Here is a 55,869-nt window from a genome sequence, read left to right as displayed (position 1 = left end):
TTGAGGGGGAGATGTCTGCGCCAGCAGACAGAGGGGGGGGCTGCGCTTCAAGACGGCAGGATCTCTCTTCAACGGATCGTCCGTTACCCCCCTCTGCCCCCTGCCGGGGGCATCTCCCCCTCAAGGGGGGAGAGGGGTTGGTGCCTGACTAGCTGTCCGTTGCAAACACTGCCCCTCAAGAGGTGGGGGAGAAATTGGTGGCTCACTGGCTGCCCAATGTGGAGCCTGCCGGGAAGAACTTCCGCTCTCTCTGAAACTCAATAACCCCCTGAAACATAACAGATAAAATCCTTACACCCAAAAGCATCACAAGAATCATGAAAAAGTGACTTTTCTTGTGATGTTTTTGAGCGTATAAATCGACCGGTCGGTCAGCGATATGAGGAGTGAGCTGGCTGTCACGCGGCTGCAAGGCGCTGGATTGAAGCGCGGAGCAGGGCGTTTGATGAGGGAGGAGGCCGGATCATGTATGCGCAGCTTGTGACATCCGAAGGCGGCAAGGCCCGTGAGGCGATGACGCCGGAAGAGGCAGCCTTTCAGGACCGCATCGACCGGGGCGAGAAGATCGAGCCCAAGGAGTGGATGCCGGAGGGCTACCGCAAGACGCTGATCCGCCAGATCGGCCAGCACGCGCACAGCGAGATTGTCGGCCAGCTTCCCGAAGGCAACTGGATCACCCGTGCACCGACGCTGGAGCGCAAGCAGATCCTCTTGGCCAAGGTGCAGGACGAGGCGGGCCACGGGCTCTATCTTTATTCCGCCGCCGAGACGCTGGGTGTCTCCCGCGATGAGCTGATTGACCTGCTGCATGCGGGCAAGATGAAATATTCCTCCATCTTCAACTATCCGACGCTGACCTGGGCCGACATGGGCGCTGTCGGCTGGCTGGTGGACGGGGCGGCGATCATGAATCAGGTGCCGCTTCAGCGCACCAGCTACGGCCCTTATTCCCGCGCCATGATCCGCATCTGCAAGGAAGAGAGCTTCCACCAGCGGCAGGGCTACGACATCATGATGAAGATGGCCAAGGGCACGCCGGAGCAGAAGGCGATGGCGCAGGATGCGCTGAACCGCTTCTGGTTCCCCTCGCTGATGATGTTCGGCCCCTCGGACAAGGACTCGGTGCATTCCGCCCAGTCCATGGCCTGGAAGATCAAGATGAACACCAACGACGAGCTGCGCCAGAAGTTCGTCGACCAGACCGTGCCGCAGGCCGAATATCTCGGCCTCACCGTTCCCGATCCCGAGCTGAAGTGGAATGAGGAAAAGGGCGGCTATGATTTCAGCGAGCCGGACTGGAGCGAGTTCTTTGCCGTCATTTCCGGCAATGGCCCCTGCAACGAGGAGCGCCTCGGCGCCCGCGTCAAGGCCTGGGAAGATGGCGCCTGGGTGCGTGAGGGGCTGATGGCCCATGCCGCCAAGCAGGACGCGCGCCGTGCGGCAGCGCGGGTTGCGGCCGAATAGACCTCGGCCGGTGCTGCGCCTGAGCCTTTCAGGCGCCCGGCAAAAGACAGTCTGATTTCAACGTGTTTGCGGGAGGACGCGGAACATGTCCAGCGAATGGCCCCTTTGGGAAATCTTCATCCGTGGCCAGCATGGCCTCAATCACCGCCATGTGGGCAGCCTGCATGCGCCGGACGCGGACATGGCCATCCGCCATGCGCGCGATGTCTATACGCGCCGCAATGAGGGCGTTTCCATCTGGGTGGTGAAGTCGGAAAACATCACCGCCTCCGTGCCTTCGGAAAAGGGACCTCTGTTCGAGCCGTCGAACAGCAAGGTCTACCGCCACCCGAGCTTCTACGACATTCCCGAAGAAGTGGGGCACATGTGATGGCCAGCGCGACACATCAGGCAGCGCTGTTCGAGTGGCTGCTGCGCATGGGCGACAATGCGCTGATCCTCGGGCACCGGGTGTCCGAATGGTGCGGCCACGGGCCTGCGCTGGAAGAGGATATCGCGCTTGCCAATCAGGCGCTGGATCTCATCGGCCAGTGCCAGCTGTGGCTGGGGCTGGCGGGCGAGGTGGAGGGCAAGGGCCGCAGTGCCGATGCGCTCGCCTATCTGCGCGATGCCGGCGCCTTCCGCAATCTGCTGCTGGTGGAGCGCCCGAACGGCGATTTCGGCCACACGGTGATGCGCCAGTTCCTGTTCGATGCCTTCCATGTGGAGCTGCTGGAGGCGCTGAAATCCTCCAGTGAGCCGCGTGTGGCGGAGATTGCCGCGAAAGCGGCCAAGGAAGCGGCCTATCACCTCGACCGTTCCGCCGCGCTGGTGATCGCCCTTGGTGATGGCACGGAGGAAAGCCACGCCCGCATGGCCAAGGCGCTGAAGGCGCTGTGGGCCTATACCGGCGAAATGTTCATGGATGACGAGACGGATGCAGCGCTGGCCGCTTCCGGCACTGTGCCGCTGCCCTCCAGCCTCAAGGCGGGCTGGGATGCAACGGTGGGCGCGGTGCTGGCGGAAGCAGGGCTTGCCCATCCGGGCGAGGCCTGGCAGCACAAGGGCGGCAAGCGCGGCACCCACACGGAGCATCTGGGCTATATCCTGGCCGAAATGCAGTTCCTGCAGCGCGCCTATCCCGGCGCAACGTGGTGAGTGCCATGGCCAGCGTGCGTCATCCTGATGTGGCGGAAGTCTGGTCCTGGCTCGCCGAAGTGCCGGACCCGGAAATTCCGGTGATCAGCCTCACCGATCTCGGCATCATCCGGGATGTGGCCTGGCAGGATGAAACGCTGGTGGTGACGGTGACGCCCACCTATTCCGGCTGCCCGGCAACCAGCATCATCAACCTCGACATCGAGGCGGCGCTGCGGGCAAAGGGCATTGCCGATCTGCGGCTGGAGCGGCGCCTGTCGCCGCCCTGGACGACGGACTGGCTGACGCCGGAGGGGCGCGAAAAGCTGCGCCAGTATGGCATCGCCCCGCCCATCGACGGCACGGCGCCCGATGGCCGTGTTGCTGAGCAGATTGCGGGCCGTGTGGCGCGGCTCGTCTCCGGCAGCAACCTTGCGATCACCTGTCCGCGCTGCGGCTCGGCAGCCACGCAGAAGGTCAGCCAGTTCGGCTCGACCCCCTGCAAGGCCAGCTACCGCTGCACGGACTGTCTTGAACCCTTCGACTATTTCAAGTGCATCTGAGGACGCAAGCCATGGCCCGTTTTCATCCGCTGACCGTCACCGGTGTGCGCCGCGAAACCCGCGATGCGGTGGTCGTCACCCTTGCCCCGCGTGAGGAGGACCTTCCGCTTTTCGGCTTCACGCAAGGCCAGTATCTGACCTTCCGCCGCGAGTTTGACGGCGAGGAGCTGCGCCGCAGCTATTCCATCTGCGCAGGGCTCGATGAGGGCGTGCTGAAGGTGGGCATCAAGCGGGTGGATGGCGGGGCCTTTTCCACCTGGGCCAACGAGGCGCTGCACCCCGGCGACGTGCTGGAGGCCATGCCGCCCATGGGCCGCTTCTTCACGCCGCTCGACCCGGAGGCGGGGCGCCAGTATCTCGGCTTTGCCGGGGGCTCGGGCATCACGCCGGTGCTGTCGATCATCAAGACGGTGCTGGCCCGCGAGCCGCGCTCGAAATTCACCCTCGTCTATGCCAACCGGCAGATCAGCTCCATCATGTTCCGCGAGGAGCTGGAGGACCTGAAGAACCTTTATCTCGGACGCTTCTCCGTCATCCACGTGCTGGAGCAGGAGGGGCAGGAGATCGACCTCTTCACCGGGCGGATCGACGCGGAGAAGATGAAGGCGCTTTTCACCCACTGGATCGACGCCAGTGCTGTGGACACGGCCTTCATCTGCGGGCCGGAGCCGATGATGCTGACCATCGCCGCCAGCCTGCGCGAGCATGGGCTGGATGACAGCCAGATCCGCTTCGAGCTGTTCGCTTCCGGCCAGCCAGGCCGGGCGAAGGCGCCTGCCGTCTCCCGCTCTGCCGTTGCGCCGGGCACGGGCACGCAGGCCTCGGTGACGCTCGATGGCCTGACCCGCAGCTTCGAGATGGGCCGCGACGGTCAGACCATTCTGGAAGCCGCGCTCGCTGCCAGCCTCGACGCGCCTTATTCCTGCCGGGCGGGCGTCTGCTCCACCTGCCGCTGCAAGGTGCTGGAAGGCGAGGTGGAAATGGCCGTCAACCACGCGCTGGAAGACTATGAGGTGCGCGCCGGTTACGCGCTCTCCTGTCAGGCCCGCCCGCTGACGGACAAGGTGGTGGTGACCTACGACGAATGAGGCCACCCGGAACCTTGGAATGACAAGACTTTTGACAACCTGCGACCTCTCCACCGTCATCCTCGGCCTTGTGCCGAGGATCTAACCAAATCAATGGCTTGCAGATGGCCGGGACAAGCCCGGCCATGACGAAAGAGAAAAAGTCCTGCTTTGTCATTGCCCTCAACCCGCCTCTGGCGGGCAGGATTATTGAAAGAAGGAAATGCCCATGACTGCCGCCCCGCGCCGTCTTGAAAGCCATGTTTGCGGACGCTGGATTGCCGGAACCGGCGAGGGCCAGCTTCTGCGCGATGCGGCCACCGGAGCGCCGGTGGCGGAAGTGGATGCCACCGGCCTCGACTTTGCCGCCGCGCTCGACTACGGGCGGCGGACCGGCGGGGCGAAGCTGCGCGCCATGTCCTTCCACGACCGGGCGGCGATGCTGAAGGCGCTTGGCCTCCATCTGATGGAGCAGAAGGAAGCGCTCTACGCCGAGAGCCTGCACACGGGCGCGACCCGCGCCGATGGCTGGATCGACATCGAGGGCGGCATCGGCACCATGCTGACCTTTGCCTCCAAGGGCCGGCGCGAGCTGCCCAACACCCGCGTCTTGACCGATGGCGATGTGGAGCCCCTGTCCCGCGACAACAGCTTCAGCGCCCAGCATATCCTGACGCCGCTGCGCGGTGTGGCCGTGCACATCAACGCCTTCAACTTCCCCGTCTGGGGCATGCTGGAAAAGATCGCGCCCACCCTGCTGGCGGGCGTGCCCTGCATCGTCAAGCCGGCAAGCCAGACCGCCTATCTGACAGAACTGTGCGTGCGCCAGATCATCGCTTCGGGCATTCTGCCGGAAGGCGCGCTGCAACTGATCTGCGGCAGCGTCGGTGATCTTCTCGATCATGTGACCGGGCAGGACGCGGTGACCTTCACCGGCTCTGCCGCAACGGGCCGCAAGCTGAAGGCGCATCCGGCCGTGGTGGCCAATGCGGTGCGCTTCACCATGGAGGCCGACAGCCTCAACGCGGCGATCCTCGGCCCTGACGCTGCGCCGGGCACGCCGGAATTTGACCTCTTCGTCAAGGAAGTGGCCCGCGAGATGACCGCCAAGGCCGGGCAGAAATGCACCGCCATCCGCCGCGTCATGGCCCCGCGTGCCCATGTGGAGCCGCTGATTGACGCCCTGCGCGAGCGGCTGGCCAAGGTGCTGCCGGGCCTGCCGGGCGAGGAGGCAACGCGCATGGGTGCGCTCGCCAGCCTCGACCAGCGGCAGGAAGTGCGCGAGCGCATCGCCGGACTGAAGGCGGACGCCGAGATCGTTGCGGGCAACCCGGATGACGTGCGCCTTGCCTCGGGCGATGCGGAGGCCGGTGCCTTCCTCAACCCGGTGCTGATGTATTGCGCGAGGCCCTTCGAGGCGGGCGCCGTGCATGATGTGGAGGCCTTCGGGCCGGTGTCCACCGTCATGCCTTATGATGATCTGGAAGAAGCCGTGGAACTGGCCCAGATGGGCAAGGGCTCGCTGGTGTCCTCGGTGTTCACCGATGATCCGCATGTGGCGGAGGAGATGGTGCTGGGCCTCGCGCCCTTCCATGGCCGCGTGCTGATCGGCAACCGCGCTTCCGCCAAGTCCTCCACCGGCCATGGCTCACCGCTGGCACCGCTGGTGCATGGTGGGCCGGGCCGGGCAGGGGGCGGCGAGGAAATGGGCGGCATGCGCGGCGTCAAGCACTACATGCAGCGCACCGCCGTGCAGGGCGCGCCCCGGCTGCTCTCCGCCGTCACGGGCCGCTGGATCGAGGGCGCAGAGGCACAGCAGGGCGTCCATCCCTTCCGCAAGTCCCTCGCAGAACTTGCCATCGGCGACCAGATCGTCACCGCCGCCCGTGCGGTGACGCAGGAGGACGTGGAGCATTTCGCCCATTTCACCGGCGACACTTTCTATGCCCACATGGATAGCGAGGCGGCCAGGGCAAATCCCTTCTTCGACGACCGGGTCGCCCACGGCTACCTCATCGCCTCCTTCGCCGCCGGGCTGTTCGTCGATCCGGCACCGGGCCCGGTGCTGGCCAATTACGGCGTCGACAACCTGCGCTTCCTGACGCCGGTCTATTTCGGCGACACGCTGCAGGTGCGCCTGACCTGCAAGGAAATCAACCCCCGCGCCAATGCCGAACACGGCGAAGTGCGCTGGGACTGCCAGGTCACCAACCAGTCCGGAGAGGTCGTGGCGCAATACGACGTGCTCACCATGGTCGCCAAGACATGGCCGCCGGTGGCGGAGGCGGTGAAGGCGGCGGAGTAGGGGGGCGCGAGTGCGCTCAGCCCCGCATCAGGCACTGAGTCACCCCGGCCAAGCGCAGCGCGAGCCGGGGCCTACTCGCTCCCAGAGAGATGCCGAACACCACCGCAGATGACACGAAGTGTGTCTCATGTGCCTTCCGTTGCCTTTTCACCGCTCTGCAAGCGAGTGGTCCCCGGGTCTTCGCTTCGCTCCGCCCGGGGTGACGGCGGAGAGGGTGTGAGGCTTTGCGGCGTCACCGGGGCAGGGAATAGAACAAAAAAGGAACTTTCTTGCTTTCTGGTAGGATATTATGCTACTTTTCCTGAAGGCAAGGAGATCCGCCATGCAGAATGCCGAGAAGATCAGCGTGACAATGACGCCCGAGATGATGCAGGTCATCCGTGCCAGTGTCGCTTCAGGCGAATATGCGTCGACAAGTGAGGCGCTTCGGGATGCAGTGCGTATCTGGCAGCGCGAGCGGCAGGAGCATGCCGAACGCATGGCGGCCATCCGCCAGCGGGTGAAGGCCTCTGCCGATGATCCCCGGCCCTCCGTCAGCGCGGATGAAGTCATGACGCGCCTGCAAGCCCTTCACGCGGAAACGGTGAAAGGGCATGACGGTGAAGGCCGTTGAGGTCACCTTCCGGGAAGCCGCCATCAGCGATATTCAGGATGTGTACCGCTGGGTTTATGAGGTCAGCCTCGACCCTGAGACAGCGCAGCGTTTTACCTCCCGGCTGGTGCAGGCTTGTCTGCGCATAGGCGATGTTCCGTCCGGCGGACGGCCGAGAGATGATCTGCTGCCCGGACTGCGCATGGTTCCCTTCGAGAAGCGGGCGGTCATTGCATATGTGATCAAGGACGGCACGGTCGAGATCACCAATGTCTTCTATGGTGGCCGTGACTACGAGAGCTTGCTGAGGGAGTAAGGCGCCAGAGCACATTGGCTCAGGCCTCATTCGGGTCCACTGCCTGGCGTGCGTGCGAGGACCCGGCAGGCCGCAGGCGGCAGCTTCTCGCTGCCACCGCCCAGGCAGGATCAGGCTGCCGCTGCGCCGGAACGGTTCAGCGAGCCGTCCAGATCGCCAATGATATCGGCGGTTTCTTCAAGGCCCACGGACAGGCGGATCAGACCTTCGGAGATGCCATGCGCGGCCCGTTCTTCCGGCGTGTAGGTGGAATGAGTCATCGAGGCCGGGTGCTGGATCAGGCTTTCGCAGTCGCCGAGCGACACGGCACGCCGGATCATCATCAGGCGGTTCATCAGCGTGGCCCCGGCCTCAAAGCCGCCCTTCAGCTCAAAGGCGATCATGCCGCCGAAGCCCGGCATCTGACGGCGGGCGAGATCATGCTGGGCGAAGCTTTCCAGGCCCGGATAGTATACCTTGGCCACTGAGGGATGGGCCGCGAGGAAGCGGGCAACCTCCATCGCGGAGGCGCAGTGGCGCTCCATGCGCAGCTTCAGCGTCTTCAGGCCCCTGAGCACCAGATGGGCATTGAACGGCGCCATCACGGCTCCTGTCATGTCCTTCATCCCGACCAGACGGATCTGCTGGATGTCCGCGCCCGGACCCACCGCAATGCCGCCGACCAGATCGCCATGGCCGCCCATGTACTTGGTTGCCGAATGCACGACGATGTCGGCTCCCAGCTCGACCGGGCGGGTCAGGACCGGGGTCGCGTAGGTGTTGTCGACCACGGTGCGCGCACCGGCCTTGCGGGCAATCGCGGAGATGGCAGCAATATCGACCAGCCGCATGTTCGGGTTCGCCGGCGTTTCGAAATAGACGATCTTCGTCTTGCTGCTGATCGCCGCTTCCAGATCGGCCGGGCTGGTCAGGTCGACATGGGTGATCGTGATGCCGAAGCGGGCGAGGCCGTGGCGCAGGAAGGCGAAGGTGCAGCCGTAGAGCGTCTTGTCGGTGATGACTTCATCCCCCGGCTGCAGGAAGGTCCAGAGCACCGAGGTGATCGCGCCCATGCCCGAGGCCAGCGCGAGCCCGGCCTCCGCCCCCTCGAGCACGGCGCAGCGCCGCTCCAGCAGATCCAGCGTCGGGTTGGAAATGCGCGAGTAGAAATAGCCCCCCTCGCGGCCGGCGAAGATCGCCGCGCCCTGTTCGGCGCTGTCAAAGGCGAAGGTGGAGGTGAGATGCATCGGCGGCGTCAGCGCACCCTCGTTCTCCATCGGGTCATAGCCGTGATGGATGGCGCGCGTTGCAAAGCCGGCGTTGGACTTCAGGGTCATGGGCTGTTCCTCCAGATCAGATCGTGCAAGGAGAATACTGCTGACAGGCTGGCAGGTGCTTTCAAGATATGCCACTTTATGCGTATGATTTGGCAGATATTGCCAACACGAGCCGGAGCCGCGATCGCTGATGCCACAATTGGACCTCAAGGACCGCCAGATCATCCGCGCCTTGCAGGAGGATGGCCGCCTGACCAATCAGGAGCTTGCCGGGAAGGTGAACCTGTCGCCGTCGCCTTGCCTGCGCCGGGTACGGCTTCTGGAAGAGCGCGGCGTCATTAAGGGTTATGCGGCCAAGGTCGATCCGGCGGCCTGCGGACTGGAGATCACCGCCTTCATCCGCATTTCCCTGCAGCGGCACGAAGGGGCGAATGTCTCGGACTTCGAGGCGCGTGTCCGCCGCATCCCGGAAATCCTCGCCTGCTATCTGATGACCGGCGAGGCCGACTATCTGCTGCGCGTCGTCGTCGCCGACCTGAAGGCCTATGAGGCCTTCGTCCGCGATCAGTTGCACCATATCCCCGGCATTGCCTCCATCAACACGAGCCTTGTCTATGGCGTGGTCAAGGAAACCAGTGTGTTTCCGTGACAAGGATCTGCCGCTTTGCGTGAGAATTTCAGACCGCAGCCGGGCTGAGCCCTTCCCATTCCCTCACCTGACCGCCTTGATCCCCTCCAGGATCAGCGTCGTGGCGACGCCGGCGTAGTCTTCGCGGCTGATGCGGCCGCCGTCGCGGAACCACATGTAGACCCAGTTCATCATGCCGAAGAGCGACATGGTGACGGGCATGAGCAGCGGGCGTTCGGGGCTGTTGAGGTCCGGGTTGATCAGTTCGAGTACGGTGGAAAAGCGCCGCACGATCCGGCGCTCCAGCGCGGTGATGCCGGCCTTCTGCTCGTCCGAGAGGGCGGAGGTGGCGTTGAGCTGGACCTTGTGCTGGTTGTCCGCGCCCCGGTAGTTCTCCAGAACCGCGCCGACCAGCCGCCGCAGCCTGTCGCCCGGCGGCAGGGCCGGGTCATCGGCGGCCTCGATGGCCTCGTCCAGCGCTTCAAGATGTGTGACGATGATGGCGTAGATCAGCGCGTCCTTGCTCGGATAATAGTGGTAGAGCAAGGCTTTGGACACCTGCGCAACGCTGGCGATCTGGGACATGGAGGCTTTTTCCATGCCCTGCTCGGCGAAGACCTGCGCAGCCTTGTCCAGAATGCTGCGCTGCTTCTCTTCAAAGTCTGCTGCCCGCGTGCGAGCCATCTTGCTGTTCCTGTTCATGACAAACGGGCGGATTGCGCGTTGTTTAGCCGATCCGGCCCCGCTTGTCAGGGGTTCGCCCCAGGGCTGTGATGCCGCAGGGGCTTGATATATTGCCGCTCAGACGCCGCACGGGCTTGATGATTGGCCGCTCAAGCGCCGCACGGGCTGTTTAAGCCAAGGCGCTGAGATGCTGGCGCATCACGCCTTGGACCGCTCAAGCGCCGCACGGGCTTCATTCCTTCGGCCTGTTGTCCACCACCCGCTTGGCCTTGCCTTCCGAGCGGGCAACGCCGCCGGGGGGCGTGATGTTGATGCGGGTCGAGACGCCGACCACGGCCTTGATGTGATGCGCAAGTTCTCCGGCGGAGGCCTTGCGGGTGTCATCGCCCGCCATCTCCGGCGTGCATTCCACATGCACGGTCATGGTGTCCATGCGCCCGTCGCGGTTCAGCTCGATCTGGAAATGCGGGGCAAGGCCCTTGCACTTGAGGATCTGCTCCTCGATCTGCGTCGGGAACACGTTGACGCCGCGCAGGATGATCATGTCGTCGCTGCGGCCGGTGATCTTTTCGATGCGCCGCATGGACCGGGCGGTGCCGGGCAGAAGCCGCGTCAGGTCGCGGGTGCGGTAGCGCACCATCGGCAGGCCTTCCTTGGTGAGGGTGGTGAACACCAGCTCGCCCATCTGACCATCGGGGAGCACCTCGCCCGTCACTGGATCGATGATTTCCGGGTAGAAATGGTCTTCCCACACATGCAGGCCGTCCTTGGTCTCCACGCATTCCTGCGCCACGCCCGGCCCCATGATTTCCGACAGGCCGTAGATATCAACCGCGTGCATGTCGAAGGCCTGCTCGATTTCCTCGCGCATGGCGTTGGTCCAGGGCTCGGCGCCGAAGATGCCGGTTTTCAGCGAGGACTGGCGCGGATCAAGCCCCTGACGGCGGAACTCATCGAGGATTGCCAGCATGTAGGACGGGGTGACCATGATGATGTCCGGCTGGAAATCGCTGATCAGCGTCACCTGCCGCTCGGTCTGGCCGCCGGAAATCGGCACCACGGTGCAGCCCAGCCGCTCCGCGCCGAAATGGGCGCCAAGGCCGCCGGTGAACAGGCCATAGCCATAGGCATTGTGCAGCATGTCCCCCGGCCGCCCGCCGGCGGCGCGGATGGATCGGGCCACCAGATTGGCCCAGACGTCAATGTCATTGGCGGTATAGCCGACAACCGTGGGCTTGCCCGTGGTGCCGGAAGAGCCATGCACCCGCGTCAGCTTGTTGCGCGGCACGGCGAACATGCCGAAGGGGTAGGTGTCGCGCAGGTCCTGCTTGGTGGTGAAGGGGAAGCGGGCGATGTCCTTCAGGCTCTTCAGCTCTTCCGGGTGCACGTCATGCTCGATGAAGCGCTTGCGGTAGAAGGGCGAATTCTCATAGGCGTGCTTCAGCGACCGCTTCATGCGGTGAAACTGCAGCGCCTCGATCTCGTCACGCGACGCGGTCTCGATCGGGTCGAGCGACTTGCGGTCCGGCGTCAGGTCTTTCATGGTCTCCTCCCCAGGATATCCAGTCTCATGCTTGGTTTCGTGCGCTCACGGGGCGCATGTGAGTCTTGCTGTCAGTTCCCGTCCATTTCTGGCTCCGAGCCCCCCACCCCTCACCCCTCCCCACGAGGGGGAGGGGGGCTGAGAGGCTGTGCCGTGAGCCGGTTCCAGCGAGGGGGGCAGGGGCTCAATCTGTTCCTGCTGGCACGGCCTTTCCGCTCCCCTCCCCCTCGTGGGGAGGGGGTAGGGGTGGGGGGCTGCCTCTCCGGCTGGCAGGGCAACAAAGGCTGGCGACCGTCAGTTCCTTCCTCTGGTCCCTCCCAATAAATCTTCCGTCCTTCAGTTCATCTCAGGCTCCGCGCCCCCCACCCCTCACCCCTCCCCACCAGGGGGAGGGGGCTGAGAAGCTGTGCCGTGACCCTCACTCCTCGGGAATATGCGTGCCCTTGATCGTGCGGCAGTGGCCGCGGAATTCGGCGAGGTGCTGGCCGTCCTGATTGGTGATGCGCACGTCGTAGATGCCCGAGCGGCCCTGCCGCGACACTTCCACGGCCTGTGCCGTCAACTGGTCGCCGATGCGGCCGGGCAGGAGGTAGGTGATGGAACAGTGCTGCGCGACGGCGTGCTGGTTGCGGCTGTTGCAGGCAAAGGCGAAGGCGCTGTCGGCCAGCGTGAACAGATAGCCGCCGTGGCAGGTGCCGTGCCCGTTGGACATGGCGGCGGTGATGGTCATGCTGATCGTTGCGGTGCCGGGGCCGACCGCTTCAAGGCGCATGCCAAGCTCTTGCGTGGCGGTGTCGCCTTCCCACAGGGAGCGGGCGGAGGCTTCGGCGATGTCCTGCGGGGTCATGGCGCTGAGCGGTTTCATTGGCCCTTGAACTCCGGCTTGCGCTTCTCAAGAAAGGCGGTGACGCCTTCGGCATAGTCGGCGCTGCGCCCGGCCTGGCGCTGCAGGTCGCGCTCCATGTCGAGCTGTTCGTCCAGCGAGTTGGTGGCCGCCGCCTGAATGAGCCGCTTGGTGAGGCCCAGACCCAGCGTAGGACCGGCGGCGAGCGAGGCGGCCAGCGCCTCGGCTTCGCCCATCAGCGCGTCATCTTCCACGGCCTTCCAGATCAGGCCCCAGCTGGCGGCGGTTTCGGCGGGCAGGGGCTCGGCGGTCAGCGCCAAAGCCTTGGCGCGGGGCTCGCCCAGGATGCGGGCAAGGCTCCAGCTGCCACCGGCATCCGGAATGAGGCCGATCTTGGCAAAAGCCTGAATGAAGCGGGCGGATTTTGCCGCCAGAACGATGTCGCAGGCCAGCGCGATATTGGCGCCAGCCCCTGCGGCCACGCCGTTGACGGCGCAGACAACGGGCTTTTCGAGGCTGCGGATCAGGCGGAGCGTGGGGTTGTAGAAGGTTTCCAGCGTGTGGCCGAGGTCCGGCGCCGGGCCGCCCTTGCGCGGGTCGCGGTCGCCCAGATCCTGCCCGGCACAAAAACCGCGGCCTGAACCCGTCAGCAGCACGGCGCGCACGGCGGCATCCTCATGGGCGCGGGTCAGGCCCTCGCGCAGGGCAAGGTGCATCTCTTCGTTGAACGAATTGAGCTTTTCCGGCCGGTTCAGCGTCAGGCGCAGCACGCCGTTGTCCAGCGCCACCAGAACGGTGCTGGTTGCAGGTTGGGGCATGGTCTTTTCTCCTCCCGTCCGGGCCATGGGACCGGACATAAAAAGCTCTTGCATAAACCGACCGGCCGGTCAATGATAATCCTCGCCGGTCAGGGATGGGCCGGCGGGAGGACTTCGCAAGGACCTGTTGGACGGCTGCTCGCCGGGCATTGCCCGCAGGCAGCGCTGATCTGTGTCCCTGCCGTTATACCCCCGTTCGGGCAGGCCAGAGGAGTGGCCGTTCGGATGGGCCGCATCCCGAAGAGAGAGATAGACCGGTCCGGTTTCCGTGGGAGGAGAGCATGAAGACCTATTTGACGACAACTGCGCTGGCAGTGGCGGCCGGGCTTGGCCTTGCCACCAGCCTTGTCACTGGCGCACTCGCCGAAATCCGCATTGGCGCATCTATTTCCGCAACCGGCCCGGCGGCCTTCCTGGGCGATCCGGAAGCCAGGACGCTGGAAATGCTGGTCGAGGAAATCAACGCCAAGGGCGGCGTCAACGGCGAGAAGATCACCCTCATTTCCTATGACGACGGCGGCGACCCCAACAAGGCCCGCACCTTCGCCTCCCGCCTTGTGGAGGATGACGAGGTGGTGGCCATCATCGGCGGCACCACCACCGGCACCACCATGTCGATCCTGTCGGTGGCGGAAGATGCGGAAGTGCCGTTCATCTCGCTGGCCGGTGCCATCGACATCATCAGCCCGGTGAAGCCGCACACCTTCAAGACCCCGCATACCGACCGCATGGCCTGCCAGAAGATCTTCGAGGACATGAAGACGCGCAGCCTGACCAAGATCGGCATGATTTCCGGCACGGATGGCTTCGGTGCCTCCATGCAGGCGCAGTGCAAGTCGGTGGCCGGTGACTATGGCATCGAGATCCTTGCCGACGAGACCTATGATCCCAAGGACGCCGACATGACGGCGCAGCTGACCAAGATCAAGGCCACGGCCGGCGTGCAGGCGGTGCTGAACCCCGGCTTCGGCCAGGGCCCGTCCATCGTGACGCGCAACTACAAGCAGCTGGCCGTTGGCCTGCCGTTCTACCAGTCTCATGGTGTTGCCTCCGATGGCTTCATCAAGCTGGCGGGCGAGGATGCGGCCGAAGGCGTGCGCCTGCCGGGCACGGCGCTGCTGGTGGCGGACCTGCTGCCGGAAGGCGACCCGCAGAAGCCTGCGGTGGAGGCCTACAAGGCCGCATTTGAAGCGCGCACCGGCACGCCGGTCAGCACCTTCGGCGGCTATGCCAATGATGCCTTCCTCATCCTCGTGGATGCGCTGACGCGGGCCGGCTCTGCCGAGCCGAAGGCGATCCGCGATGCCATCGAGGCAACCTCCGGCCTTGCCGGCACCACGGGCATCTACACCATGTCGCCGGAAGACCACCTCGGCCTCGACCTCTCCGCCTTCCGCATGCTGGAAATCAAGGGCGGCAAGTGGACGCTGGTGGAGTGAGGTGACGAGGGGGGCTCTGCCCGCCGGAGAGGCTGTTCCCCCCACCCCTCACCCCTCCCCACGAGGGGGAGGGGTGCGGAGGGGCCCAGCCGCAGGGAACGGGTAATCCCTTCTGAATCTTGAACAAACGGGTTCGTGGCACAGCGTTTCAGCCCCCCTCCCCCTGGTGGGGAGGGGTAAGGGGTGGGGGGCTGTGAGCCTGCAAGGGGCAGAAGGCTTGATGGTTTCCTGAAGAACGTATCGTGAGGAACTGTTGACCGGGATCGTTTTTTCTCTGCCCGCCGGAGAGGCTGTTCCCCCCACCCCTCACCCCTCCCCACGAGGGGGAGGGGAATGGAGAGGCCCAGCCGCAGGGAACAGACTGCACCTTTCTCCTCCTTGCGAGGATTGGTTCCTGCCTCGGCCTCTCCGCCCCCTCCCCCTTGAGGGGAGGGGCCGGGGGTGGGGGTAACGGACTGAGAACACGGGGTATTTTCGTTGCAGATGCGCTGTCCGGAGATGAGGAGCGGCTATTCGGGGCCTTCCGTGGAGTACCCCCACCCCTCCCCTCAAGGGGGAGGGAAACAGAGACGCGCTGCAACAAGAAACACATGCCATCTGCACCTGCTGCAATGACCACTGCATATCCAGCCGGAGACTGACATGCCGGAACTGCTGCAATTTCTTTTTTCGGGGGTGACGGTCGGGGCGGTCTATGCGCTTGCGGCGCTTGGCTTCACCATCATCTACAACGCGTCGGATGTGGTGAACTTTGCGCAGGGCGAGTTCGTGATGCTGGGCGGGATGATCACCGTCTTTGCCCATCTCGCCGGGGCGCCGCTGCCGCTGGCGGCGCTGCTCGCCATCGTCATCACCGCGAGCCTGGGCGTCGCCATGAACAAGCTGGCGATCGAGCCCGCGCGCGGGGCGCCCGTGGTGTCGCTGGTCATCATCACCATCGGTGCGTCGATTTTCATCCGGGGCGCGGCGCAGCTGATTTTCGGCAAGCAGATCCACAGTTTCCCGGCCTTTTCCGGCGATGCGCCGTTCCATATCGGCGGGGCGACGATCCTGCCGCAGAGCCTGTGGGTGATTGGCGGGGCGGTGGCCGTGTTCATCGGCCTGTGGCTGTTCTTCACCCGCACCCTGCTGGGCCGCGCGGTGCTGGCCACGTCCAACAATCCGCTGGCGGCGCAGCTGGTCGGCATCAACACCGGCTTCGTCATGACGCTGTCCTTCGCCCTGTCGGCGGGCATCGGCGCGCTGGCGGGCGTGCTGGTGACGCCGATCACGCTCACCTCCTATGACGTTGGCCTCGGCCTTGCGCTGAAGGGCTTTGCGGCGGCGATGCTGGGCGGCATGGGCAACCCGAAAGGCGCGCTGGTGGGCGGCTTGACGCTGGGCCTGCTGGAGGCGCTGACGGCGGGCTACATCTCCTCGCAATACAAGGATGCCGCCGCCTTCCTCGTCATTCTCGCGGTTCTCTTCTTCCTGCCGCAGGGTCTGTTTGGCCGCAAGGCCACGGAGCGGGTGTAAGCGATGCGACTGTCTTCCAAAGCAACGGCACTTCTCGTTCTGGCGCTGCTGGTGGCGCTGGCGCCGCTCCTGTTCCCCTCCGGCTTCTATTACCGGGTGGGCGCGCTCATCTTCGTCAACGGCCTCGCCGTCACGGGCATCGTCATCCTGACCGGCTGGGCCGGGCAGGTCAGTCTGGGCCATGCGGGCTTTGCCGGGATCGGCGCCTATGCCTGCGCGCTCGCCCCCGTTCACCTCGGCCTGCCGCCGGTGTTCGCCGTGGTGCTGGGCGCGGTGGTGTCCGGGCTGCTGGCCTATCTGGTCGGCCGGCCGATCCTGCGGCTCAAGGGCTATTACCTCGCCATCGCCACGCTCGGCATGGGCATCCTGATTTCCATGGTGCTGAACAACGAGCGGGCGCTGACACGCGGGCCGGACGGCATCGACGTGCCGGAATTCGGCCTGCGCGCCGTGCTGAAAGGCATCGGGCTGGACCTGACGAACGGCCAGTTCTGGTATTTTTTCTGCGGGCTTTGCCTCATCCTCGGGGCGTGGCTTGCGCTCAATCTCTACAACAGCCCCACGGGCCGGGCGCTGCGGGCGCTGCATGGCTCGGAAGTGGCGGCCGGAACGGTGGGCGTCGATGTGGCGGCGGCAAAGCTGCAGGCCTTCGTGATTTCCGCCGTCTATGCCTCCGTCTCCGGCTCGCTGCTGGCGCTGCAGAACAAGTTCATCACGCCGGATGTGGCGGGCTTCATGCATTCGGTCGAGATGGTGACCATGGCCGTGCTGGGCGGTGTGGGCTCGGTGATGGGCGGCATCTTCGGCGCGGCGGTTCTGACCCTGCTGCCGCAGGTGCTGACCGTCTTTGCCGAATATGAGCAGCTGGTTCTGGGTCTGGTGATGATCCTGGTGATGATCTTCCTGCGGCAGGGGGTGATCCCGTCCATTCTGCGCAAGATCAGGGGAGGCGAGGGATGAGCCTGTTGTCGATCGAGGGCCTTGGCATCAGCTTCGGCGGGCTGAAGGCAGTGCATGATGTGTCCTTTGCGCTGAAGCCCGGCGAGATCGTCTCCGTCATCGGGCCGAACGGGGCGGGCAAGACGACGCTGTTCAACATGATCTCCGGCATCTACCAGCCGGGTGCGGGCAAGGTGAAGCTGAACGGCGAGGATGTGACCGGCATGCCGCCGCATCTTCTGGCCCGGCGCGGCATGTCGCGCACCTTCCAGAACCTGCAGATCTTCCAGCAGATGAGCGTGCTGGAGAATGTCACCGCCGGGTTTCACCTGAAGGAGCGCGGCTCCGTGCTGGCTGACCTCTTTGCCCTTCCCGCCTCCCGCCGCCGCAGCAAGGCGGCAGAGGAGGGGGCACGGGCGCTGCTGAAACGGGCCGGGCTGGAGCGGGCGGCAGAGCGCGAGGCGGCCAGCCTCTCCTATGGCTCGCTGAAGCGGCTGGAAATTGCCCGGGCGCTGGCGCTGTCCCCGAAGGTGCTGCTGCTGGATGAGCCGGCGGCGGGCTGCAATGCGGTGGAGACGGAAGAGATCGACCACCTGATCGCCGAAATCGCCGCCGCAGGCACCGCCATCCTGCTGGTGGAGCATGACATGAAGATGGTCATGCGCATTTCGAACCATATCGTCGTGCTGGACCATGGCGAGAAGATCGCCGAAGGGGACCCGGCCGGCATCAGCCGCAACCCGGCTGTCATTGCCGCCTATCTGGGAGCTGATCATGCTGCTGGTTGAGGGCCTGCGTGCCCGTTATGGCCGGATCGAGGTGCTGCATGGCCTCGACCTTTCCGTCAATTCGGGCGAGACCGTCGCCGTGATCGGCGCCAATGGCGCGGGCAAGACGACGCTGCTGCGCTGCCTGTCCGGCGTGCATCCCCTTGCGGCCGGCTCCATCACCTTCCGGGGCGAGACGCTGACAAAGGTGCCCTCGCACCGGCGTCTGGCGCGCGGGCTCGCCCAGTCTCCCGAAGGGCGGCAGATCTTCACCAACCTGACGGTGGAGGAGAACCTGCGGCTCGGGGCCTATCTCTTCGATGATGACCGGGTGGCAAAGGACATGGACGATGCCTTCCACATGTTCCCGGTGCTGCGGGAAAAGCGCAATCTGGCGGCGGGCGGCCTGTCCGGCGGGCAGCAGCAGATGCTGGCCATGGCCCGCGCGCTGATGGGCCGGCCCTCGTGCCTCCTGCTGGACGAGCCGTCGATGGGGCTGGCACCGATCATCGTCGCCCAGATCTTCGACGTGGTGAAAAGCCTCAAGGCGCTGGATGTGACCGTGCTTCTGGTGGAGCAGAACGCCTTCGGCGCCCTGAAGATCGCCGACCGGGGCTATGTGATGGAAACCGGCAAGATCACCATGCAAGGCCCCGCCCAGGACCTCATCGCCGACCCGCGCATCCGCGAGGCCTATCTGGGGATTTGAGGGGAGCGCTGCGGCCAGTGGAGACGCTTCCCTCTTATCTTCAGCGCACAGCTTCTCCGCCCCCCTCCCGACGCGGGGGCCGTGTTTGCATCGGACTGCCAGTCAGGCACCACTTCCTCTCCCCCCTTGAGGGGGAGATGCCCCCGTCAGGGGGCAGAGGGGGGTAACGGCCCGTCCGTTCATACGAAAGGTGATGCCGTCCTGAGGCGCTGCCACCCCCCTCTGTCAGCTTGCGCTGACATCTCCCCCTCAAGGGGGGAGAGGGGCGCTGCGGCTTGAGGAAGCGCTTCCTTCTCATCTTCAGTGCAAGGCCTCTCCGCCCCCCTCCCCCTGGTGGGGAGGGGTTAGGGGTGGGGTGGAAGGCCTTTCCGGCTGGCACAGTGTCCATTGATTTCAGACAGCTGCTCTTCGTGTTATTTACTGAAGAAAATATCTATTTTTCAGTTGGTTGCGGACCCCGAGCCCCCCACCCCTTACCCCTCCCCACCAGGGGGAGGGGGGCGGCAGGCGTCCTTTCGAAAAACAAACGCCTCATTGCGGGCAGTTTCCGGACCTGATGTATGAACCGGCAGCTCAAGGGGGGCTGTCAGAGCTGGCCCAATATCCTGCGGCAGCGTTTGCCAATCTCATGCACGGCGCGCTCCAGAATGCGGGAGGGATCGCCTGCCGCCTCCACGATGGCAGTGGCGGTGCCTTCGCTGCGGCTTGAGACCTGCTCCGCCAGATCCTTCACGCGCCGTATCGTGGTAGCGGGGCTGAGGCCGTTGTCCTCTGCCAGTGCCTTCCAGTCATCGGCCCTGAGGTCCGCTGCCTTGTAGCGGCCGCCGATGGCCTGCGGCAGGCTCTGGTCCACATGGCGGTAGACGGCAGCGCACATCAGGTCATAGAGCGGGGCAAGCCTCGCCGACCCGCCCGCACCGATTAGCACGGAATGGTTCTTGGCATGGGAATCCGAGTTGCAGATCAGCACGTTGAAGATGACCGCATCCAGCAGCTTCAGCCGCTCGGCCGGGCTGACCAGCGTATGGATCGCGGCAAACATCATCTTCAGCGTCACGCCCTGCCCGCCGGTCATGCGCTCGTATTTCTGTGCCGGAAACTGGCCGGTGAGCTGGCACAAGTCTTCCTGATGCAGCCGCCGCAATTCCCCTTGCCCGTCGGTGAAGCGGTCGTAGCGCTCCACCAGCAGATAGCGCCGCTTTCCGGCCGTGCCGATGGATGCGCGGGCGGCCTCCAGCCCGCAGGCGCGTGCCAGCGCAAGGCAGAAGGCCTCATTCTCGACACTGCCCGCCAGATGGCGCGTGTCCGGCTTGAGGATGTGGGTCGAGGGCGTGCCATCCACGGGAATGGCCAGGGTGCCCTCCGGCGTCACGAAGACCGGCAGCTTCTCCTGCACGCCGGCCAGAGACATGGAAACGCCGCGCTCGCCGGCGAGAAAGGGCCGTGCCGGAAGCTCGTCCAGAATGCGCTCCAGCGCGGCGTCACCGGGAACCGGCATCAGGTGGATGCCGGATTTGCGCGGCGCGCCGATGGAAAGGGCGCCTGCCGTATCCCGGCCGATGTGGCTGAGCAGGCCGACGATATCCTGCGGCGAGACCTTCAGCTTCTGGCCGATTTCCGCCAGATGCGTTTCGGGCAGAAGGTTGGCCAGCCAGGGCAGCAGCCGTCCGGCCTCCACAGGGCCGGAGCGCAGCGGCATGGTCAGCGAAACGGGAAAGGCCGCCCGGCGCGCCTCCCAGCCCGGCTCGTAGTCCAGCCGCCATTCTCCATCGAAGCGCAGCTGCGCGACGGGGAGGTTCTCGTAGAAGATCGCGGTCATCGGCCTTCCCCGAAGTCGGGCAGGAAGGCCAGATCGCCGTCCTCCGGGGGCATTGCGGGGGAAGGGGCAGGGCGTGCCTGCCGCAGGTCGCCGATTTCAAGGCCCACGGTGCGGGCAACGGTCAGCGCCTTTTCCAGATGGCAGCCCGGCTTGCCGGACTCCAGCTCGACGATGAAGCGCTCGCCCGTGCCGGAGCGGGCGGCAAGTCCCGCCTGTGTCCAGCCAAGCGCCTTGCGCTGTTTGCGGATCGCGGCGCCGAAATCCCCAGCGGTTCTGAACAAGCGGCTTCTCCCTGCTTGTCTTACCGTACAGGAAGAAAGCCGGTGGTTCAATGTCAATCTTCCCGTTCGGGATGAAAGCTGCTTTTCCAGCGGCAGGCTTCCCGTCCGGTAAGTTTTCTGACGGCCCGGCTCTCCGGTCTCAGCCTTTGATCTCCACCTCGAACAGCGCGCCGCGGCCGGACGGGAGGCAGCAGGCGTGGCCGCCGTGGGCGGCGGCGATGTCCGCAACGATGGCCAGACCCAGGCCGCAGCCGTTGTCCATGTCGAGGCTGCGCCGGAAGAAGCGGTCGAACACCCGCTCGCGCAGGTCTTCCGGCACGCCCGGCCCGTCGTCCTGCACGCTCAGCCGCACGGTTTCCGGCTGGAAGTCCAGCGTCACGGTCAGCTCACCGCCGGGCTTCAGGGCGTAGCGGACGGCATTGTCGAGAAGATTGGCCAGCATTTCCTCAACCATCACCGGATCGCAGGTGACGGGCCTTGCCTCGCCCTCCATGGCAAAACTGACCGCAACATCGCGGCGCATCTGGATCTCGGCAAAGGCACGCACGCGCTCGGCCACGAGGGCGGCGAGATCGGCCTGCGTGAACAGCGAGCGCAGGCTGCGGCCGCGCACCCGCTCCATCGACAGAAGCTGGTTGGTCAGCCGGCCGGTGGCCCTTGCCGAAACGGCGATGGCGCTCACCCGCTTGCGCAGCGTTTCCTCATCCGGTGCAGACAGGGCGGCTTCCGCCTGGCTGACGATGGAGGCAATGGGATTGCGCACCTGATGGGCGGCGTCGGAGATGAAGGCGGCCCGGATCTCGAAGGCCTTGGCGAGCCGCGAGAAGAGCGAGTTTGTCGTCTCCACCAGCGGCCGCAGCTCCTTCGGCACCCAGCGCCGGATGGGGCGCAGGTCGTCCGGCGTGCGCAGGCTGATGGCATTGCGCAGGTCCAGAAGCGGCTTGAGGCCCAGCTGGATGCCGAACCACAGGATCAGCGCCGCCGACAGGATGACGGTGCCAAGCAGCAGCAGGGATTCCGTCAAGAGTTCCTGGCTCAGCGCGCTGCGCTGCGTGGTGGTCTGCCACACTTCAACGGTGACCCAGCCATTGAAGCGGGGATGGGCAATGAACTCCCGCAGCACGACCGAACGGACCTCGCTGCCGAGATAAATGCTGTCAAAGAAGCTGGGCTGGCCGCTCTGCAGGCTGATGTCCTCCGGAATCCGGGGGGAGTGGGAATAGCCGGTGACGAAGCTGCCGCCCGGGCCGGTGATGCGGTAATAGACCGGGTCCCCCAGGGCGGTGGTCAGCTCTTCGAGGAGCGGCTCGGTCAGCATGTCGCCTTCGGAAATGATCACATCGCGGGAGATCGTCAGGGCGACCGCCAGCAGCGTCTTGTCATAAAGCTGGCGCGACAGGTTCTGCGCCGCTTCATAACGGGCATAGGCGCCGAAGGCGGCAATGATGACCAGCGGCACGATCAGCAGCAGGAACAGCCGCGCGCGCAGGGAGAGCCGGTTCATGCGGGGTCCGTGTCCAGCATGTAGCCGAGGCCGCGCGCGGTCCGGATCTGGACGCCGCTGCCCTCAAGCTTGCGGCGCAGGCGGGAAATCAGCAGTTCGACGGCATTGGCCTCGACTTCCGCCCCGGTGCCATAGAGCGATGCGGTGATATGCTCCTTGGCCAGAAGCCGCCCCCTCTGGTCGAGCAGCAGCTCGAACAGGGTCAGTTCGCGGCGGGGCAGGTCCAGCCTTTCGCCATCCCGGTAGACCGTCCGCTGCTGCCGGTCATAGGTCAGGCTGCCGGCCGTTTCGATCTGCGGCGCAACCTGCGGGCGGCGGCGGGACAGGGCCCGGAGGCGGGCGAAAAGCTCTGCCATTTCGAAGGGCTTGACCAGATAGTCATCGGCCCCCGCATCCAGTCCGTTGACCCGGTCGGAGGTCTTGCCCATGGCGGTCAGCATCAGCACGGGCGTTGCATCCCCGCGCTGGCGCAGGCGGCGGGTGAGCTCTATGCCGGTCAGTCCCGGCAGGTTGACGTCAATGATGATGACGTCGCAGGTCTCTGTTCTGAGAAATTCTTCCGCGGCCAGCCCGTCGTCGAGATGGTCGACCGCATGACCCTGATCCTTCAGCGCATTCTCGATGCCCTGTGCCAGGCTCATGTTATCTTCGACGAGGATTATTCGCACCTTCGTGCCTTCTGTTGTCAGACAGGTTACGGACAGCAAACTTTCGTAATGTGCGATCAAGCAGACTTGACGAGGAGAAATCAAGTCCGCTTCCATCAGAAGATAAGAATTGGCTGCATCCTGATGCTGTTCAGGGGCCGGGGGAGGAATGATCCATTGACTTTGTTTGCACTGACGCGCCAGGGCGCGAGGGATCCGGCTGCAACGCTGTTTACAGCGGGACTGCAGGCCCCGGCGGGATGTGACCTGGCCCCGGGCGCGGATGCGGCCCGGGCCTCCAGAGAAAACCTCCACTAGAGCCGGGATCCTGATTTCCTGCCCGTCCGGTGCGGCGATGCGTGCTGTCACGCCTTGCCATGCGCCTTCCAGATCTCATCAAACATCTTGAGAACCTGCGGATCGCCGCGGTGTTCACGGAGTTATGACCGTGATTGACACGTTACTGTCTGCGCTTGGCACGCTTTTGTCTTTCCAGCACCTGTTCTACATGCTCATCGGCGTGTCGGTTGGGCTTGTGATCGGGGTGATCCCCGGCCTTGGCGGCATCGCCGGGCTGTCGCTGCTGATCCCCTTTCTCTATGGCATGAACGAGATCAGCGCGCTGGCGATGCTGATCGGGCTTGTCGCCGTGATCCCGACCTCGGACACGTTCTCCTCGGTGCTGATGGGCATTCCCGGCTCCTCCGCCAGCCAGGCGACCGTGCTCGACGGCTTTCCGCTGGCCCGGCAGGGGCAGGCGGCGCGGGCCCTGTCGGCCGCCTTCATCTCCTCCATGGCGGGGGGCATCTTCGGTGCCATCATCCTGACCGGCTTTGTCGTCATCGCCCGGCCGCTGATCCTCTCCTTCGGCTCGGCGGAGCTGTTCATGCTGGCGCTCTTCGGCCTGTCCATGGTGGCGGTGCTGGCCGGGCGCAGCCTTGCCAAGGGGCTGGCGGCCTGCTGCATCGGCCTGATCATCGGCTCCATCGGCGGGGCGCCGGCCACCGGCGAGTTCCGCATGATCTTCGGCTTCGACTATCTGTATGACGGCATCCCGCTGGTCATTGTCGGCCTCGGCTTCTTCGCCATTCCCGAGATCGCCGATCTCCTGCGCAAGAATTCCGCCATCGCCTCGGGCAATGCCCTTGGCTCGGGCTGGTTCCAGGGCCTCCGCGACTGGTGGGCCAATATCTGGCTGTCCGCCCGCTGCTCCGGCTTCGGCTGCATCATCGGCGCCATTCCCGGCCTCGGCGGCTCGGTCGTCGACTGGATCGCCTATGGCCATGCGGTCCAGACCGTCAAGAAGGACCCGCAGTTCGGCAAGGGCGACATCCGCGGCGTCATCGCCCCGGAAAGCTCCAACAACGCCATGCAGGGCGGCGCCCTGCTGCCCACCATGCTGTTCGGCATCCCCGGCTCCGGCGCCATGGCCGTCTTCCTCGGCGGCATGGTCCTGCTCGGCATCCAGCCCGGCCCCTCCATGGTGGGCGCGGACCTCAACATCACCTATTCGGTGATCTGGTCGCTGGCGCTCGCCAATGTCATGGGCGCGGGCATCTGTCTGGCCCTGGCCATTCCCATCGCCAAGCTGACCCAGATCCCGTTCCAGCGCCTTGCGCCCTTCATGATCGTGCTGATCTGCTTTGCCGCCTTCCAGGCCACCCGCTCGCTCGCCGATCTCGTGGCGCTGCTGTGCCTCGGCGTCCTCGGCGTGCTGATGAAGCGCTTCGGCTGGCCGCGCCCGGCGCTGCTGATCGGCTATGTGCTCGCCCCCCAGGCCGAGACCTATCTCTATCAGGCGCTGCAGTTCAACGGCTGGGACTTCGTCTTCCGCCCGGGCGTCATCGCCATCGCCCTGATGACGCTGGCCTCCATCTGGTTCGGCCTGCGCAACCGCATCGACGAGCACGGCCATGTGGTGCCCAACGTGGATGATGCGCCCGACGTGCCGTCCCTGCGCGCGCATCTGCCCCAGATCACCTTCGCCGTGGCCATGGCAGGGGCCTTGCTGATCGCCCTCAACGACGCGCTCCGCCATGACTTCCTCGCCCAGGTCTTCCCCCTGTCCGTTTCCATCATCGGGCTGGTGATGCTGGCCATCCTGATCCCGCAGCTGGTGCGGGGCAAGACCGGGCATCACTCGCATTTCGATGCGGAACTGACGGGCGATCACGTCGGCCAGCCGGGCATCGGCAACCTGTGGGGCGGCCTTGCCTGGATCGCGGGCCTCGTCGGCCTCACCGCCCTCATCGGCTTCTATGGCGCGCTGCTGCTGTTCTTCCCCGTCTTCCTCATCGTCAGGGCAAGGGCCGGACTGCTCGCAACCCTCCTGATGACCGCAGGGGCCGCCGGCGTCATCCTCACCCTCGCATGGGCCCTCTCCCTCAACTTCCCGTCAGGCATGCTGCAGGACGCAATGGACCTGCCCTGGCCATTCCGATAAGCAAAACCTGACCCGCCCAGAACAAACGGGCGGGTCAGCCTTTCTGGCAGATCTGTTCGAGGATCTCGATGAAGGCGCGCACGCGCGGCTTTTTCTTCCAGTCCTCGTGGGTGGCCACCTGAAACCGGGCGCGGTAGGAGAAGAGGTCGGGGCGGATGGACCGCATCAGGCCCTGACCGACGAACTGGGCGGCGAAATGATCCGGCAGGTAGCCGAGATAGGCGCCGGACAGGATCAGATGGGCCTCGGCCTCCATGTTGGAAACGGTGGCATGCGGGGCCGTGATGGCGAAAATCTTGATGTCCCGCGCGGCCCAGTAGCTGCGGCCGATGATCCGGTGTCTGCGCACGGTCTCGATCTCGATCTCGCTGTCCGGCACGGCAAACAGCGGATGGTTCTTGCCGCAGTAGAAATTCTGGGTCTCGTCATAAAGGTCGATATAGGCAAGGCCCAGCGACACGCGCGGGAAGCTGCTGATGGCCAGATCCAGCTTCTGCCCCACCACATCGCGCAGCAGCTCGCCCGGCGGGCGGGTTTCCACGGAAAAGCTGATATTGGGCGCCGTCTCCACCATCGCGGCCACGGCGGCGGCGAAAGGGGAGTTGGGATCGGTGATCGTATTGTCGACGATGCCGATCGACAGGGTGCCGGTGAGCCGTGATTTCAGCCCCGAGACGCGCTTGCTGAACTGCTCCAGCGACACAAGCATCCGGGTTGCCTCGTCAAAGACCTGGCGGCCATGCTCCGTCAGCGAAAAGCCCGAGCGCCCGCGGTTGCACAGCTTCACCCCGAGGCGCTGCTCCAGGGCGGAGATCTTTTCCGAAATGCTGGAGAGGGAGAGATTCAGCTCCGGCTGCGCAGCACTGAGGCCACCGGCCTCCACCACGCGGATGAAGATGCGGATGAGGCGGATATCCGCCGTGTCGAGACTGATCTGTCCGTGGGGAATAAGCTCCCGGTTCACGCTAGCTCCAGCTGCCAGTGGCACATGCATGTCAGCTTAGTCCTCCTTCAGCGCGAAGCCAACGCCGCACACCGGGCAGGTGCGGCGCCGGGATCAGGTTCCGATTGCGTCAGCCGGTGACGAAATAGGCCTTGCGGCAGGTCTCGACGACCTCGAAGCGGCCGGTGAAGCCCTTTTCCATGAAGTAGCTCTGCCCCGCCGAGAACCGCTGCGGAGTGCCGCCCTCCGGCGTGATCACGACAGCGCCGGACAGGATGTGGGCCAGCTCGAAAAAGGGATAGTCTTCCATGCGCTCCGCATAGGGCGTTGCCTCCCAGAGCCCGCAGGTCTTGCCGTCCTGATCAAAGACGACGGCGCCCTGTTCGGCGGGAGCTGCGCTGAGCAGGCTTTCTGCAGGCACCACCTGGCAAGGTTCGAGGCCCGCCGGGCCATCTGCAGTCATCGCGGTGAGTTTGGTCATTGGAACTTCCCCGGAGAGTTGCTGCGCGGCTGTCCCTGATGCCAGGGCTTTCGATGCTGACGCATCGCGCCTTGGAAATGCTCAGGCGCCGCAAGGAGTTGACCACTGCCCGATGAGTCAGGCTCGCCGGGCAGTGGCATGAGCGGTCAGGACGGCCGGGTGATGAACTTGACGGCGCAATAGGCGGAAAGGCCCCATGGCCCCAGCTCGCGGCCAATGCCGCTGCCCTTGAACCCGCCCCATGCGGTGTTGGGGAAGATGATCTGCGGCGTGTTGATCCAGACATGGCCGGCATCGATGCGCGCGGCAAAGGCTTGCGCCTCGTCCGCGTCCGGGCCGACGACAGTGGCCGCAAGGCCGTAGTCCGTGTCATTGGCAAGGGCCATGGCCTCATCGGGGGAGGAGGCGGTGGTGAGGGCCACGACCGGTCCGAAGATCTCCTCGCGCCAGACGGGGTGGCTCGCGGGCACATCGCGGAACACGGTCGGCTCGATGAAGAAACCGCCGTCGATGTCGGCCGCCTTGCCGCCATGCAGGCAGGTGAGCCCGGCGGCTGCGGCCTGCCGCAGATAGCCCTGCACCTTGCCGAACTGCGGCCGCGTGGTCAGCGGCCCCATGTCCGCCTCCGCCAGGCCCGGACCGCCGAGCCGCAGGGAGCGGACCTTGGCCAGCAGGGCCTCCTCGATGCTGGCGCTTGAGGCGGCGGGGAGGATGACGCGGGAGGTGGCCGAACACATCTGGCCGGCATTGAAGAAAATGCCCGCAGCGATGATGTCCGCTGCCGTTGCCGGATCGCTGCCTTCAAGCACCACCAGCGGCGACTTGCCGCCCAGCTCCAGCGAAACGGGCACAGTGCGTTCGGCAGCTGCGGCCATGACGCGGGCACCCGTTGCATTGGAGCCGGTGAAGGAAATCTTGCGGAACACCGGATTGGTGCAGAGCGCCCCGCCGATGGCCGCGCCGCCGGGCACGATGTTCAGCACACCCGCCGGAAGGCCGCAGGCGAGCGCGATGTCGCCATAGACGAGTTCGGCGAGGGTGGTGAATTCGGACGGCTTGAGCACGGCGGTGCAGCCTGCGGCCAGCGCAGGGGCGAGCTTCCACGCGGTGGTGACCATCGGGAAGTTCCAGGGCACGATCAGCGCCACCGGCCCCAGCGGCTCCAGGAAGCTGCGCCCGCCGAGCGCGGGATCGGCCAGCGCCAGCGGCCTGCCTTGTCCGGCATCCATCTCGCGGGCAAGGCCTGCGTAATAGTCGAAGGTGGCGGCGGCATCCTCCACGTCGATCTCCGCCTCGAAGCGGGGCTTGCCGCTGTTCAGCATCTGAAGCGCCACGAGGTCCGGCTTGCGGGCGCGCAGGCCTTCGGCGAAGGCGGCGAGATATTCCGCCCGCTCGGCGCCGCTGGTGCGCCGCCAGTGGGGGAAGGCAAGGCTCGCCGCCTCTGCCGCCGCCTGTGCCTGCGCCGGGGAGGCGGGCACGAATTCGGCAAAGACTTCTGCCGTGGACGGGCTGACGGCGGTCAGCGTTGCCCCCGCCGTGCCGGTGTGCCAGGCGCCATTGAGGAAAACGGTGCGGGAGCGGGTGAAATAGGCCGGTGCGGGACCGGTGAACGTGCTGCTGCTCATAGCGGGAAACCCATCTTGTGAACCAGATTGACCCATGCCTTCCGCCAGCCGCCCTTTTCGTCCACTTCGTCCAGGGCATACATGGTCAGCTTTGCGCCGATCCAGCGCAGCGGCTCCGGCGGAATGGGCCGGGGCAGGGTGCGGGCAAAGTCGAGGTCGAGGTCCGGCCCTTCGTGGCCGTCCAGAATGTCGAGGCCGATGCCCGCGCCGAAGCGCGTGGTGGTGACGCCGAAGCCCGAGTAGCCGCCCGCCCAGACGCCCTTGCCGCCATAATAGCGCTGGAAATGCACCGCAAGGCGCATGGACAGGTCGATCGGGCCGGACCAGGCATGGGTGAAACGCACGTCTTCCAGCTGCGGGAATGTCTTGAAGAAATAGCCCGCAAGCTGGTCATAGGTGCCGATGCGCCGGTCGGCCTCCGGGTCGGTCTGGTCATTGAAGTAATAGCCGACACGGCCGCCGAAGATGATGCGGTTGTCACGGGTGAGGCGCGTGTAGTTGAGCTGGGTGCGGGTGTCATAGACGCCCTGCCGGTGCTTCCAGCCGAGGCGCGACAGCTGCTCGTCCGTCAGAGGCTCCGTCGCCAGAACCCGGTCGCGGACCGCGACGATGCGGCGGCGGATATGCGGATGGCCGGCGGCCCAGGCATTGGTGGCAAACAGAACGCGCGGCGCCTTGATGCGCCCGTCATGGGTGAGGATGGTCAGCGTGCCGCCGTTGTCCTCCACGCCGGTCATGGGCGTGTGCTCGCAGATGCGCACGCCCAGCTCCAGCGCCACGCGGCGCAGACCCCAGGCCAGCTTGGCCGGATGCACCGTGCCGCTGCGCTCGCGCGACCACATGGCCCCCTGATAGAGCGGGGAATTCACCTCGGCCTGCGTTTCTTCCCGGTTCAGCTTGACCACCGTGTGGCCATGCGCGCTGGCAAGGGCATATTCCTCGTCGATCTCGGCCAGATGGCGCTTGTCGACGGCCACCGTCATCTCGCCGGTCCATTCCAGATCGGCATCGATGCCGTAGTCCTCGATGGTCTTGCGCCAGCCGTCGAGATTGTCCTTGCCCATGCGCTCCAGCGCGGCAAGGTCCTTCGGGAACACGCGGGCGGCGTTGATCAGCCCGTGCATGACGGAGGTGGAGACGATGCCGCCGGGGCGGCCCGATGCGCCGTGGGCAATCTTGCCCGCCTCGATCAGCACCACATCCCGCCCGCGATTGCGCTGCTTGGCCAGAATGGCGGTCCACAGACCGGTGAAGCCGCCGCCGACAATGGCCAGATCCGCATCCGTTGCGCCGATCAGGTGGCCGCAGGTTTCGGGCGCGGCGGGATTGTCGAGCCAGAAGGGGTAGATCGTGGCATCGGCCAGGGCCTTGCGGTTTCTTGTCATCTTGCGGGAGCCCCGAGAAGTTTTGGCAGGTCCGAGAACCGGGCAACGAGGGACAGGATCCCGACCGTCACCACAACGAAGAACACGGATGCCGCAGCGATCACCGGCGTATAGCCGTAACGCAGGGAGTTGAAAATTTTCATCGGCAGTGTTTCCAGAACCGCGCCGATGGTCATGTAGGAGATGATGTATTCGTTGAGCGAGATAACGAAGGCAAAGGCAAAGCCCGAGATGATGTAGGGCCGGACCAGCGGCAGCAGCACGGTCCTGAGGATCTTCCAGTCATCCGCGCCCATGGTGGCGGCGGCTTCCGGCAGGGCGCTGTCCAGCGAGGCAAAGCCGAGGGAAATCGACACCAGCGGCAGCGACACCAGGAAGACGCCGTGGCTGACCACCACCGTCCAGCTTTGGCCGTAGAGGCCGGTCTGGGTCCAGAAGGACAGGAAGCCGAGGGCCGAGATGACCGGCGGCAGCAGGAAGGGCAGCAGGCCCAGAGCGACAAACACCTTCACCCACCACAGCCGGTAGCGCCAGCTGAACCAGGCCAGCGGCAGGGCGATGGCAACCGAAACCGCTGCCGAGATCAGCGCGATGGTGAGGCTGTTGACCAAGGCGCCGAACCAGGCCGGGTCGAGGAAAAGCTCGCTGTACCAGCCCATGTTGAAGCCCTGCGGCGGGAAGGTCAGCGACCTCTTCTCGTTGACCGAGACCCCGAGCACCACGGCGAGCGGCGCCACCATGACGAGGCCCAGAAGGCAGAAGAAGAGGCGGCGGAACAGGACCTGGCTCATCAGCTGTTCTCCTTGCGTCCGAAGAGTGCGACAGCACCGGCAATCAGCAGCGTGACGAGCACGAGGAAGATGGCGAGCGCCGCGGCAAAGGGAATGTTCGACTGCAGCAGCGCCTGATCGGAGATGGCCACGGACAGCGTCCAGTTGGCCGGGCGGCCGAGGATCTGCGGCATCAGGTAGGAGCCGAGCGTGAAGACGAAGATCATCAGGAACGTGGTCAGCAGCAGGTTGCGCTGCATCGGCACGATCACCGTGAAGAAGGTGCGCAGCGGCGAGGTGCCGAGCGTGCGGGCCGCTTCCTCGATATGCGGGTCCACCCGGGCAAGGATCGGGTAGAGCAGCAGCACCGCATAGGGAAAGGCGATGTAGACGACACCCGCGATCAGGGCGCCGAGCCCCGGCGTGTAGGATTCCGGCTTGGCCAGAAGCCCCAGCGCCACGAAGAGGTTGGAAATGCCGGCCGTGCGCGACAGCAGGGTGGACCAGGCAAAGCCGATGATCGATTCCGACAGGGACAGGACCGACAGCAGGAAGATCAGCCACAGCACCTGCGTCTTGCGCGGCGCATTTGCCAGAAGCCAGGCGAAGGGAAAGGCGATCACCAGCGCGATGGCCGCCACAATGGCCGCAAGGCTGAAGGAGGATATCAGCAGCCGGGCAAAGAAGGCGCTGAGCAGCCGCTCGTAATTGGCGAGTGTGAAGACCGCCTCATAGGTGCCGCCGCCGAGGTTCTTGTAGAAGGAGATCAGAACCATGGAGCCGAAGGGCAGCACGAACAGCAGCACGAGCACGAGGCCCGGCGCGGCGGCGGGAAGATAGCCCAGGGGACTTGCGGGTTTGGCGGTGCTCATCATCTTACCCCAGGATCACACAGGCCGCAGGCGGGATATGCAGGTGCAGCGGATCCCCGACGGAAAGCTGCGGCATGTGCTTCAGCGGCGGGCTGACGGTGAGGTCGGAGGCAAGGCCCGGCACGCTGACGCTGATCTCCACCGAAGCGCCCAGATGGCGTACGAAGCTGACCGTGCCGGGCAGCGTGTTGGGCGCTCCCGCATCCCGCAGGTCGATCTCCTCCGGGCGGATGGAGAAGGTGAAGGTGCCGCTGGCCGGAGCCCCGCTGATGTGGAGGGGCGTGCCCGCCACCACTGCCTGACCTGCCCCTTGCGCCTCGCCCTGAAGGAGATTGGTGACGCCGATGAAGTCGGCGACGAAGGCATTGACCGGCGCCTTGTAGATCTCCACCGGCGGGGCAACCTGCTGGATGACGCCGCCGGACATGAGCACCACCTGATCGGCCGTGGTCAGCGCCTCGCGCTGGTCATGGGTGACGAGGAATGTGGTGATGCCCAGTTCCCGCTGCAGGCGCTTCAGCTCCACCTGCATGGCCTCGCGCAGCTTGGCATCGAGGGCGGACATGGGCTCGTCCAGCAGGAAGAGCCGGGGCTTGAGGGCAAGCGCACGGGCGATGGCGATGCGCTGGCGCTGGCCGCCGGAGAGCTGCGAAATGGCGCGCCCGGCAACGCCCGGAAGATGCACCAGATCCAGCAGCCGCTCGACCTCCGCATCACACTGCGCGCGGGAGGCGCCCCGCAGCTTCAGCGGATAGGCGATGTTTTCGCCAACCGTGAGATGGGGGAACAGGGCGAGGGACTGGAACACCATGCCGAAGTCGCGCTTGTGGGCGGGCATGGCGGTGATGTTCTGGCCACCCAGCCCGATCGTGCCGCTGTCCGGCGTCTCCAGCCCGGCGAGAATGCGCAAGAGCGTGGACTTGCCGCAGCCCGAGGGCCCCAGCAGGCAGACAAACTGCCCCTGGTCCACATCGAGGCTGACGTCCCGCAGGGCGTAGGCGGAGCCGTAGGTCTTGCTGATGTTTCGGATCGTTAAACCCGGCATGTACATTCTCCTGTTCATGCCCGGATCAGGCGCACCGGGCATGTCATCGCGAGGAAGGGCGGGGCGGGGAAGCGCAGCGCTCAACCGGGCAGACGGCCAATCAACTGGCCTGCGCGCAGGAGGCCGGGGAGGCCGCAACGGGTGAAATGCGCCGCAAGGGCGTCTGGTCTGCTGGTCATCTGTCTGTTCCCGCCGTGCTTTTACACGTTTGTCCTGTCACGCTGGCGGAAGCGGCGGCGGGGGAACATCAGAAAAGAACGGGCATCACTTCGGACAATCCCGAAGTACTAAATCTGCTTTCCTGCCTAGCCTTCTGGCCAGTGTTTTCAAGGAGCAGGCTGGAATGGTCGATCAGGATAAGCTCGCAGCGCTCAGGTCCAAATACGCAAATGCCGCCGGTGGCGACATCTTCAATCCGCGTTTCCGCGAAGTCGCGCAGGCGCAGTTCACCGGCTCCGACACGCGCAAGTGGCCCTTCGCCGGCGTGCCGACCTTTCTGGATGCGCCCTATGTGGAAGAAGCGCTGGATGCGGCGGGGCAGGCTCTCCTGGATGTGGCCCTCATCGGCGTGCCGATGGATCTGGGCGTCACCAACCGCAACGGCAGCCGCTTCGGCCCGAGGGCGCTGCGGACGATCGAGCGCATCGGCCCCTACGACCATGTGATGGATGTGACGCCCTTCTCGAATGCGCGCATTGCCGACATTGGCGACGTGCCGATGCGCAGCCGCTATGATCTGGCCGCCTGCCATGCCGACATCGAGGCCTTTTACCGCAAGCTGGTTCAGGCCGGAGTGCGCCCACTCAGCGTCGGCGGCGATCATTCGATTTCGGCCTCGATCCTCAAGGCCGTTGGCGCGGACCAGCCGGTGGGCATGATCCATATCGACGCCCATTGCGACACGGCCGGACCCTACGAGGGCGCCAAGTTCCAGCATGGCGGGCCGTTCCGGCTGGCGGTACTGGACGGCGTGCTCGATCCGGCCCGCACGATCCAGATCGGCATCCGCGGCGGCGCGGAATATCTCTGGGAGTTCTCGCAGGAAAGCGGCATGACCGTGATCCACGCCGAAGACGTGCCCCGGCGGGGCATGGAGGCCATCATCGCGCAGGCGCGGGCCGTGGTGGGGGACGGCCCGGTCTATGTGTCCTTCGACATCGACAGCATCGATCCCGGCTTTGCGCCGGGCACCGGCACGCCGGAAGTGGGCGGCTTGCAGCCGCGTGAGGTGATGGAACTGCTGCGCGGGCTGAAGGGCCTCAATGTGGTGGGGGCGGATGTGGTGGAAGTGGCGCCGCAGTATGACGCGACCACGAACACCGCACAGATTGCGGCGCAGATCCTGTTCCTGGAACTGTGCCTGATGACCGAAGCCCTGCGCGCCGCCCGCTGACGGGGCCCGCGGGCAGGGTACAACCCTGCGGTTTCTCCATCGCGGTCTCCGGCCCGCGCGGCAATGTCTACACCGGAGGCAATAAGGAGGCAGGCACTCTCCTTTTGCCGCAGCGCCCCTCTCCCCCTGGTGGGCTACTGTATGCATTCATCGTGCAGAAAGACGTTTCAGGGCTTTGGCACGGGGGTTCAGCCGTAGTTTCAACGGCACGGCCTATCTGCTCCCCTCCCCCTTGAGGGGAGGGGTGAGGGGTGGGGGTAGCAGACTGAAAACACGGGGTATTTTCATTGCGGGAGCGCTGTGCCGAGACGAGTGCCAGTCAAGCTGCGCTCCGGCGTGAAGACCCCCACCCCTACCCCCTCCCCTCAAGGGGGAGGGGAAACGAGAGGCCTCAGACAAAGAGGCAAGACTCTGAAACTGTTCGCCTTTCTGGCATCAAGGCAATGTTTGCAGCGTCTTGTTATACGATGTGTGAATCCGGTAGCCACGAGGGGGAGGGGGGCTGAAACGCCGTGCCGGAATGACCAGAACGCAGGCTTTCCTCAAACCATAACCGGGGAGCCTCACTGGAAGTCCGTTGTAAACCCTGCCCCCTCGTGGGGAGGGGGCGGAGGCGTCCTGCCATCATGCTGGTGCATTCTTCCTCTTGCGTCCATTGCAAACACTGCCGGCCCTTGCCGGAGGCCATGCAGATCAATGGCTTGCGGCGTTGTGAAGCGGGGCTTTCAGGCAGGCTGGGCCGTCCCGATCCGGGAGCCATCGGCCCCGAAGAGATGCAGCGGAGCGTTTTGCCAGAGGAGCGTGATGACGTCTCCTGCCGCGAAACGGTGCTGACCGGGTACGATCGCCAGAAGCTTCTGTCCCAGGGCCTCGGCATGGATGACGGTTTCCGACCCGAGCGCCTCGACCATGCGAACGCTTGCTGCAAGGCCGGATGCCGTGCCGCCAGCTGCAACCTCGATATGCTGCGGCCGGATGCCGAGCGACACGGTTTCCCCGGCCTTGAGAGCGGTCCTTGCCAGCGGGATGGCGATCATCGTGCCGTCTGCGGCCCTGACCGTCAGGCCATCCGGCGTGCTGCCCGCCACCTCCGCCTCGATGAAGTTCATATGCGGCGCGCCGATGAAGCCCGCCACGAACCGGTTCGCCGGCTGATTGTAGAGATCGAGCGGTGTGCCGACCTGTTCGATGCGCCCGGCGCGCATCACGACGATGCGGTTGGCGAGCGTCATCGCCTCCACCTGGTCATGGGTGACGTAGATCATCGTGGACTTCAGCCGGGCATGGAGCGCCGCGATTTCCGCACGGGTGGAGACACGCAGTTCCGCATCGAGGTTGGACAGCGGTTCGTCGAGGAGGAAGGCGGTTGGGCGGCGCACGATGGCCCGGCCGATCGCCACGCGCTGGCGCTGGCCGCCGGAGAGCTGGCCGGGGCGGCGGTCCATGTAATTGTCGATTTCCAGCATGCGCGCGGCCTCTGCGATGCGGGTCGCGATCTCCGGCTTCGGCATGCCGGAATTCTCCAGCCCGAAGGCGAGGTTCTGGCGCACCGTCATGTGCGGATAGAGCGCATAGGACTGGAAGACCATGGCCAGTCCGCGGTCGGCGGCCGACACCTCGTTGACCCGCGTGCCGTTGATCTTGAGATCGCCACCGGTCACCTTTTCCAGGCCCGCGATGACGCGCAGCAGCGTGGACTTGCCGCAGCCGGAGGGGCCGACGAAGACGACGAATTCGCCTTCTTCTATGGCAAGGTTGATGTCGTGCAGCACATGCACCGCGCCGTAGGACTTCTGGATGTTGGAAAGTGTGATGCTACCCATGGGTCTATCCTATTTCAGCCCGGAGCCGGCAATGCCGCTGGTGATGAAGCGCTGGAGGAAGATGAAGACCAGCACGACCGGGATCATGGTGACGACCGTCATTGCCAGAATGTAGTGCCACTGCACGTTCAGCTCGCCGGAATAGATCGAGAGGCCGACCTGCAGCGTGTAGAGTTCCCGCCGTGAGAGCACGATGAGAGGCCAGAGAAAATCGTTCCAGCGCCAGACGACGGAGAAGATGGCAAGCACGGCGAGCGCCGGCGCCGTCAGCGGCAGCATGATGCGCCAGTAGATCTGCCATTCGGACGCCTTGTCCATGCGTGCCGCATCGATCAACTCGTCCGGGATCGTCAGCATGTACTGGCGCAGGATGAAGACGCCGGTCGGTGTCGCCACCGTCGGCAGGATCACGCCCCACAGGCTGTTGAACAGGCCGACCGAGGAGATGATCGAATAGAGCGGCACCAGAATGACCGAGAGCGGCACCATCAGCGTTGCAAGGATCACCAGCATCGCCGTATTGCGGCCCTTGAACTCGTATTTCGACAGGGCGAAGGCTGCCATGGAGTTGACGATCAGCGTGATCAGCGTTGCCATCACCGTCACGAAGACCGAGTTCCACAGATACCGGAAGAAATCGAACTGCATGAAAGGTTGGGTGTAGTTCTCCGTGGCAAAGGAGACTTCGCGCACCGGCTCGCGGTCGCCGATATTGACCTTGATGATTTCGCCCGGCGCCTGCGGATCGACCATCTGGCTGACGATGCCGACACGCCGGACTTCCGCCAGCACCCGCGCCGAGCCGTCGGGAAGCTTTGCGTTGAACAGCGGCAGCGGTTTATCGTAACCCTCCACCTGCACCTGCCGGGTGACATAGGGCAGGAGGCTCGGCGGAAACTCGGCAAGCGCTGCGGGTGTCTTGAAGGAGGAGAGGGTCAGCCAGACGGCAGGGCCGAACATCACGAGCAGGCCGCCGATCAGCCAGATCCAGGTGGCAATGTCCGTCCAGTGCCAGCCCTTGCCGCCCTTGCGGCGCGTGAGGAAGGCGATTGCGGTGCTCATCAGCGTTTCCCCTTGTTCTCGTTCTTGCGGGCGGCACCCAGCTGGATCAGCGTGAGCACCACCAGCACCAGACCCATCAGGATGGAGGCGGCTGCGGCAAGACCGGCATTGCGGGGCAGCGAGACGAAGCCGGTTTCGTAGATGTATTGCGTGATGAACAGCGTGCTGGTGCCGGGGCCGCCGCCGGTCAGGACGAAGACCTCGTCGAACACCTGCACGGCCTTGATGAGAGCGAGCACGATCACCACCAGCAGGTTCGGCATCAGCAGCGGCAGGGTGATGCGCCGGAAGACGCGCGCGGGTTTGGTGCCGTCCATCTCGGCGGCCTCGTAGAGATCCTTCGGGATCGCCTGCAGGCCGGCAAGCAGGATCAGCGTGTAGAAACCCATATGCGCCCAGATGGAAACGCCGACGACAGCGCCAAAGGCAAAGGTGCGGTCCGAAAGCCAGGTGTATGGCTCGAAGCCGAAGGGGTAGAGCATCGAGTTCAGCAGGCCTTGCCGCTGCAGGATCCACCGCCAGATCAGGCCGACGACGACGGGCGACAGCAGGACCGGAAAGAAGAAGACGGCACGCCAGAAGGAGCGGCCGATCAGTTCACGGTTGAGGATCAGCGCCGTGATCAGCGAGGCGAGGATCATCAGGCTGACCTGCAGCACGACGAACCAGAACGTGTTGCCGGCGGCAGTCCAGAAGGCGTCCTCCTGGCAGGACATCGGATCGAGATAGTTCGTGCAGTTGAAGATCTGCCTGTACTGGCCGGCGCCGACGAAGGTGCGTTCATCAAGGAACAGCGCCGTCCCGCCGGTGAGCGAGTAGACAAGGTTGATGACCAGCGGCAAAAGCACGAAAAGGCCGAAGATCAGCATGTTCGGGGCGATGAAGAAGACCGCCATGCCGCCGGTGCCGGTCTTTTTCTGCAGATAGCGGAGCGGCCGGTCGGCAAGCCCCATCAGCAGATGCACGGGCTGAAGCATCATAGAAAGCCAGTCGGTTGTCTGCGGCGGGGCCGGCCGCTTGGATGGGGGTGGTGGCTGCGCCATGGCGGCATTTCCTCATGCATCAGGCGCCGCGCGGCCAGGCGCGGCCAGACGCGGGCAGGGGCCGCCCACCCCTTTTGAACAGGGGCAGGCGGGTGCTTCACGGTCGGGTTTGACTCAGAGGCCGGAGGCTTTCACCTTTTCGGCGACATCGCTGTCGATGCGCGCGAAGGCATCCTCCGCCGTCATTTCACCGGCCACCGCCTGCGCGATGCGGGTGACGACTGCGCCGTACATCGTGTCCGACCAGCGCCAGCCGGGCATCTTCAACGCCAGGTCAGAGGTGGTCTTCGTGGCGTTGACGAAGGTGTTCAATGCGTCCTTGACCAGCTGGCTGTCCGAATTGAAGTTGACGCCTTCGGCGATGACGCCCTGGTGCGCCGGCAGGAACAGCGTGCGCTCGGAGAACTCCTTCACGATGTCCTTGCGGGCCAGGTAATCCATCACCTGGGCGACTTCCTGCGGATTCTTGGTGTATTTCACCGCCACGAGCGCCGCGCCGCCCGGAAGCCCGGTGCAGGCGGCGGGGCCGCAGGGGCTGCCGGTCGCCACCCAGTCGAAATTGTCGCCGATCTTGTTGGCGAAGTTCGGCACCTGCCAGGAGCCGGCATAGTAGAAGGCGACCTGGCCGTTGATGAAGTCGTCGGCGCCGGCGCGGTACGACTGGCCGGCGGCTGACACCCAGATGTCCTTCGACATGGTGCCGTCTTTCGACCAGTCGATGAACTTGCCGAGATAGGCCTTGGCACCTTCGTCCAGCGGCTGCGGCTTGCCATCGGCGCCGATGTAGTTGGCACCATAGGATATGGCCGGCCCGGTGATGCGGTGGCCGGAACGGTCCATCGCCATCGGGTAGGGGATCTGCTGGCTGGCTGCGACCTTCCTTGCAGCGTCCGCCCAGTCATCCCAGGTGGCTTCCGGGCCCGGCAGCGGCACGCCCGCCTGCTCGAACAGCGTCTTGTTGGCAAAACCGCCGGTCAGCGTCAGCTGCGTCATGAAGCCGGAGATCTGGTCCGATCCGTCCGGGCGCATCCAGTCGGCATTGGCGCCGAAGTTTTCGTCCCAATACTTGGCGTCGGCCACCAGCGGACGAAGGTCGAGCCAGTGCTTGGAAAGATCCTTGATCGAGGTGACGCGGGCGATATCGGGGCCGTTGCCGGCTTCCAGCTGCACCGGCAGCTGTTCCTTGATGACGCTGTAGGCGACATTGTCCACGATGACGTTGATGCCCGGGTTTTCCTTCATGAACCGGTTGATCAGGTCCTGGAACACTTCCCCTTCGATGCCGTCCGAATACCACATGATGCGCACATCGCCAGCATGGGCGGTGGTTGCCATCAGCGCCAGGGCCGATGCAGCAAGAAGTGATTTCAATGCCATGCTCTTTCCTCCTCCTTGTGGGGCAGATCCTCCATCCACCCCGGTTGCTCAAAGCATGATGGCCTCACCCTTCACGGTATAGTCTTCACGGCGCAGGGTGCGGCCTTCCGCATTCACCGATCCATCGGCCAGGAACCTGACGGGACCATAGTCCGGATCGTTGACGCTAATTGTTCCATCCTCCGACATCTCTGCCTTCAAGCCAGCATAACGCGCCTCCGCTGCCGCGAGATCACCGGTTTCCGCCAGCCGCACGATCCAGCGTGTCTTGCGCCCCGCAAGCCTCAGTTCCGTGCCGGCTGACGGTCCCTCCCCGACCGGCAGAAGCTCGCCACTGCCGATCAGAACCGCGACGCCCTTGCCGCTGCGGGCCAAGGCCCGGTTTGCAGACACACGGCTTTCCTCGAATTCTGCACGCGGGAACCAGGCGTGTGAAAATTCCGGCTGGTCCTCGTGCACGTCGAAGCCGGCGATCGCCAGCCCGCGATACTGTTGCACTCTCGGCACCGTGCCACAACCGCCCCAGTAGGACGGGCGCCCGTAACCGAGCTGGATGACCTCGCCCGGATGGTTGATCCAGATCGCCGCTTCCGGCTTTTCGCCGATGCGCAGGTGCAGGACCGTCTCCTGATAGCCCCAGTCCTTCCAGCGGTAATGCACGGCGGAGCCCATGGCATAATGCTCACCCTTGTAGTGGTAGAGCGCGGCAAACCCGTCCTGGCCCTGGGCAAAACGCCATTCCTGGTGGGAAGGCCCGCGGTGGCTGGCAACCGCCAGCAGTTCGCCGGGCACCTCGAGGCCGTGGTCGCGCAGGCAGACGGCGAGCTGCGGCAGGGCATGGACGCGGCGCCCGTACCAGCCCTTGCCCCAGAGCAGGCGCGTCACCCCCGAGAGTTCCAGCGAGCGGCCGGCACACAGCGTGTGTTCGTAGGAGCGCCCCTGCGCCGCCGTCATCATGCCATGATGGGCGGAGCGGGCGATGATCTCGCAGAGCCGGATGATGCCGGCCCTGGCCCGCGCGGCGATATCCTCGTCCGGGGCGAGAGCTGCGAGTGCTGTCAGGCCCTTCAGATCGATCGGGAAATAGGGGGCGGAGTTGAACTCTGCCATTTCCCAGTGCTCGAAGTGATCGAGCCAGGCGCGAACCCGCGCGGCACCGGTCTGTGACTGCTCGGCGCCCTTGCGGCCGGAGCGGACGAAGGCCGCCCCGGGCAGGAGATGGCCGGCGAGATAGCTGGCGGTATGGAACAGCAGGGCGTGGTTTTCGGAAAAATACCACTGCACGTCATTGCCCGGCTCATCCATCCAGTAGCGGAAGTTGAGGATGGCACGGTCGATGCGGTCGCGGGTCTTGCTGTTGATATCGTTGCCCCACACGGTGCGCGACCAGATGAGCGGCACCAGCGAGAAATCGGCGCAGTCGTGGCAGTCCTCGATCGAGGGCAGGATCTCCTCGATCATCGCGTCCGTATCGGCACCGGCCCGGCCGCTCGCGAGGCGGGCAAAGGCGCACACGGTATCACGCTCGGAATGGCAGGAGACCGTATCCAGCGTTTCGCGGATCCGGCCGGCAAGGGTGGCGGGCGCCGGACCCTGACGCTCCGCATGGCAGATTTCGACGCCGAGCGGACGTGCGGCCACGAAGCTGCCGGCATCGAGCGCAATGCGGAAATGGCGGAAATCGGCGGGTACCTGTTCGGCGGGACCCAGATTGAGGCGGGTGGCACCGGCCTCCAGCTTGAAATCAAGGTCGAAGCGTTCGCGGGAGATAAAATCGCCCTCGATGGTGACATTGACGCCGGCGGCCACCGGCAGCGGCTTGGCGAAGAGCAGCGTGATATCGCCGGAGAAATATGCGGGGCGGTCGAGATGCATGCCCTCCAGGGCAGCCTCGATGCTTTCGGCCACGGAGCCTTCGACCGGCACCGGCATCGCGACCTGGGCGGCCGGTCCCGCCAGATAGTCGAACTGGAAGAAATAGCGGGCGTCGCGCTCTGCCAGGTCGTCGAAGAACAGCGTCACCTCGTTGAGCCCGGCCTTCAGCGGCAGCTCGAACTCCTGCCGCGTTTCGAGATTGCGGCCATAGGGCGCCATCCAGCCGGTTTCCTGGCCGTTGAGGAACAGGACCGCGCCGCCGCAGGTGCCGAGCCGGATCCTGGCCGGGCCTGCTTCGGGCACCTCGATGAGGGTGCGGGCCCAGGTGGCGAGCCGTGTCGGGCGGAACCAGAAACCGGAGAGATCGACGCGCGGCGAACCGAAGGGCAGCCACCAGCGGACGGGCTGAAATGCACCGCGGACATCCGGGCGTTTGCCGCGATAGGTTTCAGCAAAGATCGTCCGGCAGGGGTATTCGTGCGGAATGAAGTTCTTGTGCTTGGTGAGGAAAAAGAAGGGGTCCATCTCACCCTGCATCGGCTGGTCAGGCGTGTCGAAACGCTCTTCCATCACCGGCCCCAGCTGCCAGTAGCGCACCGGCTCACCGGCGCTGAGGGGCTTTCGCATGTAGGTCTGTTCAGCCGTCATTTCAGATCCGCCACGGCCACCGGGGTTACATCGTTGTATTCCTGGTTTTCGCCGGTCATGCCCCAGACGAAGGCGTAAGGGCCGGTGCCGGCTCCCATGTGGATCGACCAGGCCGGTGAAAGCACCGCATCGTCATTGGCAACGATCAGGTTGCGTGTCTGGTCCGGCCGTCCCATCAGATGGATGACACGGTCTTCCGCGCCCATACCGAAGTAGCAATAGGCCTCCATCCGCCGCTCATGCAGATGCGGCGGCATGGTGTTCCAGACACTGCCTTCGGCGAGATCGGTAATGCCCATCAGCAGCAGGCATGAGGGCGCCACCTGCGGGTGGATGTACATGCGCAGCTTGCGCTTGTTGGAGCGTTTCTCCTCGCCGAGTTCCAGAAGCTTCGATTCCGCCCGCGTGATCAGGCGATGCGGATGATCTGCGCCCGCGGGGACCGAATTCATGTAGAAGCGCGCCGGTTGTTCCGGATCGGCGGACCGGACCTCGAGCGCCTGCGCGCCGCGCCCCACATAGAGGACGTCGCGATTGCCGAGATCAAAGGTCTCACCATCGACCGTCACGGAGCCTGCGCCGCCGAGATTGGCAATGCCCATCTCGCGCGCGGACAGGAGGCAGGGTGTGCCGATATCCTCGCCGGACCCGAAGCCGAGCGGCGACGTGACTGGCACGGCACCGCCGAGGATCAGGCGGTCGACGTGGGTGTAGACGAAGTTGACCTGGCCCTCGCGGAACAGATCCTCGATCAGGAAGGCCTGACGCAGGCGGTCCGTATCGTAGGTCTTGATGTCATCGGGGGAGGCCCCGTAGAGAACGCGCATGCTCATGCGGCCTTCTCCTCAGCATCCACGTGGCTCAGCGCCTCCGACAGGCAGAGGATCGACAGCGCCTGGCCATAGCCGGTCGGCTGGATGGGGATGTCCTTGTAGAACTGCAGGTCGTGGCCCATGCGCGTGCCGTAGGAGACGTTCTGCACCGTGCCGCTCGCATCGATATTGTCCACCACGAACCCGACGGCTCTCAGTCCGGCTTCGCGCCAGGCCGGCGTGCCGAGGCCGAGACGATAGCCTTTCAGCAGGCCGTAGCCGATGCCGGCGGTCGCCGATGTTTCTTCGTAGGAGGCCGGGTCGTCGAGCAGCGTGCGCCAGGCGCCGCTTTCCGTCTGCAGCGGCAGAAGCGCATTGACCTGCGCCGTCAGCACGCCCAGCAGGAAATCCTTGACCGGGCGCGGCAGGTCCGCAAGGTCGAAGAGGTCGAGAATGCCGGCGGTGATCCAGGCATTGCCGCGGGCCCAGCGGGCGCGGGCGAAATTGTGCCGGCCCCGGAAGGTCCAGCCGTGGAACCACAGACCGGTTTCCACGTCGGACAGGTAGCGGGTGTGGACGAGGAATTGGCGTGCCGCCTCGTCCACCAGTTCCTGCCGGCCGCTTGCCTGACCGTAGGAGGCCAGGAACAGCGCGACCATGTAGAGGGTATCGTCCCAGAGTTCGCCGTCATTCACCTTGTCGGAGACGTGGTGCTCGAAGGCGCCTTCCTCCGTGCGGCCCATCTCCGCGATCACCCGGTCCGCCCAGGCATCGAGTGGCGCTTTCCAGCGGGCGTCCTGCGTTTCGCGCCAGAGAACAGAGAGACCGAGCATCGGCGCGGTGGTGTTGACGTTCAGCGGCGGCAGGCCTGCGGCGAGCCGCGTCTCGTACCAGCCCTCGATCAGCGCCTTGAGATCGTCCCGGCCAGTGAACTGCCAGAGCCGGATCAGACCGTAGAGGCCGACACCCTGCGGCCATTCCCAGCTGTCGAAGGAAATGTAGTCCCCGGCGGTACCATCGAGATTGGGCTCGTGAAAACGGCCGTCGTGTTTCAAGCCGGTCATGCCGGCCACCAGCCGGTCAAGATTGGTGAGAATGGTTGCGCCATTCAGAGCCATGAAGTCCTCCCGCCTTCCGCCTCTCCCAAGGCGGTCATGTCTTGAGGCCCAAGCAGAACACTGAGAAAAAAGATTGCGCAAGCTGAAAATTTTTTGCAGTTTGCGCGAGGGAGATTGCCATGAACCTCAAGCCTCTGCCGGGAAAACGGGCCAAAAAGAACCGGCGCATCACGCTGGAAGATGTGGCGGGCGCCTGCGGCGTGTCGCTCAGCACAGCCTCGCGTGCGCTGGCCGGGGAGAAGGGTGTCCGGCCGGATATCCGGGAGAAGGTGCTCGCCGCGGCCAAGCAGGTGAACTATGCCGTTCCTGCCGCTCTTGCCGGGCGGAAGGTCATCCTGGCGGCCTCCAGTGCGGCGATGATCGATTACGTCCGCAACCAGTTCACGCTCTATGTGCTGGAAGGACTGAAGGAACGCGCTTCGGCTCTCGGCCTTGAGATCGTCACGCGAGCCGTGACAGACCGGGCGGACGAGAAGCAGCTGCTGCAAGACGCGCGCGAAGATCCGGAGACCGCCGGCCTGCTGTTCCTCACGGTCGATGACGAGGCCATGCTGGCGGCCACGCGCGATTTCCCGAAACCCGTCGTGCTGCTGAATGGCCATGATCCGCTGATGCGGCTCTCCAGCGTCACGCCCTGCAACCGGTCCGCGGCGCGGCTCGCCACCGATCATCTCATCCAGCTTGGCCACAGGCGCATCCTGTTTCTCATGCGGCCGGGGCGGCGCACGATCGAGCACCGCAAGGAAGGCTGGCAGGATGCGCTGCGGCTGAAGGGGCTCGATCATTCGGAACGGATGGTCGTGACGGTGGACGACTGGCTGCCGGAATTGGCGGCGCAGGCCATCGGGCAGAGGCTGGCTGAGAATGGACAGGACTTTACCGCCGTTGTGACGGCTGGCGACAGTCTTGCCGCCGGTGCCATCATGGCGATGCAGAAGGCGGGGTTCTCGGTGCCCGCAGATATCTCGGTGGTCGGCATGGACGACCTGCCGCAGGCGGCTTTCATCAACCCGCCGCTCACCACCATGCACCTGCCGATGCGCGAAATCGGGGCCGCGGCCCTTGACCTCCTGAGCGACAGTATCGCAGGCCGGATCAATCCCGTCCGGCGGATCGAACTCGCCTGCCATCTCGTGGAGCGGGCCTCCACCTGTCCCCCACCGGCTGCCACCTAGACCATATGGCCCGCCTTGTTGGCAACCTCGCAAGACTTCTGAAAAAGCGGTGGTTCAAGTAACGGCAGGCAGGCAATCTCTGCCAGCCCAGGCTATTTGAGCTTAGATGCCGCCGAGGGTTTCAAGCGATACTTTTCCGGCCTATTGCAAAATGTGTGAGACAAGATAATGAATAGGTGGATCTTGTTTCCGGGATTTTCTATTTTGTCTTGTCTTGGTGAATAAAGCCAGAGGGAAACTGCGCACCAGAACAAACAGACAGAAAGTGCCTGGATTTTATCTGCGGGTATCAGCTTGGAGGGGGGCTGCATGCTGCTGGAACGATCTGCCACGCCACAGGTGTGTCCACCTGCCGTTCTGACGGCGGATGATCCGGTTCAATTTGCCCAGCTTACGCCTGGGTGGCCAGCGGAATATGTCCAGCTCTCGCCCGGGCGGCTGTCCGCTTCGGTTCAGGTGCTGAACCTCAGCCATGTCCAGCTTCTGCGCGAAACCGTGGACAAGTCGCTGCTGAAACGGGGGCTGGCCTCCTGCCGTTCGCCGCTGGTTTTCGCCTTTCCCCTTGCCGCCGAAGGCATCGCCAAGGCGGGCGGGCGCGACATTCCGGCCATGGCCGGGATGCTGGCGGACGGGAGCGGCCACCCGGATGTGGTGACGTCAGGCTATGTGGATCTCGCCTGCCTTGCCTTTGACGAGGAATGGTTCGGCCAGGCCTGCCTGCTGGCGGGCGGCGGGGAACTGGCCGAGGCGCTGTCCCGCCACAAGACCCTGTTCATCGCGCCCGAAAAGCTGACCGGGGTGCGGGCGATGTTCGGGGCGGTCATGGGCTTGGGTCACGCGCTGCCCGGTGCGGCCTGCATCCGCGCCGGGGAGGATCTTCTCCTCTCCGTTCTCGACCTTGTCACCCTCTCCGGATTTCAGCCCGGACCGGCCAGCCGGGCGCATGTGCAGGTCACCGATGCGGCGCTGGAGCTGGTGCTGGACGGCGGGCTTGAAGCCTGCTCGGTGCTGGAACTGTGCCAGCGCCTCGGGGTCAGCCGCCGCTACATGCAGCTTTGCTTCACGAAGGTCTACGGCAAGAGCGCCGTGCAGGTGCTGAAGTCGGTGCGCCTTGGGAAGGTGCGCGAGGCGCTGGTGGCCGCCCGGAAAGAGGTCCGGCGTGAGACCATCGGCGATATCGCCGCCCGCTGGGGCTTCTGGCACTGGAGCCACTTCAGCCGGGACTACAAGGCCCAGTTTGGCGAATTGCCCTCCGAAACGCTGGGGAATTCCGGCATCACTTCCGGAAATACTGCGGTTTTTGACGAGGACGGCAACGGGAGTGCCGATCTCGGATAACGGCGTTCAGCCCACTGTGTCTAGGTTTTCCTACTTAACCGGAAAAACACAGTGGGGAACAATGAAGGTTAAAGATATCGCAGGAAAGACGGTTCTGGCGGGTGCAGCTCTGCTGGCCGTTCTGTCCGGGGCTCAGGATGCATCGGCGGTGGAAGGTGGAGCCACCATTACGCCCTTCGGCCTGTTCGACTTCGGCGCGGGCATGTCGCCGCCGCCGACACCTTACGGCGCTTTTGGCCTGCAGGTGATGCATTACACGGCCAACAAGGGCAATGACGTTTTCGGCAAGGACAATGGTGTTGACCTGCAGCTGGACGTCACCTCCGTCACCCTGTCCTACATCAAGATGACCGAATTCAAGCTGCTGGGCGCCGCCTATGGCTTCGGTGTCGCAGTGCCGCTCATGAACCTGAACGGCTCCTTCGATGTGGGGCAGAAGATTGCGGACAAGGATTTCAACATTGGCGATGCCGGGTTCATCCCGCTGATCCTGCAGTGGGATCTGACGAAGAACTGGTATGTGAACACCGCCTTCCAGATTCAGGCGCCGACCGGCCACTATGACGTGAACAATCCGTTCTCGGCCGGTGTCAATCACTGGACTTTCGCACCCACTGCCGGTGTGACCTACCTGTCGGACAGCGGCTGGGAAGTCTCCTCGCGCATCGAGATTTCCTTCAACACGGTCAACCGGGCCACCAATTACACCAGCGGCATCGAGTACAAGCAGGAATTCGCCGTGGGCAAGTCGCTGGGGGCCTGGACGATTGGCGCCGGCGGCTATGCCTATCAGCAGCTGACCGATGACAAGGGGCAGGGCATCGTCAAGGGCAACCGCAGCCGCGCCTTTGCCGCAGGCCCTGCCATCGCCTGGTTCGAGCCGGGGCTCCCGGCGGTCAACTTCCATGCCTACAAGGAGTTCGGCACGCGGAACCGGCCGGAAGGCTACAACCTGTCCTTCCGCATTTCGCACGCCTTCTGAGGCAGGATGGCGGCAAGCTGGAAAAACAGAGACCCCGCCGCAGGCCTGAGAGCCTGCGGCGGGGTTTTGTGTCAGCCGAGCTGGGCGGTCAGCGGGTCGTAGGCATAGACCCAGGCCGGGTCCTCCGGCTCCTTCAGCCAGGTGTTGGCGTTGGAGATGGTCTGCACCTTGGTGGCGCGGTCACGGCGGGTGGCTTCGTAAAGGGCGAAGGCCTCGCGGTAGCCGCTGGTGCCGGTTTCCTCAAGGCACCGGGTCAGCACGGCGGCATCCTCGATGGCCATGCAGGCGCCCTGCGCCATGTGGGGGCGCATCGGGTGGCAGGCATCGCCCAGCATGACGAGGCGGCCACGGCTCCACAGGTTCAGCGGATCACGGTTCCAGAACGGCCACTTGGTCACGGTCTCCGTGGCATCGATCAGCGCCTGCACCACCGGGTGGGAGCCGCCGAAGATGGCTTCCATCTCCTCGCGCGAACTGTCGACGAAGCTCGTCTCATGCTCCCAGCCATCCACGGGAACGCCGGTGACATAGTAATATTCGCTGCCATCGCCCTTGGTGGCATAGGCCATGATGTGGCGCGAGGCCTCCCACCACCACTTGACGCAGGCCTCGAACTGAAGGCCCGAGGCGCGCAGCTTGTCCATGTTGACCAGCGCCCGGTGCCCGACCCAGCCGGAGAAGCGCGGCTTTTCCGGCCCGAGCAGCATTTCGCGGATCATGGAGTTGATGCCATCGGCACCCACCACCAGACCGGCGGCAATCTTGCGGCCGTTCTCGAAGGTCAGCAGAACGTCGCTGCCGCGCTCCTCGATGGCAATCAGCTTGTGGCCGAAATGCACCCGGTCCTGCGGCAGGGCATCAATCTGCACGGCGTGCATGTCGCCCCGGTGGATGGTGATATAGGACGCGCCATATTCGCGGCGGCCATAATCGCCCAGCGGAATGCGGGAGAGATAGTCACCCGTGTTGCCATCGCGGGAGAACCAGAAATCGGGATGCGAGCCGATGGACTCCAGCGTCTTCTCGATGCCGATGCGGCGGAAGATTTTCATCACGTTGGGGCCGATGTGGATGCCCGCACCCAGCCGGGTGAAGACCGGGGCCTGCTCGAACGTGTGCACGGAAAACCCGGCCCCGGCCAGCAGCGCCGCCGCTGCCGCCCCGCCGAGCCCTGCACCGATGACGGCGATTTCTACCCTTTCAATTGCGTCTGTCATGGCTCTGTCCTCTCTCTGTCAGATATTTGTTTGTATACTAACAATATGGGTATGCGTTGACCTTGGTCCCGTGTGTTTGGGGGTCAGGATTGGTTACAGGGCCTTGTGGCCAAGTCAGGCTCCAACTCCTCTCCCCCCTTGAGGGGGAGATGCCCCCGGCAGGGGGCAGAGGGGGGTATGCAGCCTCTCGAAAGACCCGAAAGCCTGTACCGTGCCGGGGCGCTGCCACCCCCCTCTGTCAGCTTGCGCTGACATCTCCCCCTCAAGGGGGGAGAGGGGCGCTGCGGCCATTGGAAACGCTTCCCTCTCATCGTCAGTGCATGGCCTCTCGTTTCCCCTCCCCCTTGAGGGGAGGGGTTAGGGGTGGGGGTCTTCACGCCGAGGCGTTGGATGACTTGCACTCTGGTCTGCATAGCGAACCTGCAATGAAAGTTCCCCGTGTTTTCAGCCCGTTACCCCCACCCCCTACCCCTCCCCTCAAGGGGGAGGGGGGCGGAGAGTCCATTGGAATCTCTCCCCTCTCACCATGGCGGCAGGTCCGGGGCGAAGCGGTGGCGGAGGTAGGTGGCGAGGGCCTCGCGGTTGCTGGCGGTCAGCTCGCCGTGGAAGGAGGGCATGTCGCGCAAGGCAAGGCCATCGGGGGCGCGCACGCCTTCGTCCAGAACCGAGTAGAGCGCGTCCGGCTTTGGCGCGCGCAGGGCGGCTGAGCGGCTGAGGGGTGAGAGCGCCGCTGTGACGGTTCCGGAAATGGCGGGCTCATGGCAGACGGCGCAGGCGCTGTCATAGATGCGGCTGCCCGGTCCGGGTGCGGGAGAAGCTTCCGTTACGGGACTCATCGCCGCCTCCGGGTCGCCTTCACCCAGAGAGGCGAGATAGGTGGCCATGGCGCGGATGTCGCTGTCCGGCAGGGCGGTGAGGCTGGCGGTCACCTCGGCCATGGGGCCGGAGGCGGTGGCCGCTTCCGAATGGCCGGTCCGCAGGTAGGCAAAGAGCGTGTCCTCGTCCCAGCCTCTGGCGGTGGCCTCTGCCCCGGCGAGCGCGGGTGCGTACCAGCCCTTGATCATGGCGCCCGTCAGCTCCGGCATCTCGGCCCCGGCGGCATTGCGCGGCGCGTGGCAGGCGGAGCAATGGCCGGCGGCTTCCACCAGATACTTGCCCCGGTTCCACACCTCGCCTTTCGCTGGCTCGGGCATGAAGGGCCTGGCATCGTGATAGAGCAGGTTCCACACGGACAGTGCCGGGCGCAGGTTGGCCGGGGCGATCATCTGCGCCTGCGGCGTTACCTGACTGACGGGCGCAAGCGTCTGCAGGAAGGCGTAGAGCGCCAGCATGTCCTCGCCCGACATCTTCGCAAAAGAGGTGTAGGGGAAGGCCGGATAGAGATTGTGCCCGTCGCGGCTGATGCCCCGGCGCATGGCCCGGTCGAAGGCCTCGAAGCTCCAGCGGCCAAAGCCGGTTTCTGCGTCCGGCGTCAGGTTGGTGCTGTAGATGGTGCCAAAGGGCGTGACCACGGGCCGCCCGCCCGCATTGGCGATGCCGCCTTCCGCCGTGTGGCAGCTGGCGCAGTTGCCAAGGGCAAAGACCTGCCGTCCGCGCTCCAGCGTTTCCGCCGAGAAGGACGCGGGAGCGGAAGGAGCCACCGGGGCAATGGGCCGGTTGAGCGGCAGGGCCACCGCGCCGAAGGTGAGCGCGCCGCCCAGCACCGTGCCAAGGCCCAGCAGCTTGCGGCGCAGGCTGTGGTTCTTCTTGCCCGGTGCAGAAGCAGGGGCGGGCAGGGCAGCGTCAAAGCCATGGGCGGCGAGGGCGCTGCGCATCTTTTCCGGCGTGAAGGGCACCTCGCGCATGCGCACGCCCGTGGCATCGAAAATGGCATTGGCGATGGCCGCAGCGCTCGGCACGGCGGCGCTTTCGCCCACACCCAGCGGCGGGTCTTCCGGCCGGGCGATCAGCATGGTGCTGATGTCCGGCACGGCGGGGAAGGTCTGGATCGGATAGGCCGCCCAGCTTTGCGGCGTTGGGGAAATCTCATCGAAGGTGACTTCTTCCAGCATCACGCGGCTGGCGGTCTGCACCGCGTTGCCGTGGATCTGCTGGCGCACCCCGTCCGGGTTGATGACAAGGCCCTGATCCTGCCCGATGAAGATGCGCGTCAGGGTGACTTCGCCCGTTTGCGTGTCCACCGCCACATCCACCACCCAGGCGGCGGAGGCGGCGGCAACGCCGGGGAAGGTGCCATGCACATAGGTGGCAAAGGCAAAGCCCTGCCCATAGGCCATGCGCCCCTCGCGCCGCAGGCGCGGGCCGCTGCGGGCGGACCAGCCGGCCTCTGCCGCCGTGCGCCGCACCAGATCGGCCTGCCGGGGATCATCGAGATGCCGCAGGCGGAAATCGACCGGATCTTCCCCCGCCTCGAAAGCCATTTCGTCGATGAAGCTTTCATGGGCGAAGGTGTTCGGCAGGGCCGAGACGCCGCGCATCCAGGCGGCGCGCACCATGGGCGCCATGTCATGTACGGTGATGCGCTTGTGCGGCACCCGGTAGGGCGGAATGATGGTGCGGTCGCCCATGTCCGAGGGGCGCGGCTCCGGGCTGACGCGCCCGGTCAGCAGCAGCGCCAGATTGGGCCCGCGGTTGGACGGATACCAGGTGTCGATGGCATAGGCATGCAGGCTGCCCGCCTTCATCCCGCCGTGCACTTCCATCAGCTGCGCCGCGCCCTTGGGTTCCCACAGGTGCTCCTGCGCCCTCGTCAGCTGCACGCGCACCGGCTGGCCGATGGCGCGGGAGAGCAGCAGCGCATCGCCGCACACATCATCGGCGCAGTTGCGGCCATAGCAGCCGGCCGCCTGATAGCGGCGGATCTCGATGGTCTCCGGCGGCAGATCCACCAGCACCGCCAGATCGCCGCGCAGCATGTGCGGGTTCTGCGTGCCGGACCAGACGATGGGCTGCCCCTCCGCCCAGTCGGCAATGGCGCAGGAGGGGCCGATGGAGCCGTGCTCGTGATAGGGCCAGATGTAAGTGCGCTCTCGCGCCACATCGCACTCGCCAATGCCACGGGCGAAGTTGCCGGTCTGGTCCAGCGGGCGGGGCGTCGAGGGATGGTCCTTCAGCGTCTGGCGCAGGCTGGCCATGTCCGGCAGCTCCGGCGGCATGCGCCAGTGCACGGGCAGGGCCTGAGCGATGGCCTCCGCCTGATCGGCGCGCTGCGCCACCACCGCCAGAAAATCCGCCTGCCGCACGACGGCGATGAAGCCCGGCATGCCCCGCACGGCGGCTTCGTCAAAGCTGATCAGGCTGTGGCCGATGAAACTGCCGCTGTCGCGCCCGGCATAGGGCGGGCGGATGACATGGCCATGCACCATGCCGGGCACGTCCACATCGTGGATATAGGGATGCTGGCCGCGCAGCTTCTCCGGCAGGTCGCGCCGCCCGGTCTTCTGGCCGACGATGCGGTATTCCGCCGGGGCCTTGACCGGGACGGTACGGTCCAGCGGCAGATCGAGGCTCAGGCCCTCCAGCAGCTGGGCATAGGTGAGGGCCTTGTCCTGCCAGTGGGCGCGGCCGGCCTCAAGCTGCAGTTCCTCCGCCGGGGCGTTGAAGCGGCGGGCGGCCTCGGCAGCCAGCACCGCGCGGGCCTGCGCGGCGGCAAGGCGCAGCGGGATGGCGGCCACCTGAATGGTTTCGGAGGCAATCGTCGGCCCCTGATCCGGCGTCAGCGCCGTGTCGCCCAGCACCATGCGCACGGAGCCGAGCGGCAGATCCAGCTCTTCGGCCACGATCTGCGCCAGCGCCGTTTCAATGCCGGTGCCAAGGTCCACATGGCCGTTGAAGCCGGTGGCGCTGCCGTCTGCCGCAAGATGCAGATAGACGGCGCGGCCATTGGGCCGGTCCTCGTGGATGGTAAGGGCAGGGGTGCGCGGGCTCATGACGCCTCTCCCCGCAGGAGTTCGGCGGCGCGCTCAACGGAGGCGATGATTTCCAGATGGGTGCCGCAGCGGCACAGGTTATGGCGCAGGGCGGCGCGGATTTCCTCGCGTGAGGGGGAAGGATTGTCTGCCAGCAGCGCGGTGGCGGTCATCACCATGCCATTGAGGCAATAGCCGCACTGTGCGCCCTCACAGTCCAGAAAGCCCTGCTGCACGGGGGACAGCGCGCCGGTATCCGTATCGGCGAGGCCTTCCAGCGTGGTGATCTGACAATCTGCGGCGCGGGAGGCGCGCAGCACGCAGGACCGGGCTGGCCTGCCGTCCACCAGCACGGTACAAGCCCCGCACTGGGCCATGCCGCAGCCATATTTCGCCCCCGTCAGCTTCAGCTCGCTGCGCAGGATGTCGAGAAGCGTGCGGTCTTCCGGATGCGGCAGCACATGGCGTGCCCCGTTCACGGTCAGGCAGAACGTGTCGGTCATGGTACCCTCTGGATCGCTCTCTCGGGGGAGCGTTGCCATGAGTTGAGCAAAAAACTTGTATGTGTGCAAACGAATTTTTACGGGATGATACTTATTTCTGCGCAAATGCTGTGCAGGCGGAAATTTTGCCCAGGCCGCGCCCCTGGGCGGAGCGGCATCCGGACTGATGCTCATGCGAAACTGCAACCTTTGCTGCAGAACTCGTGATAAGGCAGATTCAACCAAAAAGGACCGGCGGGGGAGACATCGGGCCGATGACAGCATCCGGACATGACAGGGCCAGCGAGAAGGCCTATGTGCTGGACGAGCAGGCGGGATTCCTGCTGCGCCTTGCCTATCAGCGGCACATGGCGATTTTCTCCGAGCGGATGAGCGGAGGCCTGACGGCAACGCAGTTCTCCACGCTGTTCCGCCTGCGTGAGGTGCGCGGGCCGGTGTCGCAGAATGCGCTGGGGCGCATGGCCGGCATGGATGCGGCGACGACGAAGGGGGTCGTCACGCGGCTGATCGCGCGCGGGCTGATCCGGCTGGAAAAGGACGGCGAGGACAAGCGCCGCCACCTTCTTTCCACCACGCAGGCAGGCCGCGATCTGCTGGACGAACTCGTGCCGCAAATGCGCGCCATCACCGAGGCAACGCTTTCACCGCTTTCGCCGGAGGAGCAGGCAACCTTCCTTGCCTTGCTGAAGCGACTGATTTAATTATTCGTATGAATAATATGAGGGTGTGAGTCAGCAATCCGATGCCCTGCGGCGGGGCGGTGATTACATTGGACGCATGAAGGAGGATCGGGCTTTCGTTTTGCCGCAGCGCCCCTCTCCCCCCTTGAGGGGGAGATGTCTGCGGCAGCAGACAGAGGGGGGTATGCAGCATTTCAAAAAAGCAGAACCTCTCTGACAAGCGGACAGTCAGCCACCCCCCTCTGCCCCCTGCCGGGGGCATCTCCCCCTCAAGGGGGGAGAGGGGTTGGAGCCTGACTGGCAGTCCGTTGTAAACACTGCCCTCCGGTTGGGGCCAGACACGAGACATGAGGAAATCCGCGTGGCGGAAACCAGCAAGACATCTCCGGCAGATGCAAAGGCCAAGTCCAGTGCAGGCAAGCGGGCAAAGCCGCGCGGGCCGGGGCGTCCGGCGCGGGATGAGCAGGCGGGTGCGGCGCCGGATCTGAAGGACCAGATCCTCGACCATGCGGAGCTGGCCTTTGCCGAGGCGGGCTTCGAGGGCGCGAACCTGCGCGATATCGCGGCCCGCGCCGGGGTCAATCAGGGGCTGATCCGCTACTATTTCGGCTCCAAGGTGGATCTCTTCGATGAGTGCTTCCGCCGCCGGGGCGGGGTGCTGGCCGGGCACCGGCATGTCAATCTCGACCGGCTGCTGGAGTTCAGCGAAACGCCCACGGTGGAGGATGTGGTCTTTGCCTATCTGAAGCCCCAGTGGGACATGAAATATTCCGGGCCCAACGGTGCCGCTTTTGTCGCCATGCAGGCCCGGCTCCATGCCGAGCCGGAAGAGCACGCGCTGCGCCTGCGCCGCGAGGTCTATGACGCTTCGGTCAAGCGCTACATCGCGGTTCTTTCCCGTATCCTGCCGCATGTGCCGAAGGATATCATCAGCGTGCGCATGGCCTTCCTCGTCGGCGCCTATCTCTTCATGCTCAATGACCTCGGCCGCATCGGCGACCTGACGGAGGGCCACCTCACCGCCTTCGGCAAGGACGAGATGCTGGACCATCTGGTCCGCTTCCTCTCGGCAGGACTGCGCGCGCCGTTGTGATTGGGTGGGGAGAGCCTTCCCGCGGGGGGGGGGCTTCCGGATTCACGCATCAGGCTCGGAACTGCCCGCAGTGATGCATCTGTTCTGTGGCGCGGCCTTTCCGCCCCCCTCCCCCTGGTGGGGAGGGGTTAGGGGTGGGGGGAAGCCTTTCCGGCTGGCAGAGTATTCATTGATTTCAGGCAGCTTTTCCTCCTGATGCCTCTTCAGGAAAAAATCCATTTTCCAAACCCTTGCAGGCTCAGAGCCCCCCCCCCTCACCCCTCCCCACGAGGGGGAGGGGGGCTGAAACGCTGTGCCAGCGTGATCAAACTTCAGGCTCTCCCAAACCGTCTCCGGTAGAAGGCGCGATCTGTGCGTCCAATCTAAACACGGCCCCACCAGGGGGGAGGGGAGCTGAAACGCTCCGCCGCTGTGACCAAATTGCGTGCGCCGCTGTGGCTTTTTTGACCTCTGCTGAATGATGGTGCAGCGCGATATGGCGGCACGGTGAAAAAATGGGCTTGTTATTATTCAAATGAATAATTAACGTGGCTTCCAGTGAATGGAGGGAGCCACAGGCATGAAGACCTACCGGATCGGACAGATCGTCCCGAGCTCGAATGTGACGATGGAAACGGAGATCCCGGCGCTGCTGCGCATGCGCGAGCAGATTGCGCCGGAGCGGTTTACCTTCCACTCCTCCCGCATGCGCATGAAGCACGTGACCAAGGAAGAGCTGGCGGCGATGGATGCGGACAGCGACCGTTGCGCGCTGGAGCTTTCCGACGCCCGCGTTGACGTGATGGGGTACGCCTGCCTCGTGGCGATCATGGCCATGGGCCTTGGCTATCACTGCCAGAGCCAGACCCGCCTGCATGGCGTGACGGTCGAGAACGGCAATGCCGCGCCGGTTGTCACCTCTGCCGGGGCGCTGGTCGAGGGTCTGCGGGTCATCGGCGCGAAGAAAATTGCGCTGGTCGCTCCCTACATGAAGCCGCTGACGGAGCTGGTCGTTGCCTATATCCGCAATGAGGGCATCGAGGTGAGCGACTGGCGGGCGCTGGAAATCCCGGACAATCTGGCCGTTGCCGCCCATGACCCGATGAACCTGCCGGGCATCGTCAAGGGCATGAAGACCGATGACGTGGACGCGGTGGTTCTGTCCGCCTGCGTGCAGATGCCCTCGCTGCCGGCCGTGCCCATGGCGGAAGCCATCACCGGCAAGCCGGTGCTGACGGCGGCGATTGCCACCACATGGCAGATGCTGAAAGCGCTGGATCTCGACACCCGCGTTCCCGGCGGCGGCACGCTGCTGTCCGGCGCATATTGAGGGGGCGGGTGATGGCACGCGGCTACAACGTTCACGCCAATGGCATCCGCCAGCATCTGGTGCATCACGCCGGCAACGGGCCTACGCTCTTGCTCATTCCGGGCATCACCTCGCCGGCGGTGACCTGGGGCTT

At 65.1% G+C, this 55,869-nt stretch carries 49 protein-coding genes (1 of these 49 running past the window's edge); 23 read left to right on the top strand and 26 right to left on the bottom strand.

Annotated elements, in window-relative coordinates; genetic code table 11:
• The first annotated feature begins 465 nt into the window (after positions 1-465).
• The 8 genes from paaA (at position 466) to ACVNHC_RS19765 (ending at position 7,423) form a co-directional block, all read left to right on the top strand.
• Complete coding sequence (gene paaA / locus ACVNHC_RS19800; RefSeq protein ID WP_334252349.1) at positions 466-1,464, top strand: 1,2-phenylacetyl-CoA epoxidase subunit PaaA; 999 nt, start codon at positions 466-468, stop codon at positions 1,462-1,464.
• Between the two features lie 85 nt (positions 1,465-1,549).
• The gene (gene paaB / locus ACVNHC_RS19795) at positions 1,550-1,834 is read left to right on the top strand and encodes a 1,2-phenylacetyl-CoA epoxidase subunit PaaB (protein ID WP_019966655.1); all 285 of its coding nucleotides are present in this window, start codon (positions 1,550-1,552) and stop codon (positions 1,832-1,834) included.
• A complete protein-coding gene (paaC, locus tag ACVNHC_RS19790; protein WP_457168951.1) occupies positions 1,834-2,601 on the top strand; it encodes a 1,2-phenylacetyl-CoA epoxidase subunit PaaC in 768 nt (255 codons plus the stop codon). Before paaB ends, paaC begins: the two co-directional genes overlap by 1 nt.
• 5 nt (positions 2,602-2,606) lie before the next feature.
• A complete protein-coding gene (paaD, locus tag ACVNHC_RS19785; protein WP_186424532.1) occupies positions 2,607-3,143 on the top strand; it encodes a 1,2-phenylacetyl-CoA epoxidase subunit PaaD in 537 nt (178 codons plus the stop codon).
• 11 nt (positions 3,144-3,154) lie between these two features.
• Positions 3,155-4,231 carry a 1,2-phenylacetyl-CoA epoxidase subunit PaaE gene (paaE, locus tag ACVNHC_RS19780; protein ID WP_457168949.1) on the top strand — a complete coding sequence of 359 codons (1,077 nt, stop codon included), beginning with the start codon at positions 3,155-3,157 and terminating at the stop codon, positions 4,229-4,231.
• Between the two features lie 208 nt (positions 4,232-4,439).
• Positions 4,440-6,515 carry a phenylacetic acid degradation bifunctional protein PaaZ gene (gene paaZ, locus ACVNHC_RS19775; protein ID WP_457168947.1) on the top strand — a complete coding sequence of 692 codons (2,076 nt, stop codon included), beginning with the start codon at positions 4,440-4,442 and terminating at the stop codon, positions 6,513-6,515.
• Between the two features lie 322 nt (positions 6,516-6,837).
• Positions 6,838-7,128: a type II toxin-antitoxin system ParD family antitoxin gene (locus ACVNHC_RS19770; protein WP_058901054.1), complete on the top strand. Its 291-nt coding sequence runs from the start codon at positions 6,838-6,840 to the stop codon at positions 7,126-7,128.
• Positions 7,109-7,423, top strand: coding sequence for a type II toxin-antitoxin system RelE/ParE family toxin (locus tag ACVNHC_RS19765; RefSeq protein ID WP_348771033.1), 315 nt, complete (start codon positions 7,109-7,111; stop codon positions 7,421-7,423). Before ACVNHC_RS19770 ends, ACVNHC_RS19765 begins: the two co-directional genes overlap by 20 nt.
• A gap of 110 nt (positions 7,424-7,533) precedes the next feature.
• Here the strand turns inward: ACVNHC_RS19765 and ACVNHC_RS19760 are convergent, their stop codons facing one another.
• A complete protein-coding gene (locus tag ACVNHC_RS19760; protein ID WP_457168944.1) occupies positions 7,534-8,739 on the bottom strand; it encodes a methionine gamma-lyase in 1,206 nt (401 codons plus the stop codon).
• A 130-nt stretch (positions 8,740-8,869) separates the two neighbouring features.
• On the opposite strand from ACVNHC_RS19760, the gene ACVNHC_RS19755 reads away from it, so the two are divergent.
• Positions 8,870-9,328 (top strand): Lrp/AsnC family transcriptional regulator, encoded by a 459-nt coding sequence (locus ACVNHC_RS19755; RefSeq protein ID WP_208977150.1) that lies wholly within the window; start codon positions 8,870-8,872, stop codon positions 9,326-9,328.
• Between the two features lie 63 nt (positions 9,329-9,391).
• On the opposite strand, the gene ACVNHC_RS19750 is transcribed toward ACVNHC_RS19755, so the two are convergent.
• The 4 genes from ACVNHC_RS19750 to paaG form a co-directional block, all read right to left on the bottom strand.
• Positions 9,392-9,991: a TetR/AcrR family transcriptional regulator gene (locus ACVNHC_RS19750; protein ID WP_050475292.1), complete on the bottom strand. Its 600-nt coding sequence runs from the start codon at positions 9,989-9,991 to the stop codon at positions 9,392-9,394.
• A 232-nt stretch (positions 9,992-10,223) separates the two neighbouring features.
• On the bottom strand, positions 10,224-11,534 hold the full coding sequence (gene paaK / locus ACVNHC_RS19745; protein WP_457168941.1) for a phenylacetate--CoA ligase PaaK: 1,311 nt from the start codon (positions 11,532-11,534) through the stop codon (positions 10,224-10,226).
• Positions 11,535-11,952: 418 nt separating this feature from the next.
• Positions 11,953-12,399: a hydroxyphenylacetyl-CoA thioesterase PaaI gene (gene paaI, locus ACVNHC_RS19740; RefSeq protein ID WP_457168939.1), complete on the bottom strand. Its 447-nt coding sequence runs from the start codon at positions 12,397-12,399 to the stop codon at positions 11,953-11,955.
• Positions 12,396-13,196, bottom strand: coding sequence for a 2-(1,2-epoxy-1,2-dihydrophenyl)acetyl-CoA isomerase PaaG (gene paaG, locus ACVNHC_RS19735; RefSeq protein WP_457168937.1), 801 nt, complete (start codon positions 13,194-13,196; stop codon positions 12,396-12,398). Before paaG ends, paaI begins: the two co-directional genes overlap by 4 nt.
• A gap of 281 nt (positions 13,197-13,477) precedes the next feature.
• Between paaG and ACVNHC_RS19730 the strand changes: the two genes are divergently transcribed.
• The 5 genes from ACVNHC_RS19730 to ACVNHC_RS19710 all read left to right on the top strand — a co-directional run bounded on the left by ACVNHC_RS19730 (position 13,478) and on the right by ACVNHC_RS19710 (position 18,565).
• Positions 13,478-14,635, top strand: a complete 1,158-nt coding sequence (locus ACVNHC_RS19730) for an ABC transporter substrate-binding protein (RefSeq protein WP_457168935.1) — start codon at positions 13,478-13,480, stop codon at positions 14,633-14,635.
• A gap of 642 nt (positions 14,636-15,277) precedes the next feature.
• Complete coding sequence (locus tag ACVNHC_RS19725; RefSeq protein WP_050475270.1) at positions 15,278-16,150, top strand: branched-chain amino acid ABC transporter permease; 873 nt, start codon at positions 15,278-15,280, stop codon at positions 16,148-16,150.
• Between the two features lie 3 nt (positions 16,151-16,153).
• Positions 16,154-17,110 carry a branched-chain amino acid ABC transporter permease gene (locus ACVNHC_RS19720; protein WP_457168932.1) on the top strand — a complete coding sequence of 319 codons (957 nt, stop codon included), beginning with the start codon at positions 16,154-16,156 and terminating at the stop codon, positions 17,108-17,110.
• Positions 17,107-17,877 carry an ABC transporter ATP-binding protein gene (locus ACVNHC_RS19715; RefSeq protein ID WP_019966668.1) on the top strand — a complete coding sequence of 257 codons (771 nt, stop codon included), beginning with the start codon at positions 17,107-17,109 and terminating at the stop codon, positions 17,875-17,877. Before ACVNHC_RS19720 ends, ACVNHC_RS19715 begins: the two co-directional genes overlap by 4 nt.
• Entirely contained in the window at positions 17,864-18,565 is a 702-nt protein-coding gene (locus tag ACVNHC_RS19710; RefSeq protein ID WP_119396746.1) for an ABC transporter ATP-binding protein, read from the top strand. Before ACVNHC_RS19715 ends, ACVNHC_RS19710 begins: the two co-directional genes overlap by 14 nt.
• A gap of 586 nt (positions 18,566-19,151) precedes the next feature.
• Here ACVNHC_RS19710 and ACVNHC_RS19705 read toward each other — a convergent pair.
• From ACVNHC_RS19705 to ACVNHC_RS19690, 4 genes are all read right to left on the bottom strand, one after another.
• On the bottom strand, positions 19,152-20,384 hold the full coding sequence (locus ACVNHC_RS19705; protein ID WP_457168930.1) for a HipA domain-containing protein: 1,233 nt from the start codon (positions 20,382-20,384) through the stop codon (positions 19,152-19,154).
• The gene (locus ACVNHC_RS19700; RefSeq protein ID WP_457168928.1) at positions 20,381-20,665 is read right to left on the bottom strand and encodes a helix-turn-helix domain-containing protein; all 285 of its coding nucleotides are present in this window, start codon (positions 20,663-20,665) and stop codon (positions 20,381-20,383) included. Before ACVNHC_RS19700 ends, ACVNHC_RS19705 begins: the two co-directional genes overlap by 4 nt.
• A gap of 139 nt (positions 20,666-20,804) precedes the next feature.
• Entirely contained in the window at positions 20,805-22,169 is a 1,365-nt protein-coding gene (locus ACVNHC_RS19695) for a sensor histidine kinase (RefSeq protein ID WP_457168926.1), read from the bottom strand.
• Positions 22,166-22,837, bottom strand: a complete 672-nt coding sequence (locus ACVNHC_RS19690; RefSeq protein ID WP_050475290.1) for a response regulator transcription factor — start codon at positions 22,835-22,837, stop codon at positions 22,166-22,168. Before ACVNHC_RS19690 ends, ACVNHC_RS19695 begins: the two co-directional genes overlap by 4 nt.
• 421 nt (positions 22,838-23,258) lie before the next feature.
• On the opposite strand from ACVNHC_RS19690, the gene ACVNHC_RS19685 reads away from it, so the two are divergent.
• The gene (locus ACVNHC_RS19685) at positions 23,259-25,259 is read left to right on the top strand and encodes a tripartite tricarboxylate transporter permease (protein ID WP_082676199.1); all 2,001 of its coding nucleotides are present in this window, start codon (positions 23,259-23,261) and stop codon (positions 25,257-25,259) included.
• Positions 25,260-25,293: 34 nt separating this feature from the next.
• Here the strand turns inward: ACVNHC_RS19685 and ACVNHC_RS19680 are convergent, their stop codons facing one another.
• The 7 genes from ACVNHC_RS19680 to ACVNHC_RS19650 all read right to left on the bottom strand — a co-directional run bounded on the left by ACVNHC_RS19680 (position 25,294) and on the right by ACVNHC_RS19650 (position 32,380).
• Positions 25,294-26,223, bottom strand: coding sequence for a LysR family transcriptional regulator (locus ACVNHC_RS19680; RefSeq protein WP_162936511.1), 930 nt, complete (start codon positions 26,221-26,223; stop codon positions 25,294-25,296).
• Positions 26,224-26,332: 109 nt separating this feature from the next.
• Entirely contained in the window at positions 26,333-26,683 is a 351-nt protein-coding gene (locus ACVNHC_RS19675) for a cupin domain-containing protein (protein ID WP_050475331.1), read from the bottom strand.
• Between the two features lie 146 nt (positions 26,684-26,829).
• Positions 26,830-28,308: an aldehyde dehydrogenase family protein gene (locus ACVNHC_RS19670; RefSeq protein WP_457168922.1), complete on the bottom strand. Its 1,479-nt coding sequence runs from the start codon at positions 28,306-28,308 to the stop codon at positions 26,830-26,832.
• Positions 28,305-29,693: an NAD(P)/FAD-dependent oxidoreductase gene (locus tag ACVNHC_RS19665; protein WP_457168920.1), complete on the bottom strand. Its 1,389-nt coding sequence runs from the start codon at positions 29,691-29,693 to the stop codon at positions 28,305-28,307. The genes ACVNHC_RS19670 and ACVNHC_RS19665 overlap by 4 nt, the downstream gene beginning before the upstream one ends.
• Complete coding sequence (locus tag ACVNHC_RS19660) at positions 29,690-30,484, bottom strand: ABC transporter permease (RefSeq protein ID WP_123195856.1); 795 nt, start codon at positions 30,482-30,484, stop codon at positions 29,690-29,692. The genes ACVNHC_RS19665 and ACVNHC_RS19660 overlap by 4 nt, the downstream gene beginning before the upstream one ends.
• Positions 30,484-31,335, bottom strand: a complete 852-nt coding sequence (locus ACVNHC_RS19655; protein WP_050475348.1) for an ABC transporter permease — start codon at positions 31,333-31,335, stop codon at positions 30,484-30,486. Before ACVNHC_RS19655 ends, ACVNHC_RS19660 begins: the two co-directional genes overlap by 1 nt.
• A gap of 4 nt (positions 31,336-31,339) precedes the next feature.
• Positions 31,340-32,380 carry an ABC transporter ATP-binding protein gene (locus ACVNHC_RS19650; protein ID WP_123195965.1) on the bottom strand — a complete coding sequence of 347 codons (1,041 nt, stop codon included), beginning with the start codon at positions 32,378-32,380 and terminating at the stop codon, positions 31,340-31,342.
• Positions 32,381-32,723: 343 nt separating this feature from the next.
• Here ACVNHC_RS19650 and speB point away from each other — a divergent pair, with 343 nt between their 5' ends.
• Positions 32,724-33,773, top strand: coding sequence for an agmatinase (gene speB / locus ACVNHC_RS19645; RefSeq protein WP_457168917.1), 1,050 nt, complete (start codon positions 32,724-32,726; stop codon positions 33,771-33,773).
• A gap of 725 nt (positions 33,774-34,498) precedes the next feature.
• Here speB and ACVNHC_RS19640 read toward each other — a convergent pair.
• The 7 genes from ACVNHC_RS19640 to bglB all read right to left on the bottom strand — a co-directional run bounded on the left by ACVNHC_RS19640 (position 34,499) and on the right by bglB (position 43,531).
• Positions 34,499-35,596 carry an ABC transporter ATP-binding protein gene (locus ACVNHC_RS19640; RefSeq protein WP_058901067.1) on the bottom strand — a complete coding sequence of 366 codons (1,098 nt, stop codon included), beginning with the start codon at positions 35,594-35,596 and terminating at the stop codon, positions 34,499-34,501.
• Between the two features lie 9 nt (positions 35,597-35,605).
• Positions 35,606-36,658 (bottom strand): carbohydrate ABC transporter permease, encoded by a 1,053-nt coding sequence (locus ACVNHC_RS19635; protein ID WP_457168915.1) that lies wholly within the window; start codon positions 36,656-36,658, stop codon positions 35,606-35,608.
• Positions 36,658-37,638, bottom strand: a complete 981-nt coding sequence (locus ACVNHC_RS19630; RefSeq protein WP_050475350.1) for a carbohydrate ABC transporter permease — start codon at positions 37,636-37,638, stop codon at positions 36,658-36,660. Before ACVNHC_RS19630 ends, ACVNHC_RS19635 begins: the two co-directional genes overlap by 1 nt.
• Before the next feature lie 177 nt (positions 37,639-37,815).
• Positions 37,816-39,078: an ABC transporter substrate-binding protein gene (locus ACVNHC_RS19625; protein ID WP_457168913.1), complete on the bottom strand. Its 1,263-nt coding sequence runs from the start codon at positions 39,076-39,078 to the stop codon at positions 37,816-37,818.
• 48 nt (positions 39,079-39,126) lie between these two features.
• Positions 39,127-41,601 carry a hypothetical protein gene (locus ACVNHC_RS19620; protein ID WP_457168911.1) on the bottom strand — a complete coding sequence of 825 codons (2,475 nt, stop codon included), beginning with the start codon at positions 41,599-41,601 and terminating at the stop codon, positions 39,127-39,129.
• Positions 41,598-42,434 (bottom strand): 5-dehydro-4-deoxy-D-glucuronate isomerase, encoded by an 837-nt coding sequence (gene kduI, locus ACVNHC_RS19615; RefSeq protein WP_457168909.1) that lies wholly within the window; start codon positions 42,432-42,434, stop codon positions 41,598-41,600. Before kduI ends, ACVNHC_RS19620 begins: the two co-directional genes overlap by 4 nt.
• On the bottom strand, positions 42,431-43,531 hold the full coding sequence (gene bglB / locus ACVNHC_RS19610) for a beta-galactosidase BglB (protein ID WP_374631203.1): 1,101 nt from the start codon (positions 43,529-43,531) through the stop codon (positions 42,431-42,433). The genes kduI and bglB overlap by 4 nt, the downstream gene beginning before the upstream one ends.
• Before the next feature lie 119 nt (positions 43,532-43,650).
• Here bglB and ACVNHC_RS19605 point away from each other — a divergent pair, with 119 nt between their 5' ends.
• The 3 genes from ACVNHC_RS19605 to ACVNHC_RS19595 all read left to right on the top strand — a co-directional run bounded on the left by ACVNHC_RS19605 (position 43,651) and on the right by ACVNHC_RS19595 (position 47,026).
• Positions 43,651-44,706 (top strand): LacI family DNA-binding transcriptional regulator, encoded by a 1,056-nt coding sequence (locus tag ACVNHC_RS19605; protein ID WP_457168907.1) that lies wholly within the window; start codon positions 43,651-43,653, stop codon positions 44,704-44,706.
• Positions 44,707-45,015: 309 nt separating this feature from the next.
• On the top strand, positions 45,016-46,044 hold the full coding sequence (locus ACVNHC_RS19600; RefSeq protein WP_457168905.1) for a helix-turn-helix domain-containing protein: 1,029 nt from the start codon (positions 45,016-45,018) through the stop codon (positions 46,042-46,044).
• Positions 46,045-46,105: 61 nt separating this feature from the next.
• Positions 46,106-47,026 (top strand): SphA family protein, encoded by a 921-nt coding sequence (locus tag ACVNHC_RS19595; RefSeq protein ID WP_457168903.1) that lies wholly within the window; start codon positions 46,106-46,108, stop codon positions 47,024-47,026.
• A gap of 71 nt (positions 47,027-47,097) precedes the next feature.
• Here ACVNHC_RS19595 and ACVNHC_RS19590 read toward each other — a convergent pair whose 3' ends face one another.
• From ACVNHC_RS19590 to ACVNHC_RS19580, 3 genes are all read right to left on the bottom strand, one after another.
• On the bottom strand, positions 47,098-48,243 hold the full coding sequence (locus ACVNHC_RS19590; RefSeq protein ID WP_457168901.1) for an FAD-dependent monooxygenase: 1,146 nt from the start codon (positions 48,241-48,243) through the stop codon (positions 47,098-47,100).
• A 521-nt stretch (positions 48,244-48,764) separates the two neighbouring features.
• Entirely contained in the window at positions 48,765-52,172 is a 3,408-nt protein-coding gene (locus ACVNHC_RS19585; RefSeq protein ID WP_457168899.1) for a molybdopterin cofactor-binding domain-containing protein, read from the bottom strand.
• The gene (locus ACVNHC_RS19580; protein ID WP_457168897.1) at positions 52,169-52,654 is read right to left on the bottom strand and encodes a (2Fe-2S)-binding protein; all 486 of its coding nucleotides are present in this window, start codon (positions 52,652-52,654) and stop codon (positions 52,169-52,171) included. Before ACVNHC_RS19580 ends, ACVNHC_RS19585 begins: the two co-directional genes overlap by 4 nt.
• 254 nt (positions 52,655-52,908) lie before the next feature.
• On the opposite strand from ACVNHC_RS19580, the gene ACVNHC_RS19575 reads away from it, so the two are divergent.
• From ACVNHC_RS19575 to ACVNHC_RS19560, 4 genes are all read left to right on the top strand, one after another.
• Complete coding sequence (locus ACVNHC_RS19575) at positions 52,909-53,355, top strand: MarR family winged helix-turn-helix transcriptional regulator (RefSeq protein ID WP_457168895.1); 447 nt, start codon at positions 52,909-52,911, stop codon at positions 53,353-53,355.
• A gap of 340 nt (positions 53,356-53,695) precedes the next feature.
• Complete coding sequence (locus ACVNHC_RS19570; protein ID WP_457168893.1) at positions 53,696-54,427, top strand: TetR/AcrR family transcriptional regulator; 732 nt, start codon at positions 53,696-53,698, stop codon at positions 54,425-54,427.
• A 559-nt stretch (positions 54,428-54,986) separates the two neighbouring features.
• Positions 54,987-55,736 carry a maleate cis-trans isomerase family protein gene (locus ACVNHC_RS19565; protein WP_457168892.1) on the top strand — a complete coding sequence of 250 codons (750 nt, stop codon included), beginning with the start codon at positions 54,987-54,989 and terminating at the stop codon, positions 55,734-55,736.
• 11 nt (positions 55,737-55,747) lie between these two features.
• On the top strand, positions 55,748-55,869 hold the 5' end (the start) of the coding sequence (locus ACVNHC_RS19560) for an alpha/beta fold hydrolase (protein WP_457168890.1). The gene runs 661 nt beyond the window's last position; only the first 122 of its 783 coding nucleotides appear in the window; its start codon is at positions 55,748-55,750; the stop codon falls past the right edge of the window.

The sequence above is a fragment of the Pannonibacter sp. Q-1 genome, assembly GCF_054073275.1.
This window is presented reverse-complemented; position numbering and strand designations above follow the sequence as displayed.

What these genes read in the sequence shown, in the direction of transcription:
- paaA (WP_334252349.1), top strand. Translation starts at nt 466, where the DNA reads ATGTATGCGCAGCTTGTGACATCCGAAGGCGGCAAGGCCCGTGAGGCG.
- paaB (WP_019966655.1), top strand. Translation starts at nt 1,550, where the DNA reads ATGTCCAGCGAATGGCCCCTTTGGGAAATCTTCATCCGTGGCCAGCAT.
- paaC (WP_457168951.1), top strand. Translation starts at nt 1,834, where the DNA reads ATGGCCAGCGCGACACATCAGGCAGCGCTGTTCGAGTGGCTGCTGCGC.
- paaD (WP_186424532.1), top strand. Translation starts at nt 2,607, where the DNA reads ATGGCCAGCGTGCGTCATCCTGATGTGGCGGAAGTCTGGTCCTGGCTC.
- paaE (WP_457168949.1), top strand. Translation starts at nt 3,155, where the DNA reads ATGGCCCGTTTTCATCCGCTGACCGTCACCGGTGTGCGCCGCGAAACC.
- paaZ (WP_457168947.1), top strand. Translation starts at nt 4,440, where the DNA reads ATGACTGCCGCCCCGCGCCGTCTTGAAAGCCATGTTTGCGGACGCTGG.
- ACVNHC_RS19770 (WP_058901054.1), top strand. Translation starts at nt 6,838, where the DNA reads ATGCAGAATGCCGAGAAGATCAGCGTGACAATGACGCCCGAGATGATG.
- ACVNHC_RS19765 (WP_348771033.1), top strand. Translation starts at nt 7,109, where the DNA reads ATGACGGTGAAGGCCGTTGAGGTCACCTTCCGGGAAGCCGCCATCAGC.
- ACVNHC_RS19760 (WP_457168944.1), bottom strand. Translation starts at nt 8,739, where the DNA reads ATGACCCTGAAGTCCAACGCCGGCTTTGCAACGCGCGCCATCCATCAC.
- ACVNHC_RS19755 (WP_208977150.1), top strand. Translation starts at nt 8,870, where the DNA reads ATGCCACAATTGGACCTCAAGGACCGCCAGATCATCCGCGCCTTGCAG.
- ACVNHC_RS19750 (WP_050475292.1), bottom strand. Translation starts at nt 9,991, where the DNA reads ATGGCTCGCACGCGGGCAGCAGACTTTGAAGAGAAGCAGCGCAGCATT.
- paaK (WP_457168941.1), bottom strand. Translation starts at nt 11,534, where the DNA reads ATGAAAGACCTGACGCCGGACCGCAAGTCGCTCGACCCGATCGAGACC.
- paaI (WP_457168939.1), bottom strand. Translation starts at nt 12,399, where the DNA reads ATGAAACCGCTCAGCGCCATGACCCCGCAGGACATCGCCGAAGCCTCC.
- paaG (WP_457168937.1), bottom strand. Translation starts at nt 13,196, where the DNA reads ATGCCCCAACCTGCAACCAGCACCGTTCTGGTGGCGCTGGACAACGGC.
- ACVNHC_RS19730 (WP_457168935.1), top strand. Translation starts at nt 13,478, where the DNA reads ATGAAGACCTATTTGACGACAACTGCGCTGGCAGTGGCGGCCGGGCTT.
- ACVNHC_RS19725 (WP_050475270.1), top strand. Translation starts at nt 15,278, where the DNA reads ATGCCGGAACTGCTGCAATTTCTTTTTTCGGGGGTGACGGTCGGGGCG.
- ACVNHC_RS19720 (WP_457168932.1), top strand. Translation starts at nt 16,154, where the DNA reads ATGCGACTGTCTTCCAAAGCAACGGCACTTCTCGTTCTGGCGCTGCTG.
- ACVNHC_RS19715 (WP_019966668.1), top strand. Translation starts at nt 17,107, where the DNA reads ATGAGCCTGTTGTCGATCGAGGGCCTTGGCATCAGCTTCGGCGGGCTG.
- ACVNHC_RS19710 (WP_119396746.1), top strand. Translation starts at nt 17,864, where the DNA reads ATGCTGCTGGTTGAGGGCCTGCGTGCCCGTTATGGCCGGATCGAGGTG.
- ACVNHC_RS19705 (WP_457168930.1), bottom strand. Translation starts at nt 20,384, where the DNA reads ATGACCGCGATCTTCTACGAGAACCTCCCCGTCGCGCAGCTGCGCTTC.
- ACVNHC_RS19695 (WP_457168926.1), bottom strand. Translation starts at nt 22,169, where the DNA reads ATGAACCGGCTCTCCCTGCGCGCGCGGCTGTTCCTGCTGCTGATCGTG.
- ACVNHC_RS19685 (WP_082676199.1), top strand. Translation starts at nt 23,259, where the DNA reads ATGACCGTGATTGACACGTTACTGTCTGCGCTTGGCACGCTTTTGTCT.
- ACVNHC_RS19675 (WP_050475331.1), bottom strand. Translation starts at nt 26,683, where the DNA reads ATGACCAAACTCACCGCGATGACTGCAGATGGCCCGGCGGGCCTCGAA.
- ACVNHC_RS19670 (WP_457168922.1), bottom strand. Translation starts at nt 28,308, where the DNA reads ATGAGCAGCAGCACGTTCACCGGTCCCGCACCGGCCTATTTCACCCGC.
- ACVNHC_RS19665 (WP_457168920.1), bottom strand. Translation starts at nt 29,693, where the DNA reads ATGACAAGAAACCGCAAGGCCCTGGCCGATGCCACGATCTACCCCTTC.
- ACVNHC_RS19660 (WP_123195856.1), bottom strand. Translation starts at nt 30,484, where the DNA reads ATGAGCCAGGTCCTGTTCCGCCGCCTCTTCTTCTGCCTTCTGGGCCTC.
- ACVNHC_RS19655 (WP_050475348.1), bottom strand. Translation starts at nt 31,335, where the DNA reads ATGAGCACCGCCAAACCCGCAAGTCCCCTGGGCTATCTTCCCGCCGCC.
- ACVNHC_RS19650 (WP_123195965.1), bottom strand. Translation starts at nt 32,380, where the DNA reads ATGCCGGGTTTAACGATCCGAAACATCAGCAAGACCTACGGCTCCGCC.
- speB (WP_457168917.1), top strand. Translation starts at nt 32,724, where the DNA reads ATGGTCGATCAGGATAAGCTCGCAGCGCTCAGGTCCAAATACGCAAAT.
- ACVNHC_RS19640 (WP_058901067.1), bottom strand. Translation starts at nt 35,596, where the DNA reads ATGGGTAGCATCACACTTTCCAACATCCAGAAGTCCTACGGCGCGGTG.
- ACVNHC_RS19635 (WP_457168915.1), bottom strand. Translation starts at nt 36,658, where the DNA reads ATGAGCACCGCAATCGCCTTCCTCACGCGCCGCAAGGGCGGCAAGGGC.
- ACVNHC_RS19630 (WP_050475350.1), bottom strand. Translation starts at nt 37,638, where the DNA reads ATGATGCTTCAGCCCGTGCATCTGCTGATGGGGCTTGCCGACCGGCCG.
- ACVNHC_RS19625 (WP_457168913.1), bottom strand. Translation starts at nt 39,078, where the DNA reads ATGGCATTGAAATCACTTCTTGCTGCATCGGCCCTGGCGCTGATGGCA.
- ACVNHC_RS19620 (WP_457168911.1), bottom strand. Translation starts at nt 41,601, where the DNA reads ATGACGGCTGAACAGACCTACATGCGAAAGCCCCTCAGCGCCGGTGAG.
- kduI (WP_457168909.1), bottom strand. Translation starts at nt 42,434, where the DNA reads ATGAGCATGCGCGTTCTCTACGGGGCCTCCCCCGATGACATCAAGACC.
- bglB (WP_374631203.1), bottom strand. Translation starts at nt 43,531, where the DNA reads ATGGCTCTGAATGGCGCAACCATTCTCACCAATCTTGACCGGCTGGTG.
- ACVNHC_RS19605 (WP_457168907.1), top strand. Translation starts at nt 43,651, where the DNA reads ATGAACCTCAAGCCTCTGCCGGGAAAACGGGCCAAAAAGAACCGGCGC.
- ACVNHC_RS19600 (WP_457168905.1), top strand. Translation starts at nt 45,016, where the DNA reads ATGCTGCTGGAACGATCTGCCACGCCACAGGTGTGTCCACCTGCCGTT.
- ACVNHC_RS19595 (WP_457168903.1), top strand. Translation starts at nt 46,106, where the DNA reads ATGAAGGTTAAAGATATCGCAGGAAAGACGGTTCTGGCGGGTGCAGCT.
- ACVNHC_RS19590 (WP_457168901.1), bottom strand. Translation starts at nt 48,243, where the DNA reads ATGACAGACGCAATTGAAAGGGTAGAAATCGCCGTCATCGGTGCAGGG.
- ACVNHC_RS19585 (WP_457168899.1), bottom strand. Translation starts at nt 52,172, where the DNA reads ATGAGCCCGCGCACCCCTGCCCTTACCATCCACGAGGACCGGCCCAAT.
- ACVNHC_RS19580 (WP_457168897.1), bottom strand. Translation starts at nt 52,654, where the DNA reads ATGACCGACACGTTCTGCCTGACCGTGAACGGGGCACGCCATGTGCTG.
- ACVNHC_RS19575 (WP_457168895.1), top strand. Translation starts at nt 52,909, where the DNA reads ATGACAGCATCCGGACATGACAGGGCCAGCGAGAAGGCCTATGTGCTG.
- ACVNHC_RS19565 (WP_457168892.1), top strand. Translation starts at nt 54,987, where the DNA reads ATGAAGACCTACCGGATCGGACAGATCGTCCCGAGCTCGAATGTGACG.